This window comes from Brumicola blandensis (assembly GCF_031846165.1).
GTDB classification, from domain to species: Bacteria; Pseudomonadota; Gammaproteobacteria; order Enterobacterales; family Alteromonadaceae; genus Glaciecola; species Glaciecola blandensis.
Window position 1 is genome coordinate 1 of the sequence record NZ_JAVRIE010000001.1, and the last position, 57,671, is coordinate 57,671.

Sequence of the window (57,671 nt, forward strand, 5' to 3'; positions counted from 1 at the left end):
GAATTAACTCTGACCCCTTTTTTAATTCACTCTGACCCCCTTTTTTGCTTTGTAGTAAATTCGATACACCTATTAAAGTGTTTAAAAACAATTAGATAACCATAAATTTCGATGAATGAACGTTGAGGTGTAGTGAATAAGACACAAGCTATTGAGGATTTTGTGGCTTAGAATATCAATTAATGAGTTAAGTGGTTGAATTAACTTGTATTAAATATGTTGGCATGGAATGTGGTATAGCCTAGTTGTGAGGCAAACAATTCTCACTAATCAAAATTATCATAGGAGATTTACCATGTTAAATACAAAACGGAACATATTATTATCACTAAGCGCTTTCGCATTTACACTAGCGCTAACTTCTACATCAGCGTTTTCATCAGAAGATCTTTTCAAAAAACTGGATACAAATACTGATGGTATGATCTCTAAAGCGGAAGCAGAGGCACATCAAGTATTAAACGAATTATTTGATTCTCTTGATTTGGACGGTGATGGTTTCATTAGTCCTAGCGAGTTTACTACTGCTAATCTTGATAAATAACTAGGCAGGCTCTACCTTCTTTGCCTCAAGGATGAGGCTTCTTACATTCCTCATTTATACTTCTATAGTCTAATTCAAATATTTTTAAGAATAGTCGATACTGATATATCGGCTATTTTTTTTGCTAGTAATACAACGGAGGTCACTGGCTAACAATAATCAAGGGCTAAACTAGTGACAACACAAAAACTATCTATCCTCATAGCTGCACCTATCTTTGCTGTAATTTTTTATCTGATTGACTCACTAATAGATCTCCTACTAGTGAAGACTATCCTGGTCACTGCTGTTTTTTTGATAACTACGACTGCAATCTCTAGCTTAGCACCAGGGCAAAATAAAATTGCGGAAGAGCCTCATCAAGGAAATGAAGCGCTTCAAGAGTCAGCTAAGATCATTGCTAAGCAAAGCAGTGAAATTGCAATTGAGAGTGCAAATGTCTCTCACTTTGTAGACAAATTGGCATCGCTATTTGAGGCTCAAGTAGATAGTACTAAGGAGATAGCTGAACGAGTGCAAGGTATAGAGCAATCTAACCAAACAATTATTGGATTCAGCGAAACAGCTTCATGCCAAATATCTGAATCATCTGTTTTTTCCGATGCATCAGTAAATCTTTTGCAACAAGTTTCAACACAACAAGGCAATCTCAAACTGCAGATAGAAAACACAAATACTTTGTTGTTGAGTCTCCGGGACAACGCAAGCGATATTGCGAATATTGTTGAAACTATTAATCAACTAGCCGACCAAACGAACATGTTAGCCCTAAATGCTGCTATAGAGGCTGCGAGAGCGGGTGAACAAGGAAGAGGTTTCGCAGTTGTAGCTGACGAAGTACGAAACTTAGCTAAGCGGACTACAGAAGCAACACAGGGTATAGAATCGGTGTTAGAAGAAATTACAAAGGGAAGCAATGCATCAGTACAAGCTATATCTACCGTTTCTGAAGCTGGCGAAACAATGTCTAATCTAGTCGCAGAGGCCTCTGAAAAAGTGGAGCAATCTAGTGCAAGTTTGTTGACTGCAAAAGAATCCATGGATGAATTATCCGTCTGTGTGACCGAAATGAAGTCACTCAATAGTGGGATTTCAAAAAATGCAGAAAATCTATTTGTATCAACTGATTCGTTAAAACATGAACTCACCGACGTATCCGAAAGAGTGCTGGGCTTGAGCTATCATACAGAAAGTATATTTAGAACCTTACACGTGTTCGAGATAAAAGATAGGAACTCTACAGTACAAAATATTGCGATAAATGCGGCGTCTAGAATTGGTTCGCTGTTTGAGCATGCTATTGAAAAAGGTGAAATTAATGAACACGCCCTATTCGATGAGAACTACCAGGTTATTCCAAATACAAACCCGGTAAAACATGCGACACAATTTGATAAATTTACAGATAAAGTCTTACCTGATATTCAAGAGCCTCTGTTGCAGCAAAATGATTTCATTATTTACGCCGGTGCTGTAGACCGGAATGGCTATTTTCCCACCCACAATAAATGCTTCTCAAAACCCCTTACTGGTGATTATGATACTGATTTTGTTGCTAACAGAACGAAACGAATCTTTGACGATTACACTGGTTCTCGATGTGGTAGCAATACTGAACTATTCCTTTTGCAGACCTATAAACGCGATACTGGTGAAGTAATGCACGATCTTTCAGCACCTATTTACGTTAACGGGAAGCATTGGGGTGGCTTTCGTATTGGCTATCAAGCAGCCCATATTTAAATGCCTTCTAAACAATGTCTAACCTTTCAGTTTTAAAGGAAGAGAGTCGTTAAGCATAGAAGAAAAACTTCTAGTCAGATAAGCATGAAAACCTGTTTTTTTTGACCTCGATCAAGTAATATTCACCGCTCTTAAATTACTGTCAACAAACAAGGTAATTCTCATGGGTGATAACACTGAGTTCAAAGAAGTTTTTAATGGCTGGTACTTTCTTGGTATCCTAGCTGCCTTAGTAGCGTTTCCGCTCATGCATATCATTGCTGGATGGTATGTGTTTTTCTTCTAGCAATTATCCGAATTAGGTAAATACGTGACAAAAGAATTAATTAGGTCTGCAATTACAACGATTCCAGACCATCCAAAACCGGGTATCATGTTTCGCGATGTAATGAGTGTACTTCAAGATCATGAAGCATTTACTGCATGTATCGATTTATTAAAAGCGCAGTTTGCCGGTCAAACCTTTGATAAAGTAGTGGGTACCGAAGCGAGAGGCTTCTTATTTGGTGCGCCGCTTGCCCTTGAAATGGGAATTGGCTTTGTTCCTGTTAGAAAACCGGGAAAGTTACCACGAGAAGTTATCTCTGAGGCGTACGAGTTAGAGTACGGCACAGACATATTAGAGATGCATAAAGACGCAATAAAGCCAGGCGATAGAGTCTTAATGATTGATGATTTGCTCGCAACAGGCGGAACCATGGTGGCTACGGCTAATTTGATTAGACGTTTAGGCGGTATTACGGAACATGCTGGATTTGTGATTTCACTTCCTGATATTGGCGGTGAAACTAAATTAATCGATCATGGCGTTCAACCATTCAGTTTAGTGGAATACGAAGGCGAGTAACTAACAAGCATGAGTTATCAAGTATTAGCAAGGAAATGGCGTCCTCAGAAGTTCGCTGAGCTGGTTGGGCAAGAGCACGTAGTTAGTGCTATATCTAACGCGCTTGATAATGACAAACTGCATCACGCTTACCTATTTACAGGGACGCGCGGTGTGGGCAAAACAACGATTGCTCGTATCTTTTCCAAGAGCCTGAATTGTGAAACAGGTCAAAGTGCAACTCCCTGTGGTACTTGTAATGCTTGTACTGACATCGACGAAGGTCGTTTCGTGGATTTATTAGAAATAGATGCCGCATCACGAACGAAGGTGGAAGATACTCGCGAGTTGCTGGACAATGTTCAGTACAAGCCTACACGCGGTCGCTTTAAAGTGTACCTCATCGATGAAGTTCACATGCTTTCTAAGCACAGTTTTAACGCTTTGCTCAAGACTTTGGAAGAGCCGCCTCCGCACGTTAAGTTTCTATTAGCAACGACTGATCCACAGAAATTACCAGTAACTATCCTGTCGCGTTGTCTCCAATTCAGCTTGAAAGCCCTATCACGTGAGCAAATTCAAACGCAGCTTGAGCACATCCTGAAGCAAGAAAGCATACCATCCGAGGCGTCAGCTCTTGGACATTTAGCACGTGCCGCACAAGGTAGTATGAGGGATGCTTTGAGTCTTACCGACCAAGCCATTGCTCAAGGAAACAACCAAGTCACATTGGCGACAGTGACTGAAATGCTAGGTCTCTTGGATAAAAACCAAGTAATGCGTCTTGTGAAAGCGGTGATTGAAAAAAACAGCACACAGGCCATGCATGAGTTAGATGATATATGTGTACATGCACCTGATTACAGCCAAGTGTTGGCTGAGCTTCTGAGTTTGTTGCATCAAGTTTCGTTGACGCAGATTGTGCCTGATATTTGCAAGATTGAAACACTGAGTGCAAGAGCTGTTTATCAACTATCAAAATCGGTAACTGCTGAACATATACAATTGCTATATCAGATTGTGCTGCAAGGTAAAAAAGATCTGCCATTTGCTCCAGATCCATTTTCTGGTCTCCAAATGACAGTGCTAAGAATGTTAGCCTTCAGTCCGGCGAGTAAGGTTGAACTCGACTTAGAAGCCGGTCACGCACAAGCACAGGCTGAAAAAAAAACACTTGAATTAAGTAGTGATGCAAAGCCAAGGAATGAATCAGATAGCAAAGCAGATGAATCTGACGACGCATCTGAGTCACCTCAGTTAGCTGAGCCAGCTAAATTAGATGAAACTCCCGCACTGGTTCAGCCCGTCAATTCAGTTGAATCATCGCCAGTAGTCGTGCAGTCACCACCAAACGACCCCCTTGTTATCGCTAAAGACATTGCTCAAGATGAAGGCCTTGCTACTGGCGATAGCAAGAATAAAACCGATGTGTCTCACGAGCCTGAGCTCGATAAAACGACGCAGCAACCAAAACAATCAGAAGCCGCAATGCAGCCTGATTCAATCGAACATACTCACTCTCAGCATGCAGACGCTACTGACGACAATTATCAGCATGACATGATGAATATGTCGTTTATGGATGATGAAGCAGAGTCGTCTATGTTTTCTGAATATGACGAGCTGGCTTCGGATGCAAAATTGCAGCGAGATGCTGCACAACAACTCATCTCACAAGATTCTATCTCAACAGATAGTGGTGCTGATCAGCTAAGTACAACCTCTGATTTACTAGCACTGGCTGATCAACTCGATAATGAAGAGCCTGAAGATGAGGACGTTAAAGAGGAAAGAGGCGAGGCAACCACATCCTCCTTGTTCGATCGTTTGATGAATCAAGAAAACACGGTGTTTAACGGCGATGCAGATTTACCTACTCAAAATAAGCAAAGCGCGGAGCAATCGCAAGAGGAAAAACCCTACAGAAACCCATTAGAGCCCGAAGCTGCAGTTGAAGATAAGTCATTAGAAGTAGCTGAACCAAGACTTCAAGAAGATAAGAGTTCGGAAACCCCGCCTTGGGAAACGCAAGAGCTTACTCAAGATAAAGAAGAAGTGATAAGGACTGAAGAAGTCGATACAGAAGATGAAATAGATTTATCATCATACGATGAAGATATGCCTTTCAGTAATGATGAGGAATTGTCTTCAGAAGGTGCTTCTACTCTTATCGATTCCAACATAGATGTACAGGCAGAGTCCCCACAAGATACAGAAGTTCAAACACATAAAGACGTTCAATCCGATACCACTTCTGAGCAAAATGTGTTCCCTGAAACTAAGGCTTTAGATCCAGCAATGGAAATTGCTGCAATGTTTCAGGATGAATTTTTAGATTTAAGTAAAGTTGAGGTGACGCACCCGAAGGTGGCTCCTTATTTAGAAGATGGCAATAAGCTCCTACAAGCGAAGCAGATAAATAAGTGGAGTGACTTCATTGAAGAACTTGGTGTTGGCGGTCTCAACAAGCAGTTGCTGTTGCAATCAAATTTGATTGAGCATGGTGATAAATTTGTTATTCGCATTGCTGAAAGAAATAAACATTTGGATGAAGAGCAACATCGCACTACGATTACAGAGGCTTTGAGCACATTCTATAAGAAACCAATCGAGTTCGTTGTAGAGTATGGGGAAGTATCTGAGACACCGTTTCAGATCCAACAACAGATTTCCTTAGTGAGACACAATCATGCGCATAATGTCGTTGAAACTAATGACTCTATTCAGGAACTGATTAAGGCTTTCGAAGGTCAGATAGTCGAAGATTCGATAAAACCAAGATAATAAAAAACGAAATTGAGTTTGATATTCTTATGACTGCCTATATATCTTCGTAGTCGCAAAATATTTGTAATAGTTGGAGAAAGGTTATGTTTAAAGGTGGCATGGGCAATATGATGAAGCAAGCCCAGCAAATGCAAGAAAAAATGAAGAAAGCGCAAGACGAACTCGCCACATTAGAGGTTGTTGGAGAAGCTGGCGCTGGTTTGGTAAAGGTAACCATGACCTGCAACCATAATGTGCGTCGCGTAGATATCGATGAATCATTGATGGAAGACGAAAAGGACATGATCGAAGACTTGGTAGCAGCGGCACTTAACGATGCTGTTAGACGTGTTGCCGAGACTAGCCAAGAGAAAATGGCTTCTGTGACCGGAGGGATGAACTTACCACCCGGCTTTAAGATGCCGTTCTAGGAGCTTCTCAAAAAATGTCATTTAGCCCACTAATTAACGAACTAGTTTCGGCGTTCAAAATTCTACCAGGTGTAGGAGCAAAGAGCGCACAGCGTATGGCATTTAGTTTACTTGAGAGAAATAGAGAAGGGGCTTTGCATTTAAGCAAGGTCCTTCATGACGCAATGGAGCACGTGAGCCATTGCGAGCAATGCCGTACCTTTACTGAGTCTCGACTTTGCAAAATATGTGAAAACCCAATGCGTAGCGAGTCGGGCCAGCTGTGTATTGTTGAATCACCACAAGATGTGTTGGCGATCGAACAAACATCTGAGTACAAAGGTAAATATTTCGTACTCATGGGGCACCTTTCGCCCATTGATGGTATTGGTCCCGCCGAGATAGGCTTAAACGAACTTGCTGAATTGCTCATCGCGGAGTCTGTTTCTGAAGTTATTCTTGCGACTAATCCTACGGTAGAGGGAGAAGCGACTGCGCATTACATCGGCCAGATGTGCAAGGAAAAGGATATCAAAGCCACTCGAATCGCACATGGTGTGCCTGTAGGTGGCGAGCTAGAATATATCGATGGCAATACACTCACTCATGCATTTACCGGGCGCAGACAGTTCTAAGTCAGAATAATCATGTTCTCGTACAGCGCTTCCGATAAGCAGTAATCATTACCCATTCGCAATGATGCTAGTAAATGAAAAGATATTTGCTAAGCGCTCTTGAAAAAAATCACAACGACCTTACATCATCCCTCATCTAACGGCATTTCTGGCAGCGGTGAATCAGTAGCATTAAACTGATGTAGCGGCATTTAGCCAGACCTTGCTAATTTAAACAATCAGATGAAGTAGGAGATACTTGGCAATGGCTGAGACAGTCCAACAAGAAACCCATGGATTTCAAACCGAAGTAAAACAATTGCTTCAACTTATGATCCACTCATTGTATTCAAACAAAGAAATTTTCCTTCGTGAACTAGTGTCAAACGCAGCAGATGCGGCTGACAAGCTTCGCTTCAAAGGATTGTCTGACGATAGTTTGTTTGAAAAGGACAGCGACTTACACGTTAAAATTAGTGTGAATAAAGATGCTGGCACATTAACTATCTCCGACAACGGTATCGGGATGTCAAAAGAAGACGCCATCGCTAACTTAGGAACGATTGCAAAATCAGGCACTGCCGACTTCTTTAGTAAGCTTTCTGGTGACCAAACGAAGGATTCTCAACTAATCGGGCAATTCGGTGTAGGTTTCTACTCAGCCTTTATCGTAGCTGACAAAGTTGTTGTAAAGAGTCGTGCTGCCGGTGCCGATAAATCTGAAGGTGTTCGCTGGGAATCAGCGGGTGAAGGCGAATTTAATGTTGCAACGATCGATAAAGCTGATCGTGGTACAGAAATCACTCTTCATTTACGTGATGATGAGAAAGAGTTTTTAGACGATTGGAAAGTACGTTCAATCATTACTAAATACTCAGACCATATCAGCATTCCTGTTAAAATGTTTAAAGACGAAGTGCCTGAGAGTGAAGGCCCAGACGGCGAAAAAACACCTGCCATTCCTGCAGAGTGGGAAGCGGTAAATAAAGCAACAGCCTTATGGACTCGTGAAAAATCAGACATTAGTGATGAAGAATATAATGAGTTCTACAAGCATGTCTCTCATGACTTCGCTGATCCACTAACGTGGTCACACAACCGTGTTGAAGGTAAAACAGAATACACTAGCCTATTGTATATTCCAGCGAAAGCACCATTCGATATGTGGAACCGTGACCAGACTCACGGTCTGAAGTTGTACGTACAGCGTGTATTTATTATGGATGATGCTGAGCAGTTCATGCCAACCTACTTGCGCTTTGTGAAAGGTCTACTTGATTCTAACGATTTACCATTGAATGTATCTCGTGAAATTCTACAGGACAATAAGATTACACAAGCTATTCGTCAAGGCTGCACTAAACGTGTTCTTCAAATGCTTGAAAAAATGGCGAAGAAAGATGCCGATAAATACCAAGCATTCTGGAGTGAGTTTGGTAATGTGATTAAAGAAGGCCCAGCGGAAGACTTTGCTAATAAAGAAAAAGTCGCTGGTCTATTACGTTTCTCTTCAACGCATGATGAGAGCGGTGCACAAAGTGTCTCTTTAGAAGATTATATTTCTCGCATGAATGAAGGCCAAGACAAGATTTATTATGTGACAGCAGACAGTTATCAGGCTGCGAAAACTAGCCCTCATTTGGAAATCTTCCGCAAGAAAGGGATTGAAGTGTTGCTAATGGGTGAGCGCATCGACGAATGGCTGATGTCACATCTTACCGAATTTAACGAAAAGCAATTCCAATCTATTGCTCGAGCAGACCTTGACCTAAGCGATCTAGACGATGAAGAGTCTAAAAAAGCAAAAGAAACTGCCGAGAAGGAAGTTGAAGGAATTCTAGAACGAGTGAAAACGGCTTTAGGTGAAAAAGTTGAAGAAGTGAAATTTACGCATCGCCTTACTGATTCACCAGCGTGTATCGTTGCTGACGAAAATGGTATGACTACCCAAATGGCTAAACTGATGGCTTCTGCTGGACAACCAGTGCCAGAGCCTAAGTATCACTTCGAGTTAAACCCAGAGCATCACTTAGTTAAGTTGATGTCTGAGGTACAAGACGAAGACCAGTTTAAACAGTGGTCGGAAGTACTCTTTGACCAAGCTGCGTTGTCTGAACAAGGTAGCTTAAAAGATCCATCTGCGTTTGTTCAGAACCTGAACAAGTTGCTAACGAGCTTAGCAAAGTAGATTGGTAAGACCATAAAAAAGCGAGCCATTGTGCTCGCTTTTTTGTGTTTTGAGCTTGGGCTAGGTCAAAATATTCGCTATTAGTCTTAAGTTGTTATTTTTCGGTCTAATTTGACTTGTGAACTAGCAGTCTAAGTTGTACAGTTTGCAGGTCAAAAATTTAAACACTTTCTGGGAGGACGCTTAATGCGCATCATACTTCTTGGCGCACCGGGTGCGGGTAAGGGAACGCAAGCTCAATTCTTAATGAAGAAGTTTGGTATTCCCCAAATTTCTACTGGTGACATGTTGCGTGCAGCAATTAAAGCAGGCACTGAAATGGGTTTGGCCGCCAAACAGGTGATGGACGCAGGTAAGCTAGTATCTGACGACATTATCATTGGCTTGGTTAAAGAGCGTATAGCTCAAGAAGACTGTGCAAATGGTTTCTTATTAGATGGGTTTCCTCGAACTATCCCACAAGCGGATGCAATGAAAGAAGCTGGCGTGAAAGTAGATCACTGTATCGAATTTGATGTTCCAGATGACGTAATCGTTGACCGCATGGGCGGGCGTCGTGTTCATCCTGCATCTGGCAGGGTTTACCATGTTGTGTATAACCCACCAAAGAATGAAGGGAAAGACGACGATACAGGTGAAGACCTCATTGTTCGTGATGATGATAAAGAGGCAACTGTTCGCGACCGCCTTGCAATATATCACGACCAAACAAAGCCTTTGGTGAACTATTATCAAACAGCTGCTACTGAAGGTTTGTGTGAATATCACAAATTGGATGGTACTAAATCAGTTGACGTCGTGAGTGCAGAGTTAGAGCAAATAGTCAGCTAGATACGAATATATTATGTATAAGCCGAGCGTAGATTTTGAATCTTTCTCGGCTTTTTTTGTGTATCTCCGTTAGCAATCTTCTTAGCCCCGTTCAAGGTGTCATACCGAAGAGCTAAAGCTCACTTAAAATCCACTCAGCGGCCTTCTCAGCGATCATAATCGTTGGAGCGTTGGTGTTGCCGCCAATGATATTCGGCATCACTGAGGCATCTACGACCATCAGTTTGTCTATGCCATTCACTTTGAGCCGCTCACTCACCACGGCCATAGGATCATCTTCAACACCCATTTTGCATGTCCCTACTGGGTGATAAACCGTTTCTGCATGTTTGCGAAGGTAATCTTTAATTTCTTCATCGGATTGAACCTCGGTTCCTGGTATCCACTCTGATGCTGAGTCTCCCAACGGCGAGGTATTACTGATTTTTCTACACCATTTAAATCCGGCCACCAAAGGCTCAATATCTTCTTCGCACGATAAATAATTTGGCCGTATGTCTGGCTCAAGCTTTCCATATGTTCTTTTGAGCTTTATCTCCCCTCGGCTCTTGGGGTATAAATTACAAAAATGAATTGTGAAACCATGGCCCCAAGGCTTGCTGCGTCCGTGGTCGACTAATAGTGCTGGCAGAAAATGTAGCTGCACATCTGGTAAGGCTAAGTCTGGTGACGATTTAAAAAAGGCCGCACCTTCCGCAATATTTGAAGTAAACATGCCCTCTTTATTTAACCAATAATTTACGGGTTCATAAGCGTTCTTTAATAAGGCTGGCACTGATAATCCATAAGAACGTCGATTGTCTGTTCGAAATAGAATTGTGCCATCTAAATGGTCTTGCAAGTTCTGACCAACGCCAGGCAAGTCTTTCACTACTTCGATATTCAATTCTTTCAAATGTGCAGCATTACCAATGCCCGACTGCATTAGTATTTGGGGAGAGCCTATTGCGCCAGCACAGAGAATGATTTGTTTTTTAGCGAAAAGATGCTGAGTGGTCTCGTTGGCAACGATTCTCAGGCCCGTTGCTACACCGTCACGTACATCCACTTTTTCAACTTCAACTCCGGTCATTATGTGCAGGTTTGGTCTAGCCTGTATTTCGTCAGACAAAAAGCCTTTTGCCGTGCTGCAACGACGACCGAGCCGTTGAGTAACTTGATAAACACCCACGCCTTCTTGGCTGTCATCGTTGAAATCTTCCTTTTCTTGCAAGCCATTGCTGACCGAAGCGCGAATGAAGTCAAAGGTGAGGGGATTGATGTGTTTGAGGTCTGAAACACCCAAGCAACCACCAATAGAGTGGTATTCTGAAGCTTCTCTTGTATTGTCTTCACTTTTTAGAAAGAAAGGCAGTACTTTATCCCATGACCATTCCGATAAACCTAAATCGGCCCACTCGTTGTAATTTTCGGCGGCCCCGCGTATGTAACACATCGCATTGATTGAACTAGAACCACCTAAGGTTTTACCTCTTGGCCAGAATAACTTTCTATTATTTAGTCCGGGCTCTTCATTGGTATCGTACGCCCAATTGATCGACTTCATATCTGACAAGAATGCCAAGCCGAAAGGGACATGAATTGCGGGATTAGTATCTTTCCCGCCAGCTTCAAGTAAGCAAACTGATAGCCTTGGGTCTGAAGAGAGGCGGTTGGCGAGCACTGAACCTGCGGAACCTGCGCCAACAATAATGATATCGAATTCAGTCATAAGAAAATTATAGCTTGTCCTAAGATTTTGTTAATAAGATATTAACAGCTAATTCTTGTCAGACCAGTATAAATTTTATGTTTATTGCTTACGCCACGTAGCTAACGCCAATCAAGCTCAATCACCAATGATTCATCGCTACTTTTTAAACCACACATTTCTTCATATGGCGTGTTTTGCTTTAACCAAATTTTATCAAAATGCATGTTCTCAACCTGTAATTTGATTGAATTAATACACTGAAATGATAATGAATCGCTGTGCTTCTCTCTCAAATAGGTGTCAGCACCGCTTTCACCAACGGCCGCGATATATGTGCCACCTTCTATCGACTCTATGTATAAATTCATACGAAATAGCCTCGCTTTATTTATGATGGTCAAACCACGTAATTGCGCTTTAACTCGTATAAAATTTAAACGCGTTTACGATGCGAAGGATCACAATAGTACTTTGATGGAGGTATCGAATATCGAGAAAGACAGAGGATTACTTACTTCCACCAGTGCTCACGGCATATTGGAAAACCCAATTCTTCCAAGTTTTCTCGAAGCAAAGCCATATCTTCTGAGTTTAGAAATTCACCGATTTGTAAACGCTTTGAGCCGTTGTGAAGCGTTATTTTGGGTGTTGTCCAATTGCGTTCTGTTTCACTGTAGAATATGTCTGTTCCCAAACGAGGGATAGTTTGACTGCTCAATCTTCGATTAATGCCCATTTCCACTCTTATTTGCTCGTCATTAAAAGTAACAATTTGTTTTAGATAAGTGGAACGAGTAACTTTGTACATGAGCAATACAAATAGGCCAACTTCGACGCCAGCGAAAGGTAGTACTATCCAAGCTCCCACAAAAGTCCAAGCAATGGCAATGATCATCACTACGGCGACCATAATCGCCATAATCCATTTTGCTTCGGCCCACGTAAGAGAACGATTGGGCGATAGCGTGAGAATCGATTGGGTAGAGCGCTTTTCGAGTTTAACCATATTAAATCTTAAAATTTAAAAAAAGGTAGCTGAATTTCCTCTCGAGATCTGGCAAAGTTCGTCATCAATTTTTAGAACGCGAGTGTCGTTTGTACAATATAACTAGAGGTGCTGTTAAAAGTCACCCTTTCCGAATTATTCTGTTAATTACATGGTTGACCCTAGTTTTTAGCGTGCCCGACAGTTTTCAGGTCATTTCTGACTATTTTGCGTTCTTGTTTATCGGGATCACAGGCGCTATTTTTGCTAATTCTACCGGCGCCGGTGGCGGTGTCGTATTTGTGCCGTTCTTTAATCAATTGAAAATAGATAATAGTGCCATTATTGCAACCAGTTTTGCTATTCAGTGTTGTGGTATGACCGCAGGTGCTATCACTTGGCATAAATACCGACTGCAATTAAAAACTGAAAACGGCAAGGAGCACTCACAGTGGCAGTTTTTAAATCGCGGTTTGGCTATCACTGTCCCTTGCTCTATTTTCGGTATCCTTGTTGCGCAGTTCCTGCTTGGTAGCTATACAGAACAAGCACAAACTTCTTTGCATCTTGGTTTTGGCATTTTCTCAATACTACTAGCGATAGCAATTTATGCTTCAATTCCATTGCTGAGTAGAACAAAAGTGACCTTATCATTTGTGAAAACTGACTTTGTTATATTGTCAGCGCTTGCATTTTTTGGGGGAATTATTACTGCGTGGTTATCAGTTGGCGTTGGCGAACTTGTGGCTGTCTATTTGATTCTGAGAGGATTCAATATTGCCTGTTCAATAGCTTTGGCAGTTATCTTGAGCGCATTTTCCGTATGGTCAGCGATTTATTACCATTTAACGGTATCTCATGCTATTTACTGGGAAGTGTTATTATTTGCTGGAGCTGGCGCCATTGTTGGTGGGATTATTGCCAAGCGAGTTGTTTTGTATTTCCCCGTTGTTAAATTAAAAGTATTTTTTGCAACTTGGGTTTTGATCATGGGAATAGCCGGCTTATTTACATGATCAATCTTGCGCCTTACTTGTGGCTTAGGTATCGTTTTTCTTTTCCGTGGGCAGGATAAGTTTAGGCTCTTCTTTCTCTTTCTTACCAAGAGCCTCTTTACGTTCTTGTTCATACTCTTCAAAAGTCATTTGATAACCGCGCAAACAATCTTGTCTTGCTTGTCCTTCTGCACTTCGCTCGCATTCTTGTATTTGGGCTTGGCGAACTGACTCATAGACATATCGATTGGAGCACGCCCCTAAACCTAGGATAATGGAAGCAAGAAGACCCCAAAAAAAGAAATATAGTTGTTTGTGGGAAAGTGTCTGTGTCATGAGTCCTATTTGTCCTGAAATTCAGTCTGTCTTACATTATAGACCACGCTTGATGAATTAGTTCGCGTTTTACTTCAAAAATTCTGCGATTTGCCGACAATTTAAGAATATGATTACATGTAAATCCCTTTACTGATTGAACTAGGTTTCCCTTTGAACTTGCCAATTATTCCTTATGTAAAACATAGCTCACCGCTCTGGACCTGTCACGCTAGCATTTATCAAGTTAATACTCGACAGTTTAGTGAGCAAGGTACTTTTTCTGAAGTCACTAAAGCATTACCTCGCATTAAAGACTTGGGTGTTACAATTGTGTGGCTAATGCCAATTCATGAGATTGGAGAGCAAAATAGAAAAGGAAGTTTAGGGAGTCCATACGCGGTGAAAGACTTTCGTTCGATCAACGCTGAATTTGGTAATGCTGAATCTCTCAAAGAGCTTATCAATGAGGCCCACAAACTCGATCTCAAAGTTATCTTAGATTGGGTTCCCAATCATAGTGCTTGGGACAACCACTTAGTTCAAGAACACCCTGAATGGTATGCGCGAGACTACAAAGGTGACTTCCGGCCTTCACCATGGTGGGATTGGGATGACATCATCGAATTTGATTATGATCAGGCTGGTTTGCGCGAGTATATGATTGAAGCTATGGCATATTGGATTAAAGAGTTTGATATAGATGGTTTTCGTTGTGATGTTGCGGGGTACGTACCCAACGGTTTTTGGCGCCAAGCGAGGGAACATCTAGATAGAATTAAGTCTGTGTTTATGTTGGCTGAGTGGGAAAATCGAGACCTTCATGAATATGCTTTTGATATGACCTATGCTTGGTCTTGGAATGAGGTGCTGCATGATATTTGTCAACAAAAAGCCCCTTTAGACAAGTTACGTAAATATTACTCTTGGAATGAGCGTTCTTGGCCAAGAGAAGCGATGAGAATGACATTTGTGAGTAACCATGACGAAAATGCATGGGAAGGGACGCCGGATGAAAAATTTGGTGATGCGCAAAAGGCATGTATTGTCTTATCCTGTCTAGGCGAGGGGATGCCATTGATTCATAACGGACAAGAGGCCGGTGAGTCGAAACGTTTAGCTTTTTTTGAAAAAGACAGCATTGATTGGCAGCATCATGAAATTGGGGACCTATATACACAACTGTTAAGTTTACGAAACTGTTATACAGCGCTTTGGAATGCCCAACATGGTGCCTTGATGCAACAAGTACCTAATTCTAATCAAAAAGCCATTTTTAGCTTTGTGCGACAGGACAAAGAGAGTAAATGGTTTATGGTCTTTAATTTCAGTCCAAAAGTGCAAAACGTGACTTTCAGAGACACCTTATTTACTGATCAGTATTCTGATGCTCTTAAAAATGATCAGCAAGAATATGACTTTTTCGGTGATACCGAGCTAAGCTTGCCACCCTGGGGATACAGGGTTTTCTTGCGCGAGTATTAGGCGTTTTAGTCGAACTATTTAGAACTTGTATATATCACTAAAAAGTTGGCTAGTGCAGGGCTGTGAGGTCTGCTCATTAGTCATATACTCAAGTAGGTAGGCAACAGTACTAATTTAATCGTCGATGGTATATTCTGACGGTTAAAGAAGAACAATAAACAGTTTAACCGCAGGGATCGCGTTATTATTCATCAATCACGAGGTAAGTGACTTAGGTGCGCGATTTAAAATTTTCTAGTATTTTGGTTCGTATTGCGGCAATCATTGCGGTTGGTCTTGTCTATTTATACGTTGAATATGCTGAATACCGAACAGCCTTATCCAATCAAAAGCTTGCCGTAGCGCAGCAACTTGCCGTGATTAAAAGTGATATAGAAGCGCGTCTACAAAATAATATTGAATTAGTGAAAGGGTTGGCTACCTACGTCATCGTTAATCCAGATCTCGGTCAGGATGAGTTTTCTCTGTATGCCCAAAAACTGCTGACTTCTGAAAGTAATATTCGTGTTCTCGCTGCATCAAACGCATATATCGTGACTCATTTGTACCCTTTTGAGGGCAATGAAAAAGTGTTTGGTATGGATTACCGCGAGCTAGAAGATCAATTACCCTCAATTGAGCTTGCTCTGGAAATTCAAAAAGCCGTAGTTTCTGGACCTGTCGAGTTGGTGCAAGGTGGGCAAGCGCTTATTGTCAGATTGCCTATATCGATAGATGAAAAGAACTGGGGCATAATTTCAGTTGTTATCGACTATGACGACTTTATTGCTCAGTTGGAATTAAATACTCATCCTGATCTGCATATTGGTATTAAGGGCAGACATGCACTGGGCATTGACGGCGAAGTCTTTTTTGGCAGTAAAACGCTTTTTGATGATTCGAAAGTCACTACAGACATCCATCTCCCTTATGGCAATTGGATAGTTTCTGCCAATCCAAAAGAGGGCTGGGAGCAGCTAAGGTTTCATCCGAGCTATTTTATTTCAGCGCTGGTTATTTGGTTATTTATTTACTACAACATGTTATTGATGCTGCGCAATGAAAAGCTAGCCGCTGAATCACGTCAATCTTTACAAGCTTCTGAACGCAAGTTTAGACAGTTTTTTAATTTAAATAATGCTGTAATGCTAATGGTTGATGAGGCAGGGAAAGTTATCGATGCGAATAAGGCTGCTAAGGATTTCTACGGCTTCGACAAAAGCGCTTTGTTGTCCCGCTCACTTGGGGATCTTCGTCACTTTGTTGGAAGCTCCACAAAGGAAAATACGATTGAGTCTGCCTCTATTTACAACGATGTTCATTTAACAGTTGATGGGACTGTAAAAGATGTTGAAGTCTTTAGCACACCTATTGAATTAGCCGGAGAAATGAGTACCAGTTTGATTGTGAATGATTTGTCCGAAAAGCGTCAACATGAGCAAAACTGGAAGTTATATGAACAAGTCTTCAATTATGCACAAGAAGGCATGTTCATCACCAATAGTGATTTACAAGTTGTCTCGATAAATCCAGCATTTGAACGTATTACAGGAATACACAGACAAGAAATATTGCAGCAACAACCTAATATGTTTAGGAACGCTGACCGCTCTCAACATTTTTATGAAATGGTATTTCCGATATTAAAAAAGCGAGGAAACTGGCGGGGAGAACTCTGGTTCTCAGGTCAACCGTATGAAGATTTCCCCCTGCTTTTCTCTATCAATGCAGTAAAAAACAGCAAAGAAACAATCATCAATTATGTTGCCGTATTTTCTGATATCTCTCAACAAAAAGCAGTAGAAACACAGCTAGAAAACTTAGCGCACTTCGATAGTCTAACTGGTTTGCCGAATCGATTTATGTTAGCGAAAAAGCTCGAGTTCGCGATTCAGGGTGATGACAATTTCGGTAAAAATTTTGCGCTGATGTTTTTGGATTTAGACCGGTTTAAAGTTATCAACGATAGCTTAGGGCACAAAGCAGGTGACGAACTTTTGATGATTGTTAGCCGACGTTTTAAAGAGATTATCGGCTCAGAAAATACCTTGGCACGTTTGGGGGGCGACGAGTTTGTCGTACTGATAGAAAATTGCCGACAGGATGAAGAAAAATTGCAAGTGATGGCAGAGTCGCTTTGTGATGCTGCGAGGTTACCTTTTCAGATAGCTGACGAATTAGAAGTGAATATTGGGCTATCAATTGGCATTTCCCAGTATCCTAAAGATGCTAGCTGCAGTTCTGAATTACTCCGCTGCGCTGATGCTGCAATGTATAAAGCTAAAAAATCACTTATGGATGATGTTGTATTTTACTCCCAAGATATCAGCGATGACGCAGCCGCTTTGCTAACCATAAGTTCTGAACTTAAACAGGCTAAAGCCCAGGATCAGTTTGAATTGTTGCTGCAGCCGCAGGTGAACATTGTCAGTAATCAAGTTGTTGGTGCTGAAGCATTAGTCCGATGGCATCATCCGAAACGCGGTTTTCTTACGCCAGATAGGTTTATCCCATTAGCTGAAAGCACAGGTTCAATCAGATTTGTCACTGAGTGGGTGTTTCAACACGCTATTAGAATTATCCAAAACTGGCGCGAGCAGGGCGCAGAGATGACTCTCTCAATCAATGTGTCGGCTATGGAGTTATCTAACCGGAAGCTGTTCAATCGCATTGCTCAAGCGGTGAAATTAGATCCAACAATAGCGAGTGCAATTACAATTGAAATAGTCGAAAGTGCAATTGTAGAAAATATTGAATTTACTAAAGTGTTACTAGCAGATCTGCGTGCGATGGGTTTTAAGATCGCGATTGATGATTTTGGTATAGGGTTCTCGTCACTGTCTTATTTGAGTCGATTGTCGGTTGATATTCTGAAAATAGACCGTGCTTTCGTCAATAAGATGGAATTTGAGAAAGACTTAGCCATCGTACGTTCGATAATTGGGTTAGCAAAAAATTTCAATTTATCGGTGATTGCGGAGGGAATTGAGACTCAGGAGCAGGCTCGAACACTGTCCTCTCTCAACTGCACAAAAGCCCAAGGTTACCTATTTAGTAAACCCATTTCTGTTGATCAGTTTAATAAGCAGTATTTGGACAAATAACCTTTCACTGTTTTAATGGCCTACATCCGACTGGCTTTTATAAAAACTGAGTGACAAAAGCCATAAGAACTAATAATACAAATCCAATTGCCATACGCAATGTCATGGTTGCTGCGTTGGCGTCGTTGCCTCTTTTCATTACAGGGATTGCATTAAGCAGGCTAAGGGACGAACTGACGGCAACACGCTTAGCACTAGAGGCCAAGCGGTAAATACCATTTCCAATACCAGGCAAAGCTTTCCTGAATATCCACTCTACGTCCAAATTCACTGACTTTAACTCAGGAGGATATAAACCTTTTTGATTTAGCCAGACAAATGCGAGTGCTGAGAAGAACAGGAGTTGTAACTGTGTCAGGGTATGGGTGATGTCGTACGCTACGTAATTGTTTTCCCATGGCAATAGCGAGTATAGTAAAGCAGGGTAGCTTCCTACTAAGATACACAGCGCAGAGGCAATACCCATAGCAACCAACATATTCGTAGGTGCCTCTTTAGGACGCAGCCCAGAATCGTGCGCAAAGAAAGCAAAGAATGGGATCTTTATACCGGCGTGATGGAAGACACCTGCAGATGCGAATAAGAGCATCAGCCAAAGGTATTCATGCCCAGCTTCTATCATCGCAGCCATCACCATGCTTTTACTAACAAAACCACTGAATAACGGAAAGGCAGAAATTGAGGCCGCACCAATAATACAAAACAGCGTGGTTTTAGGCATTGTTTTATACAAGCCACCAAGGTTTGAACCATTCACGTGACCGACACGCGTTAGCACAGCCCCCATCGTCATAAACAGTAGCCCTTTAAAAATCACGTCATTGAACGCATGAGCTACAGTGCCGTTGAGCGCCAAAGCGGTGCCGATACCAATACCACAGACCATAAAACCAAGTTGGTTAATTAGGCTGTAAGCCAATACTTTTCGTAAATCGTTTTCGATAACAGCGTAGAAAATGGGGAAGCAAGTCATCGCAGCACCAATATACACTAGCAAATCTTCGCCAGGAAAGGTGCGCGCAAGCATGTAGATCGCGACTTTGGTTGTGAAGGCAGATAAAAATACCGTACCCACTGGTGTTGCTTCAGGGTATGCATCTGTTAGCCAAGAGTGCATAAATGGGAAAGCGGCTTTGATACCAAAGGCGACTAAGAATAACCATGAGGCTGTAGAACCCAGTCCAATGTATCCAATATCAGTTGAGCCAGTTTGCTGGAAGTAACTGATCGCACCAATTAATAAGAGCACGCCAGAGAGTACTTGTATAATTAAGTACCGAATGCCAGCCGCTTTTGCTGCCTCTGTGCGTCGAGCGAATACCAAAAAGGCCGAGGTCAGTGCAAGTAGCTCCCAAAAGATAAATAAGGTGATAAAGTCCCCAGCAAATACAGCACCAATAGCACTACCGGCATACAATAGACCCGAAACAAGCTGTACTTTGTCTTTTACATGCAAGGCATAAATGAGGCAAATAAAGCAGGCAAGGTGAAACAAGTAAGCAAACAAGAGGCTTAGTTTGGCGTCCTGCTCCGTGACCGCGGGGCCAACGTCCATTATCTGCAGGGTGAATGTGTGCAGTTGAACAGTGATAGGACTTAGCTGGTCAGCATTTAAAAACAGTAATATGCCGTTAATTAATGGGACTAAAACCAAAATGTACCGAAAGCGAATAGGTGCAATTGCAGCAAACAGGGCTGCGATGAAAAATGGCAAGAATGCCGGGATAGCATAACTCATTGCTGCTTCTCCTCTGGTTTCTTACTCGAGTCATCTTCATCTTCTCTGGCATCGTAGTATTTCTCATCACGCATCACGAGTTTTCGCATTTCTTTGGCGATAACAACTAAGACGACACAGGCTACAAAGCCATATATTGCGTAAAATGCAGGTATCTCTTCAAAGGAAACATAAATGTGACGATGCACGATAAAGTCTGCAATAACGAGTACAACACACAGTACATAGAATACTCGTAATATTATTTTAACGTTTTCGGGCTTATCAAAAAATGCGACTTTTTGTTCTGGTTTATTCATTTTTATGGCCCTTACAAGGTTGTTAGCGTTGAAGCTAATCGGAAAAATACTTGTGGATCAAAGAAAAGATACAAGGTAATTACCGTGGGTATAGCCATGCCAATTAAACACGCAACAGGTGCTTCAGAAATTCCTGTTGCTTCTGCGTGCCCTTCTTCGCCTTGCTCAGGTTGACTGGGTTTGTTAAAGAACGCAGTCATTGGAATGCTTAACAAGTAGTAAGTGTTAAGTATTGAGCTAATGGCCAAGCCAGTTAGAATCGCCCAATAAGTGAATTCAGGCCCGGAAAAGCTCAGAGAGCCGGAGAGTAGATACCACTTACTCCACATCCCTCCAAAGAATGGCAAACCGATAATGCTCAAGGTGCCTATTGTAAACACGGTGAAAGTAAATGGCATCGTTCTACCCAAGCCGGATAGTTGGCTAACGTACTTTTTATGGGTTGCAACAAGGATCGCACCAGCAGCAAAGAATAATGAAATTTTTGCAAATGCATGCATCGCAATATGCATAGAGCCGCCTAGGATACCAGCCTGATTTGCTAGCAAAGCACCCAATATAATGTAACTCAGTTGGCTAACTGTCGAATATGCCAAACGTTCTTTAAGGTTGTCTTTACGAAGTGCAATAAAGGAGGCGAGTACAATAGTGATGAGAGGTAACCAGATAAGCCAATGATTGGCACCGGTTTCGCTAATGAAATCGGTACCAAAAATAAACACTACAATCTTCATGACGGAGAAAACACCCGCCTTTACAACTGCAACAGCATGCAGCAGCGCACTCACTGGAGTCGGGGCTACCATGGCCGAAGGTAGCCATTTATGCAAAGGCATGAGGCCTGCTTTGCTGATTCCAAATAAGAACAATAACAGTAAGGGAGCGGCCCAAATCGCATCCAAATTATTAGCGAGTATGCCACCTTCCTGAAAGCTCAATGTGCCAGACACGAACCAAGTGATTATCATCGCAGGCAGGAAGAATAAGATTGATGAGCCCATTAGAATCAATATATAAGTTCTACCACCTTTTCGTGCTTCTCTTGTACCTGAGTGAGTGACTAATGGATAAGTAGAGACTGTTAAGATTTCATAGAATAAAAAGAGTGTGAATAAATTGTCAGAGTAGGCGACAGCCATAACACCAGCGATTGCAATTGCAAAAAGAACATAAAAGCGCGTTTGGTGTTTTTCATGATGGCCTCGCATATATCCGATAGCGTAGATAGATGTGGCAACCCATAAGCTACTTGCGATGATAGCGAATAAACTACCAAAAGCCGTAGCGGAAAATGCAACCGCTAAGCCTTCAATGGGTTCAGCAAAAGTAAAACGAGAGTTAGCGACATCCTCTGTATGATTAAGCTCTAAGCTCAAATAGATATCAATGTTGATAAGCAGCAAAAGAACAGCAGTAATTAATGTCACCGCCTCTCGAATATTCACATGCTTGTCTAGCCTAGAGATAATTAATGAGCCAACAATAGGCACAAGAATAGATAGGATAAGTAAATGAGTCATAGCAATTTGCGTCATTGTTGCTCCTATCGCTCTAACAAAGCTTTGGCAGCTGACGAGGCAGCTTCAAAAGATAGCTCGGTGTTCAGTCCGAAAACGATACACATAATCGCACCAATCCAAAGTGCGATAGTCATTGTTCTTGGCGCGCGAGCGACACCAGAATCGCCACTGGGTACATCTTGAATATGCAATTTGCGCTTACTTCTAAAATATAAGTTTTCAATGATTTTCCAGACATAGGCGATAGCTAAAACAGAGCCAATGACTATCGTACCGACAACTATCCACATGCCTTTTTCGACCGCAGCTTCGAGTAGATACCATTTCGTCACGAAACCGACCGTTCCAGGAACACCAATTAAACTTAAACCTGCTAGGGTGATTGCAGCAAATGTCCAAGGCATATCTTTGCCGAGTCCACGAAGGCTTCGCAGTTCAGTCGTATTAGCGCGATACAATAAAATACCAGCTCCTATGAACAAGGTAGATTTAATAATGGCATGGTTAAACAGGTGTAAAATTGAGGCTGTTAAACCAAGTTGATTGATAAGTGCCAATCCAATGACCATATAGCCTATTTGAGCAACACTAGAAAATGCGAGTAGGCGCTTCATTTCTACTTGTTGCCAAGCTCTAAATGACCCGTAAATGACAGCCACACACCCAAGCGAGAGCATGATTTGAGGTAACAACATATCTACCCAGTAATCGATTGGATAGAGGTCGAACAAAATGCGATATAAAACGTAAATACTGACCTTTGTAGCGGTTGCAGATAAAAATACGCTAACCGCTGATGGCGCCTGACCATAAGCATTCGGTAACCAGCTATGTAAAGGGAAGATAGCGGCTTTCAGCGCGATTCCCATTACCATAAAAATGAGTGCGGTTTCGACCAATTGCATGTCTGCAAAACTTGGAAAGCGATTAGCAATATCTGCTGTATTTAGACTTCCTGAGGCAGCAAAAAGGAAACCGACACCAATTAAGAAAAAGGTTGCACCGATAGTGCCCAAAATAAGATAAGAAAACGCAGCAGTAAGTGCTTTTCTATGTTTGCCCATGCTGATAAGTGCATAGGTAGATAGTGACGATATTTCTAAAAATACGAAAAGATTAAAGATATCGCCGGTCAGTGCAATGCCTAATAAACCCAATAAGCAGAGTTGAAATGCCGCATAGAACAAGGGGATAGTTTTCTTGTCGATCTCGTCGGGAACACTGCGATAGGCAAACAGGCATGATAATGAGGCAATACCACTGACTATTACAGCGATGAATGCATTCAATGAGTCAATTTTATATTCGATACCCCAGGGTGGACGCCAACCTCCTAATTCATATATGACATGACGACCGTCACTGACTTCATACAGTATATATAGAGAAATGAGGAGCGATATAGAGGAAACGATTAAGGTCAAAGCCCAAGTGATTTTCTCCGATGGTATCAACGCAGTAATCGGCGCTACCATCAATGGAATAACAATCAGTAAAATGGTGAGTTGTTCCATTATTCTTTTTCGTCCATTTCGTTAATTTCTGATTCTTCCACACTGTTGTAAGCTTCTTTAATTCTGATCACTAATGCGAACCCCAGGGCAGTCGTGGCAACGCCAACAACAATTGCCGTTAGCATCAATACCTGAGGTAATGGATTTGAGTACAAAGTGTATTTATCGTCAACTATGGGAACGGTGCCGCCCGTTACCTTTCCTAAACTCACGTAAAACAAAATAACCGCTGTTTGAAAGATGGCTAAGCCTGCTAGCTTCTTAATTAAATTAGAACGGCTCATCAAAGTATATAAACCGACCATCATAACGGCCACTATCAACCAGTAATTGATATGACCAAGGATGTATTCCATCATTCTGGGGCAACCCTCCGCGCAAAAGTAAAGAACAATAGCACCATCACAGAAGCAACGGTTAGACCTACTCCGAGCTCAATGATAATGATGCCAATATGTTGTCCTGCAATTGCAGTAGAGGCGAGTACACTATAGTTCAAAAAGTTGCCTCTCAATATCATAGAAACAACACCGACGCCGCCATATAAGAGCACACCTAAGCTAGCGCCAAGTCGCAACACCCATTCAGGGATGAGCTGTAAAGCAGCGTCCAAACCGTAGGTTAATGCATATAAAAGGATCGCCGAGCTAAAGATAACCCCTGCTTGGAAACCACCGCCTGGGCTATAGTCGCCATGGAACTGCACGTACAATGCGAATAAAATAATAATAGGAGAGAGCCATTTGGTGACGACGCGTAAAATGAGATCATTTGACATTTGATACCTCCTTTACTCGGATTTTTTTTCTGGCACCTAGTAGCATCAATACACCTATGCCCGCAGTCAATACAACGGTGACTTCTCCCAATGTATCAAAACCTCGATAACTTGCTAAAACAGCCGTAACCAGGTTAGGCACACCGGTTTCCTCTTGTCCTTTTTCGATGTATCTTGCAGCGACTTCTCTGTGAGGGGCACTGGCACCGTCGCCGAGTTCAGCAAGGTCATGAGTTCCGTAAATCAATAGGCCACCCATTACCACACAGATAATTAAGGGTGCTGCCCGTGATTTCTGCCTAGACACTAATTCATGTCCACTTTTTGTAGAAGCCAGGGTTACCAGCATCAGCACGGTTGAAATACCTGTTCCCACGGCAGCTTCAGTGAAGGCAACATCCGGCGCGTCAAGCACAACGAATAAGCCAGCAACAAGTAAACTATACAGGCCAAATAACATTGCCATAGCGAACAAGTGCCCTGTTTTCAGCACGGCTAGCGCCATGACCAACAAAAAAACTAAAAGGACTAAATTAACGACAAGGCTCATTTTTGCTCCTTATCAGAGTGGGCAGGAGTCACATGGATTTTTTGATTATGTATTAAGCCCCAACGCCATGCATTATTTGCTAAGGCATAGGAAGAAACTGGACTTGTGAATAATAGGAATAAAAAGATGAGAACTAACTTCGCAATCACGTTAACTGAGTCTGCGTGACAAGCTAAACCACTCAGTATGAGGAAAGAACAAAGGGTGTCAGTGATCCCAACTGCATGCAAGCGAGCATACATGTCCGGTAATCGAATTAGCCCAAATGCGCCGACTACGCCAAGAAAACAACCTATTCCAATGAGAATAAAGCCAACTATCTCAAGCATCATGTTTCTCCTGTACTTTAGGAACATCTTCTTTGGTCAAGCCCTGGTCTTGCAGTTCCTCTTTGCTGTTGGCAAAAAACTTTCCGCGTTCGACTAGACGCAAAGCGGCGATAACCCCCACAAAATTCAGCAATGAGTACAACAGAGAAATATCAAGCAAGTCATGTCGACCGGAGAAAAAAGCATAGATGGCAACTAACAATACCGCTTTGGTCCCGAACAAGTTGACGGCAAGTATTCGGTCGAAGACGGTTGGTCCAAGCAAGGCTCTGCAAACACCCAGCGCCATAGCGATAAGAATGGCTAATCCTGCTACTAAATAATATTCGGTCATTAACTATTGTTCTCTACGGTTTTAACTTGATATTGGGCAGGCATGATATTCAAAATATCGCCATCAGCTAAATCTTGAGCGCCTTGCTCGCTGATAGTATGCACAAGCAAAGTGTGGTCAGATAGGGCAATACTCGCAGAGCCAGGTGTGAGTGTTATTGCATTCGCATATACCACTTTCGCTACATCATTGTCGTAGGGCATATCAATAGTAATAAAAGTTGATTGAACTGGCCTAATACCTAGCACTCTCAGTGTGACATCAATATTAGATAGAATGATCTTGTAGAACAGTTTGAATAAAAACTTGACTAAGCTGATGGTCACAAAGAAGGTGTATTGCTCTTGGTCAATGCGCAGCATGCGCTTTGTTAACCATAATGAGATAAGGACAGAGAAGGCTCCAAAAGTTAGCATTAAAGGCTCATACATGCCGGATAGTAGTAGCCAAACGACGACAAGTATGACGCCCAATCTAAACAAATGACTCAATTCTACTCTCCTATACCTTAGTTAAACTTGCACACTTAATGTGGTGCTAATTTTTACAATGAACCTAGAGCTTTGAACTCGCAAACAATTTATTTGCAGATAATTAATGTAGCAATTCAATCAAACTAACACAATAATTGATGATAAGTCCTTACTTTATTTCATTTTGTTGGCCAATTAGTATAGGCTCTCGCTCAGGTTAACTGTCATTTATTGGGAAGTGTTTTACATTATGAACTTACAAATTACTGGTTTGTATGCGGGTTTATTAGGCTTGTTTTTTCTCTTTTTATCTTTTCAAGTAGTGAAAGCAAGAAGACGAAATGCAATTAGTTTAGGTGATGGAAATATAGATGACTTGCAGAAAGCAATTAGGGCTCATGCCAATTTTGCAGAGTATGCTCCACTATGTTTGATATTGCTTGCGATAGGCGAGCTTACCTCTTTCGCTGATGTTTTCCTGCACATTTGCGGTGCGCTTCTTCTATATGGAAGAATTGCCCATGCTTTTGGCCTTATCACTAAGTCAGGGCCAAGTTGGGGACGAGTAAGCGGTATGCTCGCAACTTTCGCAAGTCTGCTAGCGTTGTCGGTATGGAATATTTTCGTGGTAGTTTCAAAAACACTTTAAGCTCTATGAAGGGGTCGATAACTCTTTTTGCAGTGATAAAAAAACCATCGCAAAGGCGATGGTTATCATTTTTACAATCATGTTTACAATAATACTCAAAGGGTAGCCAAGGTCAGGGAATACCTTGGCTACCTGTTTTTCCTCTATTGATTCTCGATTAGGTTTGAGCCAATCTCTATCCGTCTAGGCTTCTTGGCCTCTGGAACAACGCGTTCTAAATCAATGTGTAACAAACCATTCTCTAGATCTGCATTCAGCACTTTTACGTTATCACCAAGTTGGAACTTCCGTTCGAAGTTTCGCTCAGAGATTCCTTTATGAAGAAATTTTCTCTTTTCTTCAGGGGCTTGCTCTTTTTTACCACTGACCAGTAGGGTGTTTTCCTGAACTTCGATAACGACGTTCTCTTTTGAAAAGCCAGCTACTGCCATGGTAATTCTGTATTTGTCTTCTTCCAACAGCTCAATGTTGTATGGAGGGTATGTATTTTGTTTCTCGTTCCGGGCTGCGGCATCTATCATAGATGCGAGATGGTCTGAACCAATAAAAGAACGGTAAAGTGGAGATAGATCGATAGTACGCATAGTCATATCCTTTTTCATTTAAGCAATATGTTTTTAATAATTTGCCCCGATTAATCGGCGGCGGTTTTTGTGACCCTTTCGGCGTTCACAATATAGATGTAGGTATGGAACCTTGAATTTCAAGAAAGTTTTATATGAAAAATTAAATTTTTCATATAAGTCTATGAAAAATATAAATTAAAAAATTTTATTTTTTGACTCGAATTATACTATTTCTTCTGCGATAACGCGATTACGGCCTGTGTTTTTGGCCTTGTATAAACAGCTATCAGCGTGTTTGAATAATAGCTCTGTGGTTGTTTCTTCCTTAGGAATGCAAGTTGCCACTCCTATGCTGACTTCAACTGAAAGATGTTCATCATCAAATTCAATAGGTGCTTTTTCCACTTTTCTACGGATTTTTTCAGCTAGCTGAACAACCAAGTAGTGCGCAGTATTTGGCACAATAACAGCAAATTCTTCACCGCCAATTCGAGCAACATCATCAGATTGCCGCTTAAATACACACGCAATTTCATTAGCTGTTTGTTTGATCACTTCATCGCCCGCTGCATGACCAAAGGTATCATTAATATTTTTAAAAAAGTCGATATCAATGACGAGTAAAGACAAGGGAGCTTTAGCTTGTACTTGTGTTTTCCACTCCTGTGCGAACCTATAATCGAAGGCTCTTCGATTGCTAACACCCGTTAGGCTGTCTTGATTATTGATACGTTCAAGCTCTATTTGCTGTCTAACCCGTTGTTCATACTCCTGTCCTAGTCGTCTACTCAAAGCCATCATAAACAAGCCATAAGTAACAAGCATTGCTCCCTCCAAATAGTGGGACGTTGAAAAAAACGCGCTGGTAATAAAGGGCGGAGTAACTAACGCGGTTAAATACGTGTAAGAGAGGTCCGAACGGGGTGAAAAGTTGACTAATCCACCGCTAATAATGGCGAATAAGGTCATCAATAGATAGTTGAACATAGGTTCGAAAAGCGGATTGACAAAGCTTAGTGAGAATAAAATGCTGGTCATCAGTGCGGGGACAACGGCACTAATATAAATACTTGCAACCCAAAACTTAAATGGAATGAGTTTGGTTTTAGCTCTTAATTGCGTAATCAATAAGCGGCCTGCGCCAAGAATAACAAAGCCTGATAAAATCGAGTAAAAAACGACTGGAGCGGTGTCGATAAAGCCGGTACCAAAACTGATCAAAAACCATGCCGCGCCGTAAATGAAGGCGCCATTTCTTGAACGGTTTTCAATATCCTGAAAAACTAATTGATTGTTTTTCTTTTCCATTTTTCTCAGTACTTAAACTTTAGTTTATGTTTTGACTTTAGCCTTTTAGGGGCGTTTACGCAAACCAAGCGAGAATAAAAAGGGGCGTCGTTTTTCATTGTAGCTGGTCTACATGATTAATCTTGCTTTGAAACACCACGAACCAACTCATGCTTGGGATCAGTGCCGATGCTAGATACATGTTTTTGTCTTGTTCGTGTCGTACTTCGTTAGCGGCTTGCTTGCGCAACAATACCGTCGCAATATCGCTACCAAACTTTGCTTCCAGTGAACTACTGCCGGCAATGTCAGGGTCATTGTGTACTTGGATTTTGCCCAAACTGTCAACAATAAATAGTTCGCCAAACTGGTTTAGTTCCGAGTTACTGAGCATACTAACAACACCATCAAAAGAAGTTGCTATGCCAGATAAACCCAGACCATTCTCTTGCCGATAGTTGACATACAAATCAACACGATGTTTGTTCTTGTCGTGATAAACGCTGATTAAGTCTTGTTGATTACTGGCGAGGTAATTGAAGTACCAGGTATCAATTTTCGGGTCCAATACACGCAGAAAACCCTCATGATTCCAGTACTTGTTGCTCTGCGTGTCGGCGAATGAAGCACTGGTCAGTTCATATTCTCCTACAACGTACGCTAGTTTTTCGAGTAGTATCTTTTCTTGAACTTCAGGGTGCCCAGCGTCAACCCACTGATGAATATGTGTATCGTTGGCGATGGTATTCGCCAGTATTTTCATGTTGGCAATGCGTTTATCTATTTTTAGAGCGATATTTTGTAAGGATAAAGTAGAATCTAGCTCTGTTGCCTCTAGTACGGGCTGTTCCAACGGCTTTTGCAACGCTAGCGCAGAATAACTTTGCAAAATAATAGATAGGAAAATGATGACAGAAGAGATGGTACTCTTGTGCGGAGTCTGTTTTAGCATATTGCGGGTGCGCTTTAAAAATTATTGGTATGACTTATAAAACGGTCAAATTCTACTTAAAGTTCATTATTAAATAGCGCGATGAATCTGTTGTATCGAGAAAGTTTGTTTACTCTGAGCAGTATTTCAAAACTAATAAAACAGTAATGTAAAATGCAACAAGACGACCAGTTATCTGTGCCGCCTTTGTCGTTTTATAGCGATGCCTTATTTATGTCTAGCTTTCAGTACATCAATCGCATCATTTAAAGATAAATTGCTCGCTTGTAGCAATACAATCAAATGGTAGAGTAGGTCGGCTGATTCATTCTTTAACTCTTCTAAGTCTTGAACAGTAGCTGCTAGTGCAGTTTCAACGCCTTCCTCACCTACTTTTTGCGCAATTCGTTTAATCCCTTTACTGTACAACTGAGCAGTATAACTTGTCGATGGATCGGCGTCTTTGCGTTCAGCCAATACATTTTCTAGTTCAGCGATGAAGGTCATAGTCGGTGCTTCACTGTTAAACCAACAGGTCGTTGCACCAGTGTGGCAGGTAGGGCCATTTGCATTCGCGAGGACCAATATAGAATCAAAGTCGCAATCTGCAGAAATATCCACTAAATCAAGAGTATTGCCGGAGGTTTCACCTTTTGTCCAAAGGCGTTGCTTAGATCGGCTGAAAAAGGTAACTTTCCCAGAGCTCAAGGTATGATTGAGTGCTGCCTGATCCATGTAACCTTGCATTAATACTCTGCCAGTGTGAGCATCTTGTATTATGGCTGGGAGTAAATTATCCATTTTTTCCCATGCAAGCTGTGCAACATTATCTTGTGTTATTTTCATAATATGTCCTTTTGAGAGTCGTTTTATGAACGCATCTCTATACCTTGCTGAGACAGCCAGGCCTTTAATTCAGGTATGTCGATTATAGATTTGTGGAATACTGAAGCCGCTAGTGCACCATCTACATCAGCTTGTTTGTATACATCAGCAAAGTGTTGCATTTCACCGGCACCGCCGGAGGCAATCAAAGGTACGTGACAAACCTCTCTCACTGCTGCTAGTTGTTTGATATCGTAACCCTTACGCACGCCATCTTGGTTCATGCAGTTAAGTACGATTTCACCAGCGCCTTTCGTTTGGACTTCTTTTATCCAATCTAGCGTTTGCCAACTGGTTTTTTGCGTGCGGGTTTCGTCCCCAGTAAATTGGTAAACTTCGTACTGTTGAGTTTTTTCATTAAAAAAACTATCAACACCAATAACCACACACTGCTGACCAAAAGTGTCATGTAGCTCTTTGATCAGGTTTGGGTTTGTCAGCGCAGGACTGTTAATAGATATCTTGTCTGCACCCATCTCAAGAATTCTACCTGCATCTTCTACAGTTTTGATGCCGCCGGCGACACAGAACGGAATATCGATAACTTGGGCAATTTTAGATACCCAGCTTTTATCAACCACTCGTTGGTCACTAGAGGCTGTAATATCATAAAATACCAATTCATCAGCGCCGGCTTTCGCGTAGCGTTGAGCTAATGGCACGATATCGCCTATGATCTCGTGATTGCGAAATTTGACGCCTTTGACCACGACACCATCGCGAACGTCTAGGCAGGGTATAATTCTTCTTGCAAGCATGAATAACTCTTCTTTTCTGGTTTTAGTATTTAACTATTGATTCTTATTTTACCTTTACTAACCAATTATGCTTGTCAGGGGCTTTGCCCCATTGAATATCATTCAGTGCTTGTCTCAACTTCTGCGTTGTCGGACCCGCTTCACCATTGCCAACTTGATATTCTTTATCGTTATGAATGAATGTGCCGACTGGGGTTAACACAGCTGCCGTGCCGGATAAGGCCGCTTCGACCCCAGGTTTTGCTGCACGTTCTAATAATTCGTCTACGCTGATATTGCGTTCACTAACGGTCATGCCTAAATCCGCAGCTAGGGTGAGGATTGAGCTTCTTGTTACGCCGTGTAAGAAGCTAGAATCTAAAGTTTTGGTGATGACTTCATTGCCGTCAATCAGAATGAAATTAGCTGCGCCAGTTTCTTGTACATCACCATTTGGACAGAATAATATCTGATCCGCTTGTACTTCGCTGCGTGCTGCTAAAATAGGGCCTAGAGCACTAGCATAGTTACCACCACTTTTGATCATGCCCATATGCGGTGCACAGCGCATCCCGGTTTCATCAAGTAATAATCGTAGAGGCTTTGCGCCACCTGTAAAGTAATCGCCAACCGGTGACAGTAATACGTATAGCAAAGATGTAAGAGAGGGAGCCGCAGCTTTTCCAATGGAAGCTTCTGTACCCACATGCGTAGGGCGAATATACATTGAGCCCGGAGGTTCAGGTACATCACTCGCATACTGACCAACAATGCTCAAAATCATTTGTTCAACTTGTGCTTTGTCTATCGCTGGCAAGTTCAATAACTGGCTGCTTTGTTCGAAACGATTCAGGTTTTGGTCCATTCTAAACACATAAATACCGCCATCATCATGGCGAAATGCTTTTAAACCCTCGAAGCAAGTGCTCGAATAATGCAGGACATGCGCGCCAGGATGCATTGGAATGCTTTCGGAGGAGACAAACTTCGTCTCGCTCCATGTATCATTTTCAAATGTGGTTATAGCCATTTCTGGCATAAAAACCGTACCGAACACTGCCATGTTTAATTCCTAATACTTGTTGTTGGCTAACTGCCAAATTCTACTTATTTTATAAGCCGCTATTTTACGTGATTTAAGCCCACTAACAATAGGCGAGTTGCCCTGCCCATCATTTCGCTCTATGGCGTGACTAATCTTGCCAACAGGCAATCGCTTCTTTCACAGTAAACTTGCCTTCCAGCAAGGCCCTTCCTAAAATAACACCAGCCACATTTGTGGGTTTTAATACTTCAATATCTTTCAGGTTTCCAATACCGCCTGACGCTTGCCACTGAATGTCTGGAAACTGCTTAGCAACTTCTGAATAAAGACTGTCATTAGCACCTTGTAGCGTACCATCTCGACTAATATCCGTACACAAAACGTGTTGTAAACCGACTTTAGAGTAACGCTTAATAAGTGTTTCGATAGATACGCCAGAGTCTTTCTGCCATCCGTGAGTTGCAACGAATTTGTTACCTTGTTCATCAATATTGATATCAAGAGCGAGAACGATGTGCTCAGGACCAAATTCTTGCATCCAAGCTTCGACTAACTCAGGTTGTGTAACTGCTAATGAACCAATGACAACTCTCTCAACCCCAGCGTTTAATAAACCTTGTACATCTGCTTTGGTGCGCACACCGCCGCCGCTCTGAAATCTCATTCGCTTGGTTGCTACCATATCTGAAATGAGCTGAAGTTGACGTTTCGCAGTGTCTTTGGCACCCGTTAAGTCGACAATATGCAGCCATTGCGCACCATCATCAGCATATTGATTGACAACATCAATAGGGTCGAGTTTGTACTCTGTAGTTTGTTCGTAATCGCCTTGATATAGACGAACCACTTTTCCTTCAATTAAATCTATCGCGGGAATGATCATATCTGTCCTTTACAACTGAATGAAGTTCTTAAGTAGTTGAGCACCAGCATCGCTTGAACGTTCAGGGTGAAACTGTACGCCAAAAAAGTTATCGCGATGGATAGCTGCTGAGAAATTAGGCGCATCTATTCTTGAATCATACCGGAAAGTCGCAAGAGTATGTGCATAGTCTTCAACCGCGAAACTGTGTACAAAATAAAAGTGCTCGCCATCAGGAATATCAGCAAATAAGGGGTTGTCATATTTACTCGTCACCCGATTCCAACCCATGTGAGGCAAGCGCAAGTTACCCACTTGCATGCGTTGTACACGACCAGGGATGAGATCTAAGCAAGCGGTCAAATCTGTTTTACCAAATTCACCTTCTTCAGAATCAGAGACCATCAATTGCATACCTAAACAGACGCCTAAAGTTGGCTGAGTCAGGTTTTGTAAGCAAGTGACCAAGCCTTTGCTACGAATGCTAGACATTGCGGCCGGAGCAGCACCCACTCCGGGTAAAAGAACGCGCTGGGCTTTCGCGATAACCGCAGTATCATCTGAAACCTCTACTTGCGTTCCTAAACGTTCAAACGCAAACTTGACCGAGGAAATATTGGCACAACCCGTATTAACAATAACTAAGGAGTTTGCCACTATAACGCTCCTTTGGTACTCGGCAGTGCATCACCTTGCTTGGTGATTGCTTGTCGCAAAGCACGGCCAAATACTTTAAACAGACTTTCAACTTGATGATGTGCGTTACCTTCCGTCGTAGACAAGTGCAATGACAGGCCCATGGCTTGCGCAATCGAATAGAAGAAGTGCGGCACCATTTCGGTCGCCATATCACCAACAGATTCACGCGTAAACTCAGCATCAAACTTAAGGTGCGGACGATTTGAAATGTCCATGATGCATTCTGCTCTGCACTCATCCATTGGTAATGCGAAACCAAAACGCGCAATACCGCGCTTGTCGCCCAAGGCTTTCTTTAAACATTCACCCAAGGCTAAGGCAGTGTCTTCTACGCTATGATGGTCATCGATATGCAGATCACCGTCGACACTCACGTTTAAGTAAAAACCACCATGCGTGGCGATTTGATCGAGCATGTGGTCAAAGAAACCCAAGCCAGTGTGGATTTCTGGCTTTTGTTTACTATCTAAGTTGACCTTCACTTTGATGTCGGTTTCGCTGGTGGTTCTGACTACTTCAGCAGTGCGCTCAGTGACTAGTAAACTTTGGGTGATCATAGGCCAATTATTATTGCTTGGGTCATATTTAATCCCCACAATCCCCATGTTTTCAGCAAGTTGAATATCAGTATCGCGGTCGCCGATGACAAACGAGCGTGTAAAATCAACTTTACCTTGTTGCAAATAGTCCTTGACCAAACCAAGTTTTGGCTTTCGGCAGGTACAATTGTCTTCGTCAAAATGAGGGCATATCAGTACATCATCAAAGTGCACACCTTGACTGGTGAACACGTTCATCATGGCATTATGAGCTAGATCGAAGTTTGCCTTGGGGAAACTGTCCGTGCCCAAGCCGTCTTGATTGGATACCATCACAAGTTTAAAACCAGCGGCTTGAAGCTTGAGCAGTTCAGGTATGACATTCGGTTCGAAAACGAGCTTTTCTAAGCTGTCGAGTTGTTTGTCGATTGCTGGTTCCTCAACAAGAGTGCCGTCACGGTCGATAAAAAGAATAGCTTCTTGGGTCATGTTACTTTGCCTCGTTAGCAAAAAATGCAGTAATTAATGCTAATAATGTTTGATTTTGAGCTTTGTCACCAATACTAATTCGGAGACAGTTTTCTAGCGCAATTTGTTTTGATTGGTCGCGTATGAGTACTTTGTTGTCAACAAGGTGCTTCATTAATTCGTTCTTTTTCTGGGTTCTGAACAATACAAAGTTGGCTTTAATATCACCTACGATTTGAATGTCACCGACCTTACTCAGTGCGGCTTGTAATTGCGATAGCTCAGTTTTTAAGAACTCAACATCTTTAGCTACCGCACTTAGATTTCTCGACTGTAATGCCTGACCCGCTATCTGCGCAACTGGCGCTGGGATCGGGTAGGGCGCAATCACTTTGAGCAAGGTTTGAATAATATCTGGTGACGCAAGGGTGAACCCGCAGCGCAAACCAGCAAGCGCAAAGGCTTTGGATAGCGTTCTTAGTAATACTAAATTAGGGTACTGCGCTAACAATTGGCTTTGTGTTTGTTCACTATCAAACTCGATATAAGCTTCATCAAGTACAATGATTGCTTTGTCTTTATAAGCGGCGAGTACTTTTACGATATCTTCTTGAGGGACGCTCGTTCCAGTTGGATTATTCGGTGAACAAATAAAGACAACTTTTACTTTACCGACATATGACAATACAGCGTCGATATCTACGCTAAAGTCTGCAAGCAATGGCGCGCGTTCTACACCCACATTAAAGGTTTGAGCACTTATCGCATACATGCCATAGGTTGGTGGACAAATAAGAATGCTATCTTGGCCTGGCTCGCAAAAAGCGCGAATTACCAATTCGATTCCTTCATCAGCGCCACGTGTCACTAGTGTTTGTTCAGGCTTGAGACCTGCATAGTCAGCATACGCGTTGACGACAGTGTCCGGTTGACAGTCGGGATAACGATTGAATATTGCTGTATCGATTTCATAGTCACGATGGAACGGCGACTCGTTCGCATTCATCCACACTTGTTTTGCGTCAGCGCCAGAGCCAGCAAATAAACGACGCGCAGATTCATAAGGAGTCAATTCATTTACATAGTTAACGGTAAGTGCTTCAAGCCACTCGCTCATGGGTTTTCTCCCGAACGACTTTGCTCGTTAATGTTCGAAAGGCGCACTTTAACCGCGTTTCTGTGAGCATCAAGTCCTTCAGCGTCAGCTAAATCCATAATCGCCTGGCCAATGTTATTCAGGCCATCATAGCTAAGTTCTTGAACCGTGTAGCGACGCATAAAGTCAAGTAAGCCTAAACTAGAGTAATTCCGCGCATAACCATAGGTAGGCAATACGTGGTTAGTACCGCTAGCGTAATCGCCGGCTGATTCAGGCGAATATGCGCCTACGAAAATACTGCCTGCGTGTTTTAGGGGCGCGAGTAACTCTCTGGCGTTATCCGTTTGCACAATCAAGTGTTCCGGAGCATAAGCGTTGCTGACCTCTACTGATTGTTCAATATCGGCTGTTAGGATGTAACGACTATGCTCAACAGCTTGCCCAGCAATATCTCGACGAGACAATTGAGCGAGCTGTAACAAGACTTGTTGTTGTACCTGTTCGATAAGTGCTTGGTTATCACACACTAAAACGGCTTGTGAATCGGCGCCGTGCTCAGCTTGTGACAATAAATCTGCGGCAACGTATGCTGCATTTGCATTTGCGTCGGCAATGACCAAAACTTCTGAAGGGCCAGCTGGCATATCAATAGCTGCGCCACCTAGTGCCTGACTGACTTGTTGTTTGGCTTCTGTCACAAAGCTATTACCCGGACCAAATATTTTATCTACCTTAGGAATAGTCTCGGTACCAAATGCCATGCCAGCAATAGCTTGAGCGCCGCCACAAAGATAAATGTGTTGAATGCCACATTTCTTTGCAGCATAGCGAATCTCGGCAGCGATAACACCCTGCGGTGATGGTGGAGTACAAAGAATAGGTAACTCGCACCCTGCAACTTGAGCAGACACGCCTAGCATGAGTACAGTAGAAGGTAGAGGCGCACTCCCACCAGGGATATAAAGGCCTACTTTTTCTAGTGCGGCATGCTTTTGTTCGCAGATCACACCAGGTGCCGTTTCAATCCGAATGTCTTGGGGACGCTGTGCCTCATGAAAGCACTTAATGTTGGCATAAGCCGTATCAATTGCTGACTTTACAGCGTCACTGATTTCGCTCTCCGCGTTTTCGATCAAATCTGGATCTAAACGCAATGAGCTTAACTCAGCACCATCAAATTCTTTGGTATACGCCAGTACAGCACTGTCTTGGTTTTCGCGAACTTGGCTGACTATTTTAGTCACAGTATCACGCAGCAATACGCTGTCCTTCATTGCCGGACGGCTAAGCGCGTCGGCTTGTGCTTGCGTGCTTAAAGTGCCCCATTCAATAATTGATTGCGACGACATGACTCTTACCCCATCATTTTTTCAATTGGCATTACCAAGATGGAGCTACAACCTAGGGCTTTTAGCTTTTCCATCGTTTCCCAAAACAGTGTTTCGGCGCTGACGACATGAATAGCGACCGCTTCTTCATTACCAGCTAATGGCAGTACTGTCGGGTCCTCGGCTCCTGGTAACAAGCTTTTCACTTGTTCCAAATACGCTTTTGGCGCATGAAGCATAATGTATTTGCTTTCTTTGGCTTGCATAACACCGTCGATGCGAGGTAATAGACGATTAATCAATGCTTGCTTGTCTTCGCTCAAAGGCTGAGCTTTTTGAATCAATACCGCTTTTGACTCGAAAATAACTTCTTGCTCACGCAAACCATTAGCTTCTAATGTCGCACCTGTCGATACGAGGTCACAAATAGCATCCGCAACTCCAGCGCGCGGAGCAACTTCAACCGAGCCCGTCAACATGACTGCGCTAGCATCGATATTCTGCTCAGTAAAATAGCGCTCAAGAAGGTAGGGGTAAGTCGTTGCTACTTTGGTACCATTTAAGGATTCGATACCGGTATATTTCATTTCGTTCGGTATCGCGATAGATAAACGACAGCCGCCGTAGTCAAGGCGTCGTAGTGTTTGAAACTCTGCTGGACGTTTGGATGCTTGGCGTTCTAACATCTTCTCTTCCAGTTCATTTTCACCGATAAAACCCATGTCGACTACGCCATCCATAACCAAACCTGGGATGTCGTCATCGCGCACTAACAAGAGGTCAATTGGCTGGTTAGTTGAATGAGCTATCAATAATCGATCTCTTATTTGCAATTTGATGCCGATGGCTTTCAATAAGGCAATGCTATCGTCGCTAAGGCGACCTTTCTTCTGCACTGCTATTTTCAGTCTTTTGCTATCGCTCATTACTTCTTCCTTTTACATTTTTTTTAAAGTATTACTACTAAAACTCAGTTTTGGCTTGCCTAAGCAAACAAAAAACCCCCGAAAGTTTCCTTCCGAGGGCTTCAAATTTCTAAATGGCCATGGAAAGGAAACAATACCCTTCCAGCACGAACCTGAAAGGTTATGCGTTTACGTGATGATGGTGGCCGAAATTTGTAATAGTCATGATTGTCTAATTTGTTTAAGTGCGTGAATGGTATCCAAGTTATGCATGATTATCAACTGGAAAACGCGCCTTATATGAGTTTGTTTTAAATAAGTCAGACTAATTGCTTATAAGTCCACAAATTTGCGTCCTGTTAAAGGAGAGTCGTTCATTCCCATGATTGCTTTTGCGGAGCACTCGCGTTTAATTTTTTCACTGTTTTAGTATCGAGGGTGGTCTGATTACGCATTTCATGGATGCTCTTTTGCACAGAGGTTCTAAAGACTTTCACTTCGTCCCAAAGTGCATAAAATGTATCTTTATCGTAGTTGGCAGCAAGTTCGGTATCTTTATTCGCTCGCACATCATCACTCGCTTCAAGCATAGGCCCGAGTATTTTGTAAGCGTCTTGCAGACGCGCGCTCTGCTGTTTCTCGAACAACGCAAGTGCATCATTTGAAGCAGACGTAGTATCGGTGCTTGTTCCCGCGGTCACACTTTCTTTTTTCCATTGAGAGAAATGCGAAATATACTCGTCAAATTCAACGCTATAAGCACTTTGCCACGTTCTAAGGCTTTGCACATTTATGACGTCATTGGTATCTGGATTCACAATCAGTACGGTAGGCGTCGCAAAATAGTTAGGGTAGCCGACAAAGTTCGTAACATCTCGTCTGTCTTCCAAGTAGCCGACATCAATGAACGTTGTTTCATATTGTGCTGCTAAGATTGTTTGCATTTCTGGTTTAGAGAAGTTGCTTGCTAGGCCAACACTGTCATGACACCACTCTGCGCCAAGGACGAGTAAGGCTAGTTTATTCTGTTTTTTTGCTTTTTGTAGCGTATCTTTTGCTTGCTGAAGCGGATCAGCGTGCGCTGTGTAAACGTATTCTGGCAGTACCAATGAATCACTCTTTGCTAAAGCCGCTTGTCCGAGCAGCAAATACAGCCCAGCGCTGAATAAGCATAATAGCGTCATTGGTTTAGCGGCTTTCTCGCGGATCTGATTTAGCATATTGAGCTCATTTGTGATGGTCTTAAGTGTATGTTTTGTACGATACCATCTTTTTTCGCAATGAAACATTATGAAACGAAGGATATGGGTAAAATGGCAGAAGTGTATGTATAATCGTGTTTCAACGAGAGGTAAATGAGTGAACCCATTTAAGAAAGTAAACACAAAGTTCAAAGATGCGATCCGTGATAAAGCGATATCGCGTGCTGAGACACGCATCGTGTTGGCCCAAAAGAACCCAGAAGATTTCAGCGAAGAACAGCTGGAAGTGATTGTTCAGGAAGAAGAAGCCAAGATTTATTCTACCATTAAAGAAAAAGGGATACTGGCAGTGCTTGCTGTGCTAGGTATCGGTATTTTTGGGTAAGTCATGAATAAAATTATCAACATTATATTAAGTGGTTTACTGTGGCGAAAGTACAAATTCTTTATCATTAGTCTCATCTTACTCGTCGCGTTTATATTCGTAGTGGGACAAGTGCATGATGATTATCTTCGTTATAACGAGCTTCAAGAAAACCCCACAAACATAGGGCTATCTTTTGCAGTGAAGTGGGCTATTTGGGCGCTGAGTATTGGGGTTTTCCTTACCTGTAATCACTTGTTTAATAAATATAAAAAGCAACAAAAGCAGATTGAGTCGGAGCAATCTAACTCGGCTTTAAAAAAAATCATAAGATGGAAAGCGAGCTTATCGTCGGATAGTCAATCTCGTTCAGATAAAGCGACCTCGGCTGAGCGAGAGACAAAGAGTGTTAGCAAGAACAAGTCCACTGAAGATCCATTTGCGGCAATCCGAAAGAAGAAGAAACTACGCTCATACGCTGATGTGATCATTGAGCAAAAGCCAACTAAGAAATAGTCTACTTTTTTAATCTAGGGCGATGACGATAGGCTGCAAACTTGCTCGTTTAGCGCTGCTGACTGAGTAGGCAGGTTCGGTGCTAAGCCAAGTTGGTCGAAGCGAGCTTGCAACTTCGTTAAGGTTTCATCTGCGGCTTCTTCTTGCTGTTTAAATTGACGTAGCCGCTGTTGATTGTCAGTAAACATGCTTTCACACTTTTGTACAATAAACTGAGTTTTGGCATCAATTCTGTTCGGGCTTGAAGCGAGGCGTTTTTGCCAAGCTTCATATTTCGTTTTTAACTGTTGCTGTCCCTCTACTACACAGCTTTTAAATTCCTCAAGTTCATTACTGACAACTTCTACGCCGAGCGTTAGTTGGGCTTCATTTGCAACCTGACTAGCGCTCAGTGACCTCAAAACAGCATCTTGTCTTTGATAGGTATAAGCACTCACTGGAAGCAGGTCGTTACGACTACCTATTTCGGGCTTGAAGTTTGAGTTTGTATTTTGCACGAAGCGTAAAAACGATTGAGTAAAGATTTGTAATTGCTGCTTGCGCTGGCTATCTAATCTCTCGATTAATGCATCGAGGTTTGTTTTGTTGAGTTTTATAATCGAAGGTAGCAGTCGTACGGAGGGTATTTCCTGTTTAGCTATCGCTTCAGCAAAGCGAACGCTATTAAATGCGCGAGCGGCACACACATTAAGGGCTGTGGGTAAATGCTGCTCTATTTCGAGAACGTCGAAAGGTTTACTTTGTTCTGTTGCCGCGACTGTGATGTTTTTGCAATCACTTGCGTCGTATATGGTTATTGCTTGTGCAAGATTTTCAGATGCAAGTTGTTGGTTGAAGTCGTCAATGGATTGGTTTTGTTGATTCAAGGACGTTTCCAAATTACGCTCTGCTATTGCTAAGTTGCGTTCCGCTGTGGCGATGTCTTGAGATAATAAGCGCCGACCAGTGCTGGTAGCGACAAGTTGTGACCATTCAGCATACTTAAAACGAGCGGTATCGAACTTGCCTGCATTTCGAAGAGGTATCGCTTGGCGATTCATTTGTAAATAAAGACAGACGTTTGATGAAGCTGGGATAGAGCGTAATTGAGGGGGTAAGGAAAATACTTTCTTGCGTATTTCTGCAAATTGGTTATTTGAGCGTGACAATACTTGCCTTACTGGCTTTGAACGCCCACTTTGGTCAAGTTCAAGATATTCGGCGACAAGCACTATGTTTTGTCTTGCGTACTGCTGCGCAAAGGGGTGATCTGCATCCCATGTAAATTCTATCTGTGACCCTTTACCTACCACTTCCGTGCCGAGTTGACTATTAAGCTCTGTACTGACGCAGCTTGCTAACATTAAGCAACTGAACAGTATTGCCGCCGCTACTTTACGTCCGCGATGTTTAGTTCGGTATTGGTACATTAGTAAATCCATATTCTGAGAGCGTTTCAAGGCTAAGATCGCTGGTGGCTAGGATACGGCTTTCAAACATAATTTTAAGTATCCTTATCGCTTCTGGAGCACGTCTTTTAAGCATGTTCTGATCATTGAGAGCATTCAAACCAACTAACATGTTTTGCATTGCATCGCGCTCAAGGCGCATTGTAATTTCGTGCGCTGCGCTGATACCTTCTTTTTGAATGCGGGCAACATCGACAGGCATTTGCTTTTCCAGGTATAGCTGGAGGGCTCTGTCTCCATACCTAGCAAGAGCTCGCTTTATACCATTTGCTTCGCTTGAATTTGAAATAGAGTAAAGCCTTGCTCGAGGTGCGGGTTGTATCATTAGCCGGTAATACACAAATAGTCGACTCGCCCAACTTACTCCTTTTTGACGCATTTGCTCTTTGGCGACAGCCTGCAAATAGGCTTGCGGGTTGGAGAGTACTCTTTGCTCAAGTTGCGCTTGTGACTCGCCTCGTCTGCGCGGAATGCCATAGAGAACACCAGAATATGCATGTACTTGATATTTAGCACCACGTTCTATAGTCCTGATCAATCCACCTAAGAAAGCCACTGTGCATGAGCTAGCGCAAGAATCGCCGCTTTTTACCTTAACCATCGTGCCAGCTTCTCTTAAGTATAAACCTATCTGAACACCTTCCATGAGCACACCGCCGCCAGATTTCAACCAGACCTCATCAACACGCCGGTTGCGAAGAAAGTATCGAACCCGTTTTGCATCGCCCGATTCTACTGCGCCATTGTATATTAAGACTTGGCGACCATTTTTGGTTTCAACACTTATGTTGGCGGCATTACCGTAGTTCGCAAAGCACAAACTTAAGCCGAGAAAAATGACAAAGCGAAGCATATTATTACACAGTGACCGGTTGGTATGGACCGTTTGGTAAGCTTCTACAATACTTAACATAAACACTTTCAGAGCTACTGCCGTCAACCAAAGTATCTTCAATATCAACGCACTCTCTGTTTAGCGCACTCTCAGCATAGGTTTTAATCGGTTTTACCGTTCCTCTCAGGTTAGGGTTGCTCGGATCTTCATAAGTAGTCACTTGTGCAGAAGAAGCAGCCTGAAGCACCTGTTCACGACGTCGCTTTTCGCCTTCTTCGGACAGCTTTTTATATATCGTGTTGCCAGCATAGTCAGCAAGCTTACAAAAGGTTAGAAACAAGCCCAATTGAAAGCCTTTCGTGTAAGTATCTATTTCTTTTGCTGAATACACGCGGTCTGTTTTCTCAAAGAATTTCTCAGCAAGTTTTTTACCCACATAGGCGCCAGCGATACCACCACCAGTACAGATAATAGCTCTTGTTCCCCAGCCAAGTTTGTCATCGCCGCCAGAGGTGCTCTGACATGCGCTCAAGAAGAATACGCAAGCGCTGACGAAGCTTATTATAAGTGACTTTTTGGTTTTCATTTTCTTTCCCTGTTTTGGCTTTGTGAGTAGGTGTTTTTTTAAACACTTTATTTTTCACTCTAGGTATACTGGATATCAACTCATTAAACAAAGCCTCAAGACCCTAATTGACTGCTTGTTAGTCTTAACTGCCGTTAAGTGACGACATGTCAACTGAGCGAATTTGAATCATTAGGTCTGGAATTAAGGCAATAGATTGATTGTTTAATGTGCTGGATACGTTTAAAAAACGTGCATATAAAAGTTTGCTTGTATATGATGTAGTCATCAAAAAATGCTAAATCAAACCACACACTCAATTCATGGAAACGAGAAAGAGAAAGCGAGGCATAAAAGCATCTAGAGTCAAGCTAGAGGCAGCAATGCTAGACGCAGGTATTGAAACGCAGTTTGCTCTTGCATCAAAAATAGCTGAGAGCGAGGGATTAGAAAAGATCCCTAAAGATCTTGTTAGCAAGGTCTTTCGAGAGCGCGCCGTCTCAACCCATAACTTAGCGAGAGTAGCAAAAGCACTTCAGGTTGAAGCTCACACAATCTACCTCTCTAGTGAGAGCACACCCTTTGAGCGAGTTGCTGATTTTCAAATCGAAAGTGAATTGGCTAGTCAGAGTGCAGAAGACAACGAAACCGATAAGATTAAATCAGCGCCTTTGGCAAGGGGCAGAACACGCGCCAAAGTAGTACTTTTTAGCGTTATTTTTCTTTTTATATGCGCTTTCGCCATTTACCTGACTGGGCATTCAAAACAAGCATCTGATCCTTCTGCTTTATCACTAGTCGCTCCCTTAGAATCAACAAATAAACGACTTATTGATAATCCGCTTGGTAAAGCATTGTTGCTTATCCAAACTCAAGATGAGCTTAAACATATTGGGATTCAGTTAGTCGATGTACTGCATAGTACCGATTTTATAGGCGCGGTGATGGTTACCGAACAACAAACTGCCGAGATGTCTCTACCCGAAATACTCAAAAAGTGGCAGGTTCACGGTGTATTGCACTTGTCTATGCTGGAATCAACGCATTATGCATCTATTCAAATGGAAATGGCTCATGCATCAAATCGAGCCCTTATTTTCGATCAAGTTGTCCATCAAGGTCTACTAGGTGAGAGCAGTTCTATTTTAGTGGCTCGTCTTCATGCTCACCTAAAGCAATTTGTGAGTGGCGAAAAAGTAGCCCTAGCATCTGCTATTTCAAAAACAAGCATGCAAAAATATTTAGAAGCTAAAGATACGCTTTACTTTGCTCACTCATACCAAGACCTAGACAAAGCGCTAACACTATTGAAGCAAGCTTTTCAAGAACAGCCTGACTTTGCGCAGGCCTACGCGGAGGCTTGCAGAGCTAAGGTCCAAATGAGTTGGCTGAAAGATGAAACAGCATCTTTGGCTTTAGCGACTACGTATTGTCAGCAAGCAGAGGAATACAATTCAATGGCGCCGGCAGTAATCAGCGCAAAAGCCGAATTGCTCTCGAGAACGGGAAGGGCGTTAGCGGCAGTTGAGCATTTGGAGCCAATATTAAGAGGCGCAATAAGCGATTCTGCTCATGACGCCTTTGACCCTGATGCGTTTGCGTTATTTGCGGAGCTGCTTCTAGTCTTCACCACGAGTGACGAGTTAGATTCAAGTGAAAGAGGGCATAGCGATGATGGAAACATTGCAGTCTATGCAGAAAAGGCCCTTTCAATTGCGCCTGACCATTGGCGCGCGATGAATACGCTTGGCAATTACTACTTTGCTAAGGGAGATATTCGTGCAGCGGCAAAGCGTTTTGCTAGTGCATCACTTGTCGTCAAACAACCAGTAATATTGGCAAACTTGGGTACGATGCAAATGTGCTTTGGTGAATTGGACAAGGCAAAGCAAACGTATTTGGATCTGATCGACTCAGCTAGTAATACTTACCTTGCCTACGAAAATTTAGGTTCAGTATTCATGTTCGAGCACGACTTTGTTGGCGCCTTAAACTACAAGCTCAAGTCTATTAAGCTGCAACCGGATTTGGCTATTCACCAAGTGTGGGGGAGCTTAGCAGAAGTTTATTTACGAAACGGGAATAGCGAGCTGGCCTCTCAACACTATCAAAAAGCCTTGCGTATTGCTGAACGAGACGAGTTACTAGACAATACAAGCGCTGATGGACGCCTTTCTAAACTGTACTATCAAATGAAGTTGAATGTGATTGACCCAAACGGTTTTCAGTTTGATGATCTTGCGCGTAAAGCGAATCAATTTTTACAAGACAGTAGCGGCTTGGGGTTAAAATCAAGAAGCCATTTAGCTTGGATTGCGGGTCAAATAGGTAAGGAAAAGGTAAAACAAGAAATATGGGCTAGTATCAGTCAGCTCTGTCCCGTCTATAAACAGTCTCCTGAACTCAACTTTGGTTAAGTATTCTCTTATACTTCCAGAGCTACTTATTTAATATACTCAGTTTTTATCAAAAAAAATGTAACGCTTTCGAGCGCGTTCACATCTTAATATTTAAGTACACACAAAAAGGTTCAAATGAACGAGTTTTCGGCTTTTCGCCAAAGGATTGATAAAAGCATAATCATTAAAGCTCAGTCGGGTGACAGAAGAGCTTTAAAGTCGATCTATGAAACCTTTTTTACCGCAAGTTTCAAGTTGGTTTATCGCATCACAACAAGCAAAAGTGCGAGTGAAGATATTGTCCAAAATGGTTTTATCAAGGTGCTGACAAATATAGCAGCATTTAAACACAATGGCAGTTTTGCTGGCTGGCTTAGGCAAATTATGGTGAACGAAGCACTTGGCTACCTAAGAAAGCATAAGAAGTTTACAGTTGAGCTTGAACTGAATCCTCAAACCAATGAAGAAAGACAGAGCCAGTTGCAAAGTCTTGATGTAGCCAATAACACGGTCTTTGACCAACCATGGTGGGAAGCTTGCAATGATTTATTTGTACTTATGAAAGACCTGAGTGTCGGCGCAAGAACAGTGTTGATATTGCATGAAATAGAAGGTTACTCACATAAAGAAATTGGTGCTTTTCTTGACAAAACAGAGAGTTTTTCAAAACAGGTACTGGCGAGAACAATGCTTAAACTGCGTGAACAAGTAACTCGAGAGGAAGCAAGAAATGCATCCAACAGCTAGCGAATTACAAGCATATAACGATGTTTTAAATGATACCCCAGAGGAAAACCTTGGTAATCTGGCCTCACATCTTCGTTCATGTGAATTATGTCAATCTCGTCTGCAGAACTTGCGAGAGTTTAGAGGCCGGATTGAGTTAGACACCCGGCCTGATCTCAATACAGTTAAACCGGCGTGGGAAGCAATCGAAGATGTATTGGATGCAGAATCAGATAGGCACTTTTTGTCTGACCTTACTGAAAAGACCATTGAGCCTAGTGCCCAAGGCAGTAGCAAGATAGTTGCTTTAGAACGCAAAGTGAATAAGCTCTCGGCGGCATTAATTGCCTTAGCTGCCTGTTTCGCTCTAGTGATAGCATATCCATTAATAAGCCCATCTTCGTGGTTTGATGACCATTCGAAAAGTATGGAAATGGCACTGGCAACCACGATTGCAGAGAATAACGAATTACAGCAACGTGTCAGTGCACTTGCCCCGGATCACGTTTTTCAACAAGTGGGTTACTTCCGCTCTAAAAGAAACCTACAAATGTTGGATAAGCAAATCCAACTTGCGTATCTCGAGGAGCAAAGTATTGAACATAAAATTGTGCTTTGGGAGCAACGTAAGAAAATCATTTTGAACATGCTGGAGCAACACAATAAACCCGCAGTTATTATTATTTAACACAAGGATTAAGAATGAAAAAGATTATGAAAAATATGAAGTTAGTAATATCGCTTGTACTTTTCGTGCTAATTGGTCCCAACCAAGCGATGGCTTTGCAAACATCTGAAGAGTCTAAAGCACTGATGGATGATTTACTGACGAATATTAAACAGACCTTGTTAGCAGTCGCGAAAGCTGAGCAGGAAGCTGGAAGCAATATAGAAGACTTATACATAGAAATAGCAATACCAGCAAGCTTGTCTCCCAACCTGGGGCTTGTTTTGGAGCCGAATGATAATAAAGGCTTAAAGGTCTTATCTATTAGCCCAGGAAGTTTCGCTGAGCACTTAAAAATTCAGCAAGGTGATCATATTGTTTCCATCAATGAGGTTGGCTTGAAAATGGAGGGAGGAAGGGAGGTACTCAACGAGCTACAAGATATTACACCGGGCGACAGCATTACTCTTGGTTTGGAGAGAAAAGGGGAAAGGTTAGAAATTACCAGTGTCGTCAATGGAGAGTACCTACCAGCGTTTAGACTGGAAGTAGGTCAGGCTGAATTAAGCAAAGAATTAGATGGCTCATCATTAAGCAACGAACTGGAATTGAGCGAAGATGCTTGCGGCACAGTGTCTGTACTTTTTAGGCCACCCGAAACAAAACGCCTATATAGCTTAATAATCACTCACATTAATGACCGTAAAGTATTATCGAGCAAAGCTAAATATCGCCTAGCACCCGGTAAATATACTTTGCGAGTGCAAGAACAAATTGATGATCCTTTGCTTAAAAGAAGAAGGGTGGTAAGCCAAAGACCAAAGCTACTTGAAGTCGAAGTAAAAGCAAATCAAACTTATTATTTAGCTGCAAAATTTATTACCGAAAAGCGTCTGCGTCCGCAAACCAATGAGTTCTGGGAACCTGTAGTGTGGAAAGTAAAAGAAGATAGCGCCTGCAAGCTTTAGCAAATTATAGGTAGAACCACGCGAGCATCGTAATCACTACACTCGAATATAGGATTGAAATAGGTACACCCATTTTTACAAAGTCCTTGAATCGGTAATTAGTTGCTGAAAATACCAATAAGTTGGTTTGGTAACCGTAGGGGGAAATAAAACTTGCGCTTGCCGCAAATGCTACTGCTAATGCAAAAGGCGTTAACGGCAAACTCATTGCCTGCACTATACCGTAGGCAAAAGGGAACATAAGCGCTGCAGCTGCGTTGTTTGTAACAAACTCTGTTAGCAATAGCGTCATTACATAGACTGCAATTAAAGCGACGACAGGCGGCATATCACCTATTATTGGTGATATACCCTTAGTTGCTAACAGTATGATGCCGCTTTCCTCTAATGCAGTAGCAAGGCTTAGCGCACCCACAATGACTAATATCAGATTAAGCGGTAGATTGCGTTTCACTTCAGAAATTGAGCTTACATTTATCAAAGCTAAACTCGCAATAAAGAAAAGTAGGCCAGTAGCAAGAGGTAATAGTGAACTTGCTGCTAAGACAATCGTGCTGACAAAACCAAGCAAGGTAAAGATTTCCTGCCAAGGTTGCAGTTTGCGCGTAATTTTTTGTTCTGAAACTACGAAGAAGTTTTTGTTGATATTGTCGCGACCTTGAAAGTCAGCGCCAGTGGCGAGTAAAAGAAAGTCACCGGCCTGCAACTTCAGCTCTCCCAATTTACCTGATATTTGTTCACCATCTCGTCGTATGGCAACAACTGCGGCATCAAACAGCGCTCTGAAACCCACTTCTTTGAGGGTTTTATTAATGATAGGCGCTCGATTCGAAATAATGACTTCGGTTAAATTGTCGCGCAAGAGGCCATCCGCTTCAGCGAACATAGTTAAGCCTTTTATATGAGCAATATTGTCCATTTTTTTCACATTGCCCGAGAATATAAGCTTATCATTCTCTTCGATAAGCATATCCGGAGTGACCGGTGAGATCACCACATTGCGACGCACAATTTCGATTAAAAACAGTTCCGGCAAGTTGCGCAGGTGGTTTTGCTCTACCGTCTTGCCAATAAGTTCTGAATCAGCCTCAACGTCGGCCTCTAACAAGTAACTCTGGTAGCTATTTTCATTGCTTGCGATATTGGGTAATAAAGGGCTTAACAAAAACAATAATACAGCACACAGTAAGCCTGCACTTAAACCGAAAATTGTAAAATCGAAGAAATTAAAACCTGGGTGGCCATGCTCAATTAAGAAACTATCAACAATTAAGTTGGTTGATGTACCCACTAAAGTGACGGTGCCGCCGAGTATTGCCGCATATGAAAGGGGAATGAGTAAACGCGATGGGGCATGCAATTGGTTCTGTTTAATCGGGCCAATTAAACTGGCCACAATAGCCGTGTTGTTGAGCAGTGCTGATGAGCTAAAGGTGACGGCAAACATGCGCCAAAAACTTTGCTTGAATGACTTTCTAACAATCGCTCTGCCCAAGCGCTTTATAAAGGCAGTTTTATCGATAGAGTGGCTCACCAATAATAGTAAAACTAGCGTCACTAAGCCCGTGTTTGTGACATTCTTCAATATTGCTTCAAAGCTGATTTGTTGGGTGAGCAATAATAAAAGCATACAGGCTGCAAAAATACTAGATGGACGTTTGTTAGTGAATGCGAGAGAAAAAATAGTACCAGCAAAAATAAACAATACGAGAATTTGCTCTAAAGACATGCTTAGTTACGTCCTGTTACTGGTATCGATGCCACGGTTACAACCTTTTATGAATTGGCTAATTGCCAAAGTGTATATTGTTCAAAACACTAGAATAGCGTATTTCCTACAGATATAAAAAAGCTTGTTTAGTCGTATTGCGTCTTTAATAGCAATTTAATGACTAAACAAGCTTATATCACGGTAATCTGGCTTAAGCAGACTTACTTGCTGATGTCCATCGCATTCCAATGAGGGAAGTGCTTCCTGACCAACGCATTCATTTCTAGTTCAAACTCTGAATATTCATGCGACTTCACATTCAGTTCATGCTCTTTAATGATCATTCCTGCGCCAACAGTACTGTTGCTTAATCTGTCGATGATGATGAACGCGCCTGTTTTTCTGTTCTCAGTGTAAGGGTCGCAGGCAACATCTTGTGTCAGCTTAATATTTGCTACACCTATCTCATTCAAATTCAAATGCAAAGCATCGGTTTTTTCAAGCGTATTCACGTCGATTTGGTAGTCGATGCTAGCAATGCTTCCGGGCACCATTTTTGTCGCGAATTTAAAGCTATATTGTTTGTTTGGGATTAAGGCGTCTTCAGACATCCAAACCATGTGCGTTTTATACGCGTTGGAATGCAAAGGCAAGGCGTCAGACTTAACAATCATGTCGCCACGTGAAATATCAATTTCATCATTCAGCGTTAAGGTAACCGCGTTTGGTGCATTTCCTTCTTCTAAATCACCGTCAAAAGTGTAGACACTCTTCACGGTCGACGTTTTTCCAGAAGGGAGCGCTGTTACTGCGTCTCCAGGCTTTATTGAACCTGAGACAATAGTACCCGCGAAGCCTCTAAAGTTGAGGTGAGGGCGATTGACATACTGCACAGGAAAGCGGAAGTCTTTATGTTGTTGCTCTGTGATTTGCATGCTCTCTAGCAATTCCATCAACAGTTCTCCCTTAAACCATGGTGTCTTTTCGCTGCGATTTACAACGTTATCACCTTCTAGCGCAGAGATAGGCACAAAACGAATATCAGGGATTGTAAGCTGCTTCGAAAACTCCATGTAGTCTTTCTGGATCTGTTCGTAAACATCTTGACGATATTTCATTAAATCCATTTTATTAATTGCAACAATGACGTGTTTGATCCCTAGCAGAGAAACCAAAAATGAATGACGACGAGTCTGTGTTTTCACACCCTCTCTTGCATCAACTAAAATAATCGCCAAATCACAAGTGGATGCGCCGGTGACCATATTACGGGTATATTGCTCATGTCCAGGAGTGTCAGCAATGATGAATTTACGTTTTTCAGTACTAAAGTAACGATAGGCAACATCAATCGTAATGCCTTGCTCACGTTCAGACTGCAAGCCATCTACGAGTAGGGCCAGATCGACTTTTTCACCGGTAGTTCCTACTTTCTTGCTGTCTTTCGTGATCGCAGCAAGTTGGTCTTCATAAATCATTTTTGAGTCATGTAGCAAGCGCCCGATTAAAGTACTTTTACCATCGTCTACACTGCCGCATGTAAGGAATCGAAGTAGATCCTTTTTTTCATGTTGTTCTAAGTACGACAAAATGTCGGTTTGTAATAATTCGTTTTCGTTATTCATGTTAAAAGCTTACCAAGAAAAATGGGTTTAATACGGAGTCTTTTTGGTTGTAGCGCAGGGGCGATGCATCGGGGTCCATTGGATTGTCTGGATCTAACACAGTCACCTTAGCACCTGCTGCAAGCGCTACGGCATGTGCGGCGCCCGTATCCCATTCGCTGGTAGGGCCAACTCGCGGATATAAATGCGCTTCGCCACTTGCCACTAAGCACAGTTTTAAGGAACTACCCATGGCAACTAGCTCAGTTTCGCCATCTAATCCATCTAAGATTTTATTTATCTCAGGACTTTGATGTGAGCGACTACCGACTACCTTCCAAGTGTCCCCAGTTTGATGTGCTTTTGCTTTTATTTCGTTTTTCGCGCCGTTTTCTTCGCAATAGGCACCTGAATCAACCTGACCGACATAGGTTTTATTGATAGCTGGCGCATGCACAACCCCAAAAGTGGGTTCACCATATTCGATTAATGCGATGTTAACGGTAAATTCACCGTTCTTCTTAATGAACTCTTTTGTGCCATCTAATGGGTCGACTAACCAATAGCGCACCCATGTTTTTCTCTCTTCCCATGGAATATTAGCCGACTCTTCAGATAAAATTGGGATTTCGGCAAGTGCCTGTAAACCATCGACAATGTGGTGATGAGCAGCTAAGTCGGCCTCTGTAAGCGGGCTCGAATCGGACTTATCGTAAATTTCGAAATCTTGCTGATAAATCTGCATGATTTTTTCGCCGGCTTCGACTGCAATGGTTTTCACCTTTTCAATCAATTCTGGTGTCATTTGAATATGGCTCATTACACATATCCCTTTGCAACTAGTAAATCAAACAAACGCTGTGCGGTTTCTTCAGGGCTTTCGTCTACATATTGCAAATGTACTTCAGGAGCTTCAGGAGCTTCATAGGCCGAATCAATACCAGTGAAATTACTAATATCGCCACTGCGCGCCTTTTTGTATAAACCTTTAGGGTCGCGTTGTTCACAAACCTCAATAGGAGTGTCGACGAAAACCTCTACAAACTCACCGGTCTCAAGAAGTGATCGACAATAGGCTCGATCAGCTTTAAACGGAGAGATGAATGCAGTGATAATGACGGTACCCGAATCGACAAAAAGTTTAGAGACTTCGCTAATGCGGCGAATATTCTCAACACGGTCTTTATCATCAAATCCAAGGTCGCCACACAGGCCATGTCTCACGTTGTCACCGTCTAACAAATAAGTTTTGCGCTGCTCGGAGAAGAGTTTCTTTTCTAATAAATTTGCGATAGTTGATTTGCCTGAACCTGATAAGCCCGTGAGCCAAATGACGGCCGGTTTTTGCTTAAGTGCTTTGGCTCTTTCTTGTTTGTTGACGGCATGTTCATGCCATACGATATTGGTAGACATTAGAAGTATCCCTCCATTTTCTTCTTCTCCATTGACCCAGAAGAATCATGATCGATAACTCGGCCTTGGCGCTCAGATGTTTTGGTCAGTAGCATTTCTTGAATCACTTCTGGCAAGGTGTCTGCTTCAGACTCCACGGCGCCAGTCAATGGATAGCAACCTAAGGTACGGAAACGAACAGAGCGCATTTCTGGCGTCTCACCTTCTTCCAATGGCATACGATCATCATCAACCATAAAATAAGTGCCATCACGCTTCACGACTGGGCGTGGCTTCGCTAAGTATAATGATGGGATTTCAATGTTTTCCAAGTAAATGTACTGCCAAATATCTAACTCAGTCCAGTTAGACATTGGGAATACACGAATACTCTCGCCTTTATTTATTTGGCTATTGTAGATATTCCATAACTCTGGACGTTGATTCTTAGGGTCCCAGCGATGGTTTTCATCTCTAAAAGAATACACGCGTTCTTTTGCGCGAGATTTTTCTTCATCACGTCGAGCGCCACCGAATGCAGCATCAAATTTGTATTGGTTGAGCGCTTGTTTTAGCGCGACTGTTTTCATGATGTCAGTGTGTTTTGCACTACCGTGCGTGAAAGGGCCAACGCCTTGCTCAACACCTTCTTGGTTGGTATGCACTAATAGGTTGAGATTATGCTTCTTCGCCATCTCATCCCTAAATTGAATCATTTCTTTAAACTTCCAAGTGGTGTCTACATGCAATAAAGGGAAGGGGATAGTACCTGGCGCAAAAGCTTTACGAGCTAGATGCAAAAGGACAGACGAATCTTTACCAACGCTGTATAGCATGACTGGGTTGTCAAATTCAGCTGCGACTTCTCTGAAAATATGAATGCTTTCAGCCTCTAACTGCTTCAAGTGTGTAATTGAGGGTACTGAGGTTGTCATTGAACGACCGACTCCATAATGAAAGTTAATATGCCTAAAATCTATATACATAGAACTTTAGCATATTAGATTAATTTCAATTATGATAATTTGATATTTCTAATACCTTATTGATAACCAAAACATCAGATATGTTGCAATTTTGTTATATGTTTAGGTTTTAACGGCGGTAGAACTCAATATAGCGCAAAACCACGATTGAACTTACAGTTAAAGTTAAACAACTAAAAGCCGATATCGAATTCACATCGTTGCAAAAACTTGTTGTCCCAAAACAATAGCTAGTGACCGGTTGCCTTTCTCAAATTTATCATCATTAGAATTTGTAATTGGCCTTTGTAAAACGCCTATTTAACAAAAAACCTATTCATCGAGGTATATATGTTTGACTCACTAAAAATTAGCACTCGCGTGCAGCTAGGTTTTTCTGTTGTGCTCGTTTTTGCGATTGTACTTATCGTTTCTGTCGTGCATCTAAATATCGTTGGAATTATTGGTCAAGCAGAACAACGAGAGTTACTAAATTTACATGAAAGTGCGGCCGCAGAAATAGAGTCTGAAGGTCGGCTAGCACAAGCAATGAGTCACATTATTGCCCATACACCGCATTGGAATAAGCTATTAAAGGAGCGGCGTCGAGACGAATTAGCTCAGGAAATGGACCCCATGTTCCAGTCATTGAAAGAGCAATACGGTATTCGTCAATTTCAATTTCATCTACCTCCAGCAACATCATTTTTACGTGCACACAAGCCTGAAAAATACGGCGATGACTTAACAGCATTTCGAAGCACCATTATTGAAACGAACAACAGTAAACAGCCAGTTAAAGGTTTGGAAAAAGGCGTTGCAGGACTTGGTATTCGTGGAATAAACCCAATTTTTTATGAGCGTCAGCATATTGGTTCAGTAGAATTTGGAATGTCGTTTGGGCAGTTGTTTTTTGATAATTTCAAAGACAAATATGGAGCTGAAATAGCTCTATATGTCAAACAAGATAGCAAATATAAAACCTTCGGTGGAACCCTAAGGCAGAATGATATAAAGAATGGAATGCTTTTTAGCCAAGACGAACTAAACCAAATAATGGATGGTACTGCATTAAAAATTGATGCTGAATTAAAAGACGTGTCTTACTCAATTTATGGGAAGTATATTGAAGATTATTCTGGAGAAAAAGTTGGAGTAATGGCAATTGCTATAAATAGGGAAGAGTATATGTCGGCTATAAGTAATGCTCGCAATGCATCTCTTTTAATTGGTTTCATAGCTTTAGTCGTAGGTTTGGTATTTGCTCGACTGATTGCTAACTCAATTGTAACTCCTATAGAACAGGCTATGTTCGCAATGAATGATATTGCAAAGGGAGATGGTGATCTAACTAAACGGCTAAGAGAAGCCGGAAAAGATGAGATATCAAGTATGGCGAAAGCCTTTAATTTATTTTCCGAAAAAGTAAGATTAATGGTTACGGACGTTGAGAATGCCACAACAAATTTGGCAACATCAGCTGAAGAGATGTCAGTGATTACAAACGAAACAAATCAAGATGTCATTGAACAACAGATGGAAATCGAAATGGTTGCGAGTGCGATGAATGAGATGACGACGACGGTACAAGGAGTTGCAAACCTTGCTAATGATGCATCTGATGCAGCTAGAGACGCCGAATCAGAAACTCAAGTTGGAAAGCGGGTTGTTACAGAAGCGGTTAAAGCAATTGACTCCTTAGCATTGGAAATCGAAAATGCTACAAACGTCATTCATCAATTAGAGTCCGACAATGAAAAGATTGGTTCTGTATTGGATGTTATTCGAGGCATAGCTGAGCAAACTAATTTATTAGCGCTAAATGCAGCAATTGAGGCAGCAAGAGCTGGTGAACAAGGCAGAGGCTTTGCGGTGGTTGCTGACGAAGTTAGGACACTTGCTAGCAGAACTCAAGCTTCAACACAAGAAATTCAAAGTATGATTGAAACGCTTCAAACAGGATCAAGAAGCGCTGTAGCAGTTATGCAATTGAGTCAGGCTAAAAGCAAAGAAAGCGTTGAGCAGGCGTCGATAGCTCAAAAATCATTTGATGTAATTACGGCTGCAACTAAGAAAATAAGTAATATGAATCTTGAAATAGCGCATTCTGCCAGAGAACAAAGCAATGTATCAGAAGAAATAAATAAAAATATAGTCAATATTAATGAGGTAGTAGACAGAACGACGGTTGGCGCGAAGCAAACAAAGTTAGCTGGTCAAGAATTATCTAGTTTAGCTATAAAATTAAAAGATCTTGTGAGTCAGTTTAAAATACGCTGAGTCCCTTAAAGCTGGCCGTTATTAAAGGTAAAACGATTTGTTATTTATTCATCGTATAGTGGAAACTACCATCTATTTTTAAGAGCTCTATGCAAGTTGCAGCACTTTTTCCTCTGCCCACATGCCCGCTTCTTCATACTCTTCTAAGATTTTTTGATAAGGGATATTGAGATCGTTACAGCTTTGTTCCATTTTTTGCCAATTACCTTGCTCGAAGTGCTTACAAAGCTGAACGCAATCAGATAACCACCCCTGATTATCGATCAAGGCGTGTTTGATATCGTCACTTAAAGGCAAGTCATTAATGACCATATTGATTTCAGTATCCAACATAGCGTCTATCAATGACATCATACCCGTTAAGAATGCTGATGAACTGTCATTTGCTTGATTGCAATAGGGAGCAAGTAACTCGCAAAATTTTGCTCGTTGAATGGAAAGTCTAATCAATTCTTGTGGCTTCTCGCTTGAAAACTGAGCGGCAAAAATGAGACTAACAAAACGCTCCAGCTCATTCTTCCCTAAAACTAACACTGCCTGCTTTATCGTTTTGATCGCATTTTGACGTTTGAACATCGCCGTTTGCGTATATCGCAACAGCTTGAACGATAAGGTGACGTCCAGTTCGAATAGTTTGGTTATTTCGTTGAAGTCAGGCTCGGGTGATGATAATGCACTCATTAGGCTTGCAATTGAAGCTTGCCCAGGGGTGAGTGTCACACTCTTTATCACCTCAGGTCGGCTAAAAAAGTAACCTTGGAACAAAACAAAACCTTCGTCTTTCGCTTTTTTGAATTCGTCGTTAGTTTCAACTTTTTCGGCAAGTAACTTAATATGTGGATGCTGACGGACTGCGGCAAGAGTATCGTGCATGTCTTGCTTTGATATTTCGCGATAGTCTATTTTGACTATATCGATGAGTTTATAGAACGGCTCCCAATGTGCTTCATGAATAAAATCATCGAGCGCTAGGATATAGCCTTTTTGACGTAACTTTTTCAAAGCTCCATATAAGGAGTTGGTCGGTTTAACTGTTTCTAATATTTCCACTACTACCTTTTGATTTGGCAGTAGTTCGGGATACCCGCTTAATAGGCTTTGTTCAGTAAAATTAATAAAGGCGAGTTTGCCGTCTGATATCTTGTCTAAGCCAAGGTCAAACTGCAAACCCTCAATCATCTTTGATGTCGCTTTTTCTTGATCAACATCGGGAAATACGTTGTCTAGGCTAGTACGAAACAATAATTCGTAGCCATACAAGGTTTTCTCGCGATCTAAGATGGGTTGGCGCGCAGCAAAGAATCCCATGTTTTATTGAACAACCCCTACATTTTATTTTGTGCTTTCACTAGCATATCTATCGGCAAAATCTTGAAATAGTGTCGTGATATTTTTATTTTTCTCAGGTTTTATCTTTGAAACGATAATAATCACAAGGCTCGACACTATAAAGCCAGGGATGATCGCATATAAATCATCATTTAAAGAGGCTCCATTTTCACCTAATGGTGCATAAATCCATACTAATACAGTTGCCGCTCCAGAGATGATAGCGCCGATTGCGGCTGTTCTGCTCATGTTTTTCCATAGCAGCGAGAAGATCACTAAGGGCCCAAATGCTGCACCGAAGCCTGCCCAAGCATTGCTTACTAAGCTGAGGATACTGCTGTTTCTATCGAAAGCTAACATGATAGCCACAACTGCTACTGCAGCAACACTTATTCTGCCAATAACCACTTGTTTCTTTTCGCTACAGTCTTTTTCAATAAATGCTGCATATACGTCGCGAGTAAGTGAACTTGAAGTGACCAAGAGCTGAGAGGATATTGTACTCATAATAGCAGCCAAGATGGCGGCGAGTAAGAAACCGCCAATGAGCGGATTAAAGAGAATTTGTGAGAGGGTGATGAATACCGTCTCAGGATCATCAAGTTGTTGCCCTGTTGCGTTCATATAAGCGAGACCAAACAAACCGGTCGATGCCGCACCGAATAGTGAAACTATCATCCATGACAT

Annotated in this window: 57 protein-coding genes (1 of these 57 running past the window's edge); 20 read left to right on the top strand and 37 right to left on the bottom strand. The window is 42.1% G+C overall.

Annotated elements, in window-relative coordinates; genetic code table 11:
- Positions 1-295 precede the first annotated feature (295 nt).
- The 9 genes from RM544_RS00005 (at position 296) to adk (ending at position 9,922) form a co-directional block, all read left to right on the top strand.
- A complete protein-coding gene (locus RM544_RS00005) occupies positions 296-544 on the top strand; it encodes an EF-hand domain-containing protein (RefSeq protein WP_311359730.1) in 249 nt (82 codons plus the stop codon).
- 174 nt (positions 545-718) lie between these two features.
- A complete protein-coding gene (locus RM544_RS00010) occupies positions 719-2,287 on the top strand; it encodes a methyl-accepting chemotaxis protein (protein WP_311359731.1) in 1,569 nt (522 codons plus the stop codon).
- Positions 2,288-2,450: 163 nt separating this feature from the next.
- Entirely contained in the window at positions 2,451-2,573 is a 123-nt protein-coding gene (locus RM544_RS00015; RefSeq protein WP_311359732.1) for a hypothetical protein, read from the top strand.
- A 24-nt stretch (positions 2,574-2,597) separates the two neighbouring features.
- A complete protein-coding gene (gene apt / locus RM544_RS00020; RefSeq protein WP_311359733.1) occupies positions 2,598-3,134 on the top strand; it encodes an adenine phosphoribosyltransferase in 537 nt (178 codons plus the stop codon).
- 9 nt (positions 3,135-3,143) lie between these two features.
- Entirely contained in the window at positions 3,144-5,897 is a 2,754-nt protein-coding gene (dnaX, locus tag RM544_RS00025; protein WP_311359734.1) for a DNA polymerase III subunit gamma/tau, read from the top strand.
- An 86-nt stretch (positions 5,898-5,983) separates the two neighbouring features.
- On the top strand, positions 5,984-6,310 hold the full coding sequence (locus tag RM544_RS00030) for a YbaB/EbfC family nucleoid-associated protein (protein WP_311359735.1): 327 nt from the start codon (positions 5,984-5,986) through the stop codon (positions 6,308-6,310).
- 14 nt (positions 6,311-6,324) lie between these two features.
- The gene (recR, locus tag RM544_RS00035; protein ID WP_311359736.1) at positions 6,325-6,924 is read left to right on the top strand and encodes a recombination mediator RecR; all 600 of its coding nucleotides are present in this window, start codon (positions 6,325-6,327) and stop codon (positions 6,922-6,924) included.
- 244 nt (positions 6,925-7,168) lie between these two features.
- A complete protein-coding gene (htpG, locus tag RM544_RS00040; RefSeq protein ID WP_311359737.1) occupies positions 7,169-9,091 on the top strand; it encodes a molecular chaperone HtpG in 1,923 nt (640 codons plus the stop codon).
- Positions 9,092-9,277: 186 nt separating this feature from the next.
- Positions 9,278-9,922, top strand: coding sequence for an adenylate kinase (gene adk, locus RM544_RS00045; RefSeq protein WP_311359738.1), 645 nt, complete (start codon positions 9,278-9,280; stop codon positions 9,920-9,922).
- Positions 9,923-10,034: 112 nt separating this feature from the next.
- Here adk and RM544_RS00050 read toward each other — a convergent pair whose 3' ends face one another.
- The 3 genes from RM544_RS00050 to RM544_RS00060 form a co-directional block, all read right to left on the bottom strand.
- Complete coding sequence (locus RM544_RS00050; RefSeq protein ID WP_311359739.1) at positions 10,035-11,633, bottom strand: GMC family oxidoreductase; 1,599 nt, start codon at positions 11,631-11,633, stop codon at positions 10,035-10,037.
- A 101-nt stretch (positions 11,634-11,734) separates the two neighbouring features.
- The gene (locus RM544_RS00055) at positions 11,735-11,983 is read right to left on the bottom strand and encodes a DUF6482 family protein (RefSeq protein ID WP_311359740.1); all 249 of its coding nucleotides are present in this window, start codon (positions 11,981-11,983) and stop codon (positions 11,735-11,737) included.
- A 143-nt stretch (positions 11,984-12,126) separates the two neighbouring features.
- Positions 12,127-12,621: a DUF2244 domain-containing protein gene (locus tag RM544_RS00060; RefSeq protein ID WP_311359741.1), complete on the bottom strand. Its 495-nt coding sequence runs from the start codon at positions 12,619-12,621 to the stop codon at positions 12,127-12,129.
- Between the two features lie 89 nt (positions 12,622-12,710).
- Between RM544_RS00060 and RM544_RS00065 the strand changes: the two genes are divergently transcribed.
- Positions 12,711-13,616 (top strand): sulfite exporter TauE/SafE family protein, encoded by a 906-nt coding sequence (locus RM544_RS00065; protein ID WP_432264466.1) that lies wholly within the window; start codon positions 12,711-12,713, stop codon positions 13,614-13,616.
- A gap of 24 nt (positions 13,617-13,640) precedes the next feature.
- Here the strand turns inward: RM544_RS00065 and RM544_RS00070 are convergent, their stop codons facing one another.
- Complete coding sequence (locus RM544_RS00070; RefSeq protein WP_311359743.1) at positions 13,641-13,931, bottom strand: hypothetical protein; 291 nt, start codon at positions 13,929-13,931, stop codon at positions 13,641-13,643.
- A 153-nt stretch (positions 13,932-14,084) separates the two neighbouring features.
- Here RM544_RS00070 and RM544_RS00075 point away from each other — a divergent pair, with 153 nt between their 5' ends.
- Positions 14,085-15,395, top strand: a complete 1,311-nt coding sequence (locus RM544_RS00075) for an alpha-amylase family glycosyl hydrolase (protein WP_311359744.1) — start codon at positions 14,085-14,087, stop codon at positions 15,393-15,395.
- A gap of 215 nt (positions 15,396-15,610) precedes the next feature.
- Positions 15,611-18,478: a bifunctional diguanylate cyclase/phosphodiesterase gene (locus tag RM544_RS00080; RefSeq protein WP_311359745.1), complete on the top strand. Its 2,868-nt coding sequence runs from the start codon at positions 15,611-15,613 to the stop codon at positions 18,476-18,478.
- A gap of 37 nt (positions 18,479-18,515) precedes the next feature.
- On the opposite strand, the gene RM544_RS00085 is transcribed toward RM544_RS00080, so the two are convergent.
- The 10 genes from RM544_RS00085 to RM544_RS00130 are packed head-to-tail and all read right to left on the bottom strand — an operon-like array spanning position 18,516 to position 26,031.
- Positions 18,516-20,216 (bottom strand): Na(+)/H(+) antiporter subunit D, encoded by a 1,701-nt coding sequence (locus tag RM544_RS00085; protein ID WP_311359746.1) that lies wholly within the window; start codon positions 20,214-20,216, stop codon positions 18,516-18,518.
- Positions 20,213-20,515 carry a hypothetical protein gene (locus tag RM544_RS00090; protein ID WP_311359747.1) on the bottom strand — a complete coding sequence of 101 codons (303 nt, stop codon included), beginning with the start codon at positions 20,513-20,515 and terminating at the stop codon, positions 20,213-20,215. Before RM544_RS00090 ends, RM544_RS00085 begins: the two co-directional genes overlap by 4 nt.
- 11 nt (positions 20,516-20,526) lie before the next feature.
- On the bottom strand, positions 20,527-22,050 hold the full coding sequence (locus RM544_RS00095) for a proton-conducting transporter transmembrane domain-containing protein (protein ID WP_311359748.1): 1,524 nt from the start codon (positions 22,048-22,050) through the stop codon (positions 20,527-20,529).
- A gap of 8 nt (positions 22,051-22,058) precedes the next feature.
- The gene (locus RM544_RS00100) at positions 22,059-23,549 is read right to left on the bottom strand and encodes a monovalent cation/H+ antiporter subunit D family protein (RefSeq protein ID WP_311359749.1); all 1,491 of its coding nucleotides are present in this window, start codon (positions 23,547-23,549) and stop codon (positions 22,059-22,061) included.
- Complete coding sequence (locus RM544_RS00105; protein ID WP_311359750.1) at positions 23,549-23,908, bottom strand: cation:proton antiporter subunit C; 360 nt, start codon at positions 23,906-23,908, stop codon at positions 23,549-23,551. The genes RM544_RS00100 and RM544_RS00105 overlap by 1 nt, the downstream gene beginning before the upstream one ends.
- Complete coding sequence (locus RM544_RS00110) at positions 23,905-24,327, bottom strand: Na(+)/H(+) antiporter subunit B (protein ID WP_311359751.1); 423 nt, start codon at positions 24,325-24,327, stop codon at positions 23,905-23,907. The genes RM544_RS00105 and RM544_RS00110 overlap by 4 nt, the downstream gene beginning before the upstream one ends.
- Positions 24,317-24,877, bottom strand: a complete 561-nt coding sequence (locus RM544_RS00115; RefSeq protein WP_311359752.1) for a DUF4040 domain-containing protein — start codon at positions 24,875-24,877, stop codon at positions 24,317-24,319. Before RM544_RS00115 ends, RM544_RS00110 begins: the two co-directional genes overlap by 11 nt.
- Positions 24,874-25,209, bottom strand: a complete 336-nt coding sequence (mnhG, locus tag RM544_RS00120) for a monovalent cation/H(+) antiporter subunit G (protein WP_311359753.1) — start codon at positions 25,207-25,209, stop codon at positions 24,874-24,876. The genes RM544_RS00115 and mnhG overlap by 4 nt, the downstream gene beginning before the upstream one ends.
- Positions 25,199-25,540 carry an MrpF/PhaF family protein gene (locus RM544_RS00125; protein WP_311359754.1) on the bottom strand — a complete coding sequence of 114 codons (342 nt, stop codon included), beginning with the start codon at positions 25,538-25,540 and terminating at the stop codon, positions 25,199-25,201. Before RM544_RS00125 ends, mnhG begins: the two co-directional genes overlap by 11 nt.
- Entirely contained in the window at positions 25,540-26,031 is a 492-nt protein-coding gene (locus RM544_RS00130; RefSeq protein WP_311359755.1) for a Na+/H+ antiporter subunit E, read from the bottom strand. Before RM544_RS00130 ends, RM544_RS00125 begins: the two co-directional genes overlap by 1 nt.
- Positions 26,032-26,263: 232 nt before the next feature.
- On the opposite strand from RM544_RS00130, the gene RM544_RS00135 reads away from it, so the two are divergent.
- Entirely contained in the window at positions 26,264-26,662 is a 399-nt protein-coding gene (locus tag RM544_RS00135) for an MAPEG family protein (RefSeq protein ID WP_311359756.1), read from the top strand.
- Positions 26,663-26,805: 143 nt separating this feature from the next.
- Here RM544_RS00135 and RM544_RS00140 read toward each other — a convergent pair whose 3' ends face one another.
- The 13 genes from RM544_RS00140 to RM544_RS00200 form a co-directional block, all read right to left on the bottom strand.
- Positions 26,806-27,246, bottom strand: a complete 441-nt coding sequence (locus tag RM544_RS00140; RefSeq protein ID WP_311359757.1) for an Hsp20 family protein — start codon at positions 27,244-27,246, stop codon at positions 26,806-26,808.
- Between the two features lie 204 nt (positions 27,247-27,450).
- The gene (locus tag RM544_RS00145) at positions 27,451-28,536 is read right to left on the bottom strand and encodes a GGDEF domain-containing protein (protein WP_311359758.1); all 1,086 of its coding nucleotides are present in this window, start codon (positions 28,534-28,536) and stop codon (positions 27,451-27,453) included.
- Positions 28,537-28,630: 94 nt separating this feature from the next.
- Positions 28,631-29,467 (bottom strand): cache domain-containing protein, encoded by an 837-nt coding sequence (locus tag RM544_RS00150; protein WP_311359759.1) that lies wholly within the window; start codon positions 29,465-29,467, stop codon positions 28,631-28,633.
- 207 nt (positions 29,468-29,674) lie between these two features.
- Positions 29,675-30,292, bottom strand: coding sequence for a bifunctional phosphoribosyl-AMP cyclohydrolase/phosphoribosyl-ATP diphosphatase HisIE (hisIE, locus tag RM544_RS00155; RefSeq protein ID WP_311359760.1), 618 nt, complete (start codon positions 30,290-30,292; stop codon positions 29,675-29,677).
- 23 nt (positions 30,293-30,315) lie between these two features.
- A complete protein-coding gene (gene hisF / locus RM544_RS00160; protein WP_311359761.1) occupies positions 30,316-31,089 on the bottom strand; it encodes an imidazole glycerol phosphate synthase subunit HisF in 774 nt (257 codons plus the stop codon).
- A 43-nt stretch (positions 31,090-31,132) separates the two neighbouring features.
- Positions 31,133-32,131 (bottom strand): branched-chain amino acid aminotransferase, encoded by a 999-nt coding sequence (locus RM544_RS00165; RefSeq protein WP_311359762.1) that lies wholly within the window; start codon positions 32,129-32,131, stop codon positions 31,133-31,135.
- Positions 32,132-32,261: 130 nt separating this feature from the next.
- Positions 32,262-32,996: a 1-(5-phosphoribosyl)-5-[(5-phosphoribosylamino)methylideneamino]imidazole-4-carboxamide isomerase gene (gene hisA / locus RM544_RS00170; protein ID WP_311359763.1), complete on the bottom strand. Its 735-nt coding sequence runs from the start codon at positions 32,994-32,996 to the stop codon at positions 32,262-32,264.
- Positions 32,997-33,005: 9 nt separating this feature from the next.
- Entirely contained in the window at positions 33,006-33,635 is a 630-nt protein-coding gene (gene hisH, locus RM544_RS00175) for an imidazole glycerol phosphate synthase subunit HisH (RefSeq protein ID WP_311360702.1), read from the bottom strand.
- Positions 33,632-34,702: a bifunctional histidinol-phosphatase/imidazoleglycerol-phosphate dehydratase HisB gene (gene hisB, locus RM544_RS00180; RefSeq protein ID WP_311359764.1), complete on the bottom strand. Its 1,071-nt coding sequence runs from the start codon at positions 34,700-34,702 to the stop codon at positions 33,632-33,634. The genes hisH and hisB overlap by 4 nt, the downstream gene beginning before the upstream one ends.
- 1 nt (position 34,703) lies before the next feature.
- Complete coding sequence (gene hisC, locus RM544_RS00185; RefSeq protein WP_311359765.1) at positions 34,704-35,798, bottom strand: histidinol-phosphate transaminase; 1,095 nt, start codon at positions 35,796-35,798, stop codon at positions 34,704-34,706.
- Positions 35,795-37,129, bottom strand: a complete 1,335-nt coding sequence (gene hisD / locus RM544_RS00190; RefSeq protein ID WP_311359766.1) for a histidinol dehydrogenase — start codon at positions 37,127-37,129, stop codon at positions 35,795-35,797. Before hisD ends, hisC begins: the two co-directional genes overlap by 4 nt.
- A 5-nt stretch (positions 37,130-37,134) precedes the next feature.
- The gene (gene hisG / locus RM544_RS00195; RefSeq protein ID WP_311359767.1) at positions 37,135-38,034 is read right to left on the bottom strand and encodes an ATP phosphoribosyltransferase; all 900 of its coding nucleotides are present in this window, start codon (positions 38,032-38,034) and stop codon (positions 37,135-37,137) included.
- Positions 38,035-38,387: 353 nt separating this feature from the next.
- Positions 38,388-39,233, bottom strand: a complete 846-nt coding sequence (locus RM544_RS00200; RefSeq protein WP_311359768.1) for a thioredoxin family protein — start codon at positions 39,231-39,233, stop codon at positions 38,388-38,390.
- A 139-nt stretch (positions 39,234-39,372) separates the two neighbouring features.
- Here RM544_RS00200 and RM544_RS00205 point away from each other — a divergent pair, with 139 nt between their 5' ends.
- Together RM544_RS00205 and RM544_RS00210 are read left to right on the top strand one after the other, a co-directional pair.
- Positions 39,373-39,600, top strand: a complete 228-nt coding sequence (locus tag RM544_RS00205; protein ID WP_311359769.1) for a hypothetical protein — start codon at positions 39,373-39,375, stop codon at positions 39,598-39,600.
- A gap of 3 nt (positions 39,601-39,603) precedes the next feature.
- The gene (locus RM544_RS00210; protein WP_311359770.1) at positions 39,604-40,095 is read left to right on the top strand and encodes a hypothetical protein; all 492 of its coding nucleotides are present in this window, start codon (positions 39,604-39,606) and stop codon (positions 40,093-40,095) included.
- A gap of 14 nt (positions 40,096-40,109) precedes the next feature.
- Here the strand turns inward: RM544_RS00210 and RM544_RS00215 are convergent, their stop codons facing one another.
- The 3 genes from RM544_RS00215 to RM544_RS00225 are packed head-to-tail and all read right to left on the bottom strand — an operon-like array spanning position 40,110 to position 42,964.
- Entirely contained in the window at positions 40,110-41,504 is a 1,395-nt protein-coding gene (locus RM544_RS00215) for a hypothetical protein (protein WP_311359771.1), read from the bottom strand.
- Positions 41,485-42,456 carry a hypothetical protein gene (locus tag RM544_RS00220; RefSeq protein WP_311359772.1) on the bottom strand — a complete coding sequence of 324 codons (972 nt, stop codon included), beginning with the start codon at positions 42,454-42,456 and terminating at the stop codon, positions 41,485-41,487. Before RM544_RS00220 ends, RM544_RS00215 begins: the two co-directional genes overlap by 20 nt.
- A complete protein-coding gene (locus RM544_RS00225) occupies positions 42,401-42,964 on the bottom strand; it encodes a hypothetical protein (RefSeq protein ID WP_311359773.1) in 564 nt (187 codons plus the stop codon). The genes RM544_RS00220 and RM544_RS00225 overlap by 56 nt, the downstream gene beginning before the upstream one ends.
- 302 nt (positions 42,965-43,266) lie before the next feature.
- On the opposite strand from RM544_RS00225, the gene RM544_RS00230 reads away from it, so the two are divergent.
- The 4 genes from RM544_RS00230 (at position 43,267) to RM544_RS00245 (ending at position 47,703) form a co-directional block, all read left to right on the top strand.
- Positions 43,267-45,360 carry a tetratricopeptide repeat protein gene (locus RM544_RS00230; protein ID WP_311359774.1) on the top strand — a complete coding sequence of 698 codons (2,094 nt, stop codon included), beginning with the start codon at positions 43,267-43,269 and terminating at the stop codon, positions 45,358-45,360.
- A 117-nt stretch (positions 45,361-45,477) separates the two neighbouring features.
- A complete protein-coding gene (locus RM544_RS00235) occupies positions 45,478-46,089 on the top strand; it encodes an RNA polymerase sigma factor (protein ID WP_311359775.1) in 612 nt (203 codons plus the stop codon).
- Positions 46,073-46,756, top strand: coding sequence for a hypothetical protein (locus RM544_RS00240; RefSeq protein ID WP_311359776.1), 684 nt, complete (start codon positions 46,073-46,075; stop codon positions 46,754-46,756). The genes RM544_RS00235 and RM544_RS00240 overlap by 17 nt, the downstream gene beginning before the upstream one ends.
- A 14-nt stretch (positions 46,757-46,770) precedes the next feature.
- On the top strand, positions 46,771-47,703 hold the full coding sequence (locus tag RM544_RS00245) for a PDZ domain-containing protein (RefSeq protein ID WP_311359777.1): 933 nt from the start codon (positions 46,771-46,773) through the stop codon (positions 47,701-47,703).
- A 4-nt stretch (positions 47,704-47,707) separates the two neighbouring features.
- Here the strand turns inward: RM544_RS00245 and RM544_RS00250 are convergent, their stop codons facing one another.
- The 5 genes from RM544_RS00250 to cysD form a co-directional block, all read right to left on the bottom strand.
- Positions 47,708-49,432: an SLC13 family permease gene (locus tag RM544_RS00250; protein WP_311359778.1), complete on the bottom strand. Its 1,725-nt coding sequence runs from the start codon at positions 49,430-49,432 to the stop codon at positions 47,708-47,710.
- 203 nt (positions 49,433-49,635) lie between these two features.
- Positions 49,636-51,039 (bottom strand): sulfate adenylyltransferase subunit CysN, encoded by a 1,404-nt coding sequence (gene cysN, locus RM544_RS00255; protein WP_311359779.1) that lies wholly within the window; start codon positions 51,037-51,039, stop codon positions 49,636-49,638.
- Between the two features lies 1 nt (position 51,040).
- Positions 51,041-51,838 carry a 3'(2'),5'-bisphosphate nucleotidase CysQ gene (gene cysQ, locus RM544_RS00260; RefSeq protein WP_311359780.1) on the bottom strand — a complete coding sequence of 266 codons (798 nt, stop codon included), beginning with the start codon at positions 51,836-51,838 and terminating at the stop codon, positions 51,041-51,043.
- Positions 51,838-52,431, bottom strand: coding sequence for an adenylyl-sulfate kinase (gene cysC, locus RM544_RS00265; protein WP_311359781.1), 594 nt, complete (start codon positions 52,429-52,431; stop codon positions 51,838-51,840). Before cysC ends, cysQ begins: the two co-directional genes overlap by 1 nt.
- The gene (cysD, locus tag RM544_RS00270) at positions 52,431-53,345 is read right to left on the bottom strand and encodes a sulfate adenylyltransferase subunit CysD (RefSeq protein WP_311359782.1); all 915 of its coding nucleotides are present in this window, start codon (positions 53,343-53,345) and stop codon (positions 52,431-52,433) included. Before cysD ends, cysC begins: the two co-directional genes overlap by 1 nt.
- A gap of 381 nt (positions 53,346-53,726) precedes the next feature.
- Here cysD and RM544_RS00275 point away from each other — a divergent pair, with 381 nt between their 5' ends.
- Positions 53,727-55,655, top strand: a complete 1,929-nt coding sequence (locus RM544_RS00275) for a methyl-accepting chemotaxis protein (RefSeq protein WP_311359783.1) — start codon at positions 53,727-53,729, stop codon at positions 55,653-55,655.
- Between the two features lie 87 nt (positions 55,656-55,742).
- Here the strand turns inward: RM544_RS00275 and RM544_RS00280 are convergent, their stop codons facing one another.
- Together RM544_RS00280 and putP are read right to left on the bottom strand one after the other, a co-directional pair.
- Positions 55,743-56,963 carry an EAL and HDOD domain-containing protein gene (locus RM544_RS00280; protein WP_311359784.1) on the bottom strand — a complete coding sequence of 407 codons (1,221 nt, stop codon included), beginning with the start codon at positions 56,961-56,963 and terminating at the stop codon, positions 55,743-55,745.
- A 24-nt stretch (positions 56,964-56,987) separates the two neighbouring features.
- Positions 56,988-57,671, bottom strand: the end of a protein-coding gene (putP, locus tag RM544_RS00285; protein WP_311359785.1) for a sodium/proline symporter PutP. 837 nt of this gene lie beyond the right edge of the window; the window shows 684 of its 1,521 coding nt (coding positions 838-1,521); the start codon falls outside the window, past its right edge; the stop codon is at positions 56,988-56,990.

What these genes read in the sequence shown, in the direction of transcription:
- hisC (WP_311359765.1), bottom strand. Translation starts at nt 35,798, where the DNA reads ATGAGCGAGTGGCTTGAAGCACTTACCGTTAACTATGTAAATGAATTG.
- RM544_RS00245 (WP_311359777.1), top strand. Translation starts at nt 46,771, where the DNA reads ATGAAAAAGATTATGAAAAATATGAAGTTAGTAATATCGCTTGTACTT.
- htpG (WP_311359737.1), top strand. Translation starts at nt 7,169, where the DNA reads ATGGCTGAGACAGTCCAACAAGAAACCCATGGATTTCAAACCGAAGTA.
- RM544_RS00060 (WP_311359741.1), bottom strand. Translation starts at nt 12,621, where the DNA reads ATGGTTAAACTCGAAAAGCGCTCTACCCAATCGATTCTCACGCTATCG.
- RM544_RS00015 (WP_311359732.1), top strand. Translation starts at nt 2,451, where the DNA reads ATGGGTGATAACACTGAGTTCAAAGAAGTTTTTAATGGCTGGTACTTT.
- RM544_RS00070 (WP_311359743.1), bottom strand. Translation starts at nt 13,931, where the DNA reads ATGACACAGACACTTTCCCACAAACAACTATATTTCTTTTTTTGGGGT.
- RM544_RS00250 (WP_311359778.1), bottom strand. Translation starts at nt 49,432, where the DNA reads ATGTCTTTAGAGCAAATTCTCGTATTGTTTATTTTTGCTGGTACTATT.
- RM544_RS00030 (WP_311359735.1), top strand. Translation starts at nt 5,984, where the DNA reads ATGTTTAAAGGTGGCATGGGCAATATGATGAAGCAAGCCCAGCAAATG.
- RM544_RS00105 (WP_311359750.1), bottom strand. Translation starts at nt 23,908, where the DNA reads ATGATGGAATACATCCTTGGTCATATCAATTACTGGTTGATAGTGGCC.
- RM544_RS00100 (WP_311359749.1), bottom strand. Translation starts at nt 23,549, where the DNA reads ATGGAACAACTCACCATTTTACTGATTGTTATTCCATTGATGGTAGCG.
- RM544_RS00210 (WP_311359770.1), top strand. Translation starts at nt 39,604, where the DNA reads ATGAATAAAATTATCAACATTATATTAAGTGGTTTACTGTGGCGAAAG.
- cysC (WP_311359781.1), bottom strand. Translation starts at nt 52,431, where the DNA reads ATGTCTACCAATATCGTATGGCATGAACATGCCGTCAACAAACAAGAA.
- RM544_RS00215 (WP_311359771.1), bottom strand. Translation starts at nt 41,504, where the DNA reads ATGTACCAATACCGAACTAAACATCGCGGACGTAAAGTAGCGGCGGCA.
- RM544_RS00225 (WP_311359773.1), bottom strand. Translation starts at nt 42,964, where the DNA reads ATGAAAACCAAAAAGTCACTTATAATAAGCTTCGTCAGCGCTTGCGTA.
- hisF (WP_311359761.1), bottom strand. Translation starts at nt 31,089, where the DNA reads ATGCTTGCAAGAAGAATTATACCCTGCCTAGACGTTCGCGATGGTGTC.
- mnhG (WP_311359753.1), bottom strand. Translation starts at nt 25,209, where the DNA reads ATGATGCTTGAGATAGTTGGCTTTATTCTCATTGGAATAGGTTGTTTT.
- RM544_RS00090 (WP_311359747.1), bottom strand. Translation starts at nt 20,515, where the DNA reads ATGAATAAACCAGAACAAAAAGTCGCATTTTTTGATAAGCCCGAAAAC.
- hisIE (WP_311359760.1), bottom strand. Translation starts at nt 30,292, where the DNA reads ATGAAAATAACACAAGATAATGTTGCACAGCTTGCATGGGAAAAAATG.
- RM544_RS00230 (WP_311359774.1), top strand. Translation starts at nt 43,267, where the DNA reads ATGGAAACGAGAAAGAGAAAGCGAGGCATAAAAGCATCTAGAGTCAAG.
- RM544_RS00055 (WP_311359740.1), bottom strand. Translation starts at nt 11,983, where the DNA reads ATGAATTTATACATAGAGTCGATAGAAGGTGGCACATATATCGCGGCC.
- hisG (WP_311359767.1), bottom strand. Translation starts at nt 38,034, where the DNA reads ATGAGCGATAGCAAAAGACTGAAAATAGCAGTGCAGAAGAAAGGTCGC.
- dnaX (WP_311359734.1), top strand. Translation starts at nt 3,144, where the DNA reads ATGAGTTATCAAGTATTAGCAAGGAAATGGCGTCCTCAGAAGTTCGCT.
- RM544_RS00125 (WP_311359754.1), bottom strand. Translation starts at nt 25,540, where the DNA reads ATGACCGAATATTATTTAGTAGCAGGATTAGCCATTCTTATCGCTATG.
- recR (WP_311359736.1), top strand. Translation starts at nt 6,325, where the DNA reads ATGTCATTTAGCCCACTAATTAACGAACTAGTTTCGGCGTTCAAAATT.
- RM544_RS00005 (WP_311359730.1), top strand. Translation starts at nt 296, where the DNA reads ATGTTAAATACAAAACGGAACATATTATTATCACTAAGCGCTTTCGCA.
- RM544_RS00200 (WP_311359768.1), bottom strand. Translation starts at nt 39,233, where the DNA reads ATGCTAAATCAGATCCGCGAGAAAGCCGCTAAACCAATGACGCTATTA.
- cysQ (WP_311359780.1), bottom strand. Translation starts at nt 51,838, where the DNA reads ATGAGCCATATTCAAATGACACCAGAATTGATTGAAAAGGTGAAAACC.
- hisB (WP_311359764.1), bottom strand. Translation starts at nt 34,702, where the DNA reads ATGACCCAAGAAGCTATTCTTTTTATCGACCGTGACGGCACTCTTGTT.
- RM544_RS00115 (WP_311359752.1), bottom strand. Translation starts at nt 24,877, where the DNA reads ATGAGCCTTGTCGTTAATTTAGTCCTTTTAGTTTTTTTGTTGGTCATG.
- RM544_RS00095 (WP_311359748.1), bottom strand. Translation starts at nt 22,050, where the DNA reads ATGACGCAAATTGCTATGACTCATTTACTTATCCTATCTATTCTTGTG.
- cysD (WP_311359782.1), bottom strand. Translation starts at nt 53,345, where the DNA reads ATGACAACCTCAGTACCCTCAATTACACACTTGAAGCAGTTAGAGGCT.
- RM544_RS00050 (WP_311359739.1), bottom strand. Translation starts at nt 11,633, where the DNA reads ATGACTGAATTCGATATCATTATTGTTGGCGCAGGTTCCGCAGGTTCA.
- RM544_RS00275 (WP_311359783.1), top strand. Translation starts at nt 53,727, where the DNA reads ATGTTTGACTCACTAAAAATTAGCACTCGCGTGCAGCTAGGTTTTTCT.
- hisA (WP_311359763.1), bottom strand. Translation starts at nt 32,996, where the DNA reads ATGATCATTCCCGCGATAGATTTAATTGAAGGAAAAGTGGTTCGTCTA.
- RM544_RS00140 (WP_311359757.1), bottom strand. Translation starts at nt 27,246, where the DNA reads ATGCGTACTATCGATCTATCTCCACTTTACCGTTCTTTTATTGGTTCA.
- RM544_RS00280 (WP_311359784.1), bottom strand. Translation starts at nt 56,963, where the DNA reads ATGGGATTCTTTGCTGCGCGCCAACCCATCTTAGATCGCGAGAAAACC.
- RM544_RS00135 (WP_311359756.1), top strand. Translation starts at nt 26,264, where the DNA reads ATGAACTTACAAATTACTGGTTTGTATGCGGGTTTATTAGGCTTGTTT.
- RM544_RS00165 (WP_311359762.1), bottom strand. Translation starts at nt 32,131, where the DNA reads ATGGCAGTGTTCGGTACGGTTTTTATGCCAGAAATGGCTATAACCACA.
- RM544_RS00150 (WP_311359759.1), bottom strand. Translation starts at nt 29,467, where the DNA reads ATGCTAAAACAGACTCCGCACAAGAGTACCATCTCTTCTGTCATCATT.
- RM544_RS00220 (WP_311359772.1), bottom strand. Translation starts at nt 42,456, where the DNA reads ATGTTAAGTATTGTAGAAGCTTACCAAACGGTCCATACCAACCGGTCA.
- RM544_RS00085 (WP_311359746.1), bottom strand. Translation starts at nt 20,216, where the DNA reads ATGAGTTATGCTATCCCGGCATTCTTGCCATTTTTCATCGCAGCCCTG.
- RM544_RS00145 (WP_311359758.1), bottom strand. Translation starts at nt 28,536, where the DNA reads ATGGAAAAGAAAAACAATCAATTAGTTTTTCAGGATATTGAAAACCGT.
- hisD (WP_311359766.1), bottom strand. Translation starts at nt 37,129, where the DNA reads ATGTCGTCGCAATCAATTATTGAATGGGGCACTTTAAGCACGCAAGCA.
- RM544_RS00240 (WP_311359776.1), top strand. Translation starts at nt 46,073, where the DNA reads ATGCATCCAACAGCTAGCGAATTACAAGCATATAACGATGTTTTAAAT.
- cysN (WP_311359779.1), bottom strand. Translation starts at nt 51,039, where the DNA reads ATGAATAACGAAAACGAATTATTACAAACCGACATTTTGTCGTACTTA.
- RM544_RS00235 (WP_311359775.1), top strand. Translation starts at nt 45,478, where the DNA reads ATGAACGAGTTTTCGGCTTTTCGCCAAAGGATTGATAAAAGCATAATC.
- adk (WP_311359738.1), top strand. Translation starts at nt 9,278, where the DNA reads ATGCGCATCATACTTCTTGGCGCACCGGGTGCGGGTAAGGGAACGCAA.
- RM544_RS00110 (WP_311359751.1), bottom strand. Translation starts at nt 24,327, where the DNA reads ATGTCAAATGATCTCATTTTACGCGTCGTCACCAAATGGCTCTCTCCT.